We start from the raw sequence: 55,184 nt of genomic DNA, 5'->3' as shown, positions 1-55,184 counted from the left end.
TCTGGACCTATGTCGCGATGTTCAGCTTCTTCGACATGCTGCGAATGAAGAGCGTCAACCAGAAGGCCGCCTTTACCATCGCCGATGCCTATTCGCGCGAGACCCAGAAGATCGACGACACCTTCGTCAACAGTTCTTACACGCTGTTTACCGAGCTGACCCGCGTGAACAACGCCGCGATGCGCGTCTCGGTCCTCAGCTTCGACGAGGACACGGACAAGTACACGGTAAAATGGTCCAAGCGCCGCGGCAACGGCAGCGTCGCGGCGCTGACCGACAACACGGTCAACCAGATGCGCACGCAGCTGCCCGAAGTGTCCAGCGGGGATGAATTCATCCTGCTCGAGACCTGGAACGACTACATGCTGCCCTTCAAGATCGGGATGGACGACTTCAAGATGAAATCGCTCGTCTTCATGAACCCGCGGTTCGCCGATCAGCTGAAGTGGGATGACGGCACGCCGTCCTAACCGGTTCCGGTTTCCGACGCGCGTTCGGCCAGACGGACCGACAGGATGTCGGCCATCATCTTGGCCTCGGCCGCACGGGTGATCCCGCCGACCCCCATCCGCCGCCCCAGGCGCCAGTAGAGCCCCGGCCGCCACAGGCGCGGGTGGCGGTCGCCCAGCCGGACGAGAAAGCCGTTCGAGGGCTTGAAGGCAAAGGTGCCGCGATCCACCGAGAGGATCGTTCCGATCCCCGCCAGCAGTGTGCCGTCGCTGTCGTAAAGCCCCTGGTCGGTCAGCAGCACGCTGTGCTCCGTCGCACGATACATGACCCAGGCGGCGGCGAGGGCAGCGGTCCCCATCGCCAGGACGAGGGCGTCCAGCCAGCTCCCCCCCGCCCCGGCCAAAGCCATGCGCAACAGCAGAAGGCCCAGAACCGACAGCACCCCGACGCCAAAGATGCGGCGGCCCTGCGACACCGAAAGCTCTGCGAGGATCTCGCCCATGTCCGTTCTCCTTTCCGGCGGGGTTAGGCAGATTGCCCTGCCGATGCAACCGCTCTGTTGGTCACCGCACAGACGGGCTGCACTGGCGAACCCGACCGAGGCTTGGCGCGCCGACCGCGGACGCCTATTTCGACGATGAAAGGAGACGTTCCATGTCCATTCGTCCGACCCTCGAAACCCGTCAGGCCCAGGCCACGCTGGAAGGCGCAGGCGTCAAGCTTCACCGCGCCTTCGGCTTTCACAAGCCGAGCGAACTCGACCCCTTCCTGCTCTTCGACGACTTTCGCAACGAACGTCCCGAGGATTACCAGAAGGGGTTTCCCTGGCATCCGCACCGCGGCATCGAAACCATCACCTACGTACTCTCGGGCAGCGTCGATCATGCCGACAGCCTCGGCAACACCGGCTCGCTCGGCGCGGGCGACGTGCAGTGGATGACGGCCGGATCGGGCATCCTTCACCAGGAAATGCCGACCGGCAACGCCAACGGCCAGATGCACGGGTTCCAGCTCTGGGCCAACCTGCCGGGCGATCTCAAGATGACGGCGCCGCGCTATCAGGACGTCAAGTCGACCGAGATCCCAGAGATCATCGACGACGACGGCACCGTGGTGCGGGTGGTGGTCGGCGAATTCTGGGGCCGGCGCGGGCCGGTCGACGGTATCGCCGCCGACCCGCAGTACCTCGACGTGTCGATCCCGCCGGGCGTGACCAAGACGCTGCCGGTCGACACCTATCGCCGTGCCTTCGCCTACGTCTTCGAGGGGGCGGGCGCCTTTGCCGATGCCTCGGCGCCGACGGGCGTGCTTCTGGAAAAGGAGGTCCGGGGCGAAGAGGTCAACATCCGCGACATGTCGGGCGACCGGACGCTGATCCGCTTCGGAACCGGCGACTCGATCACGGTGCAGGCCGGTGACCGGGGCGTGCGCTTCCTGCTGATCTCGGGCGCGCCGATCCAGGAGCCCGTCGCATGGCACGGTCCTATCGTCATGAACACCGCCGAAGAGTTGCAGCAGGCGTTCACGGATTTGCGCAACGGCACCTTCATCCGGCCCGCGCACTGATTTCGCCGGCGATGTGCCGCGCGTGCCCGCCTGGGGTGACTTTCCCATTCGCGGGCGTCGAAGACCGCGGCGCGTGAACTGCTCCGGTCCTCGAGGATGTCCCCGGCACAATGAACGCCGGGCAGCGCCGCCCCGCCCCCGGGGCGGCGCTTTCGCGTCTGCCTCGGGTCGGGCGCTGCCGTCGTCACGACGAATATCCGTCGGAAAACAACGTGGACCCGTGCGGCTGGAGGGGGGGTGCGCCGCCCCATTTTCGCCGAAGCTGGCCGTAGGCCGTTCGGATCGGAACCGCGGGTCCCCTTCAGAGGAACGTCGGGGGCAGATCACCGCGACTCCGGTCCGGGAGCCAGGTTGCGCGGCACCGCGTCACAGGGTCACCCCGCCACGAGACGGCGGGTCATGTCGCCGTAGATCGCCTCGACCTCGCTCAGGCTCAGCCGTCCCGTTTCCCGGAACCACGTGTTCACCCCGGTCAGCATGGCGATGATGGCCATGGTGGCGACACGGGTGTCGGCGACCCGGAACACGCCCCGCGCCTGCCCGGCATCCAGGATCGCGGTCAGCCGGTCCTCGTACAGGCGGCGCAGGCTTTCCACCGCGGCGAAGTTTTCCGGGCTCAGGTTGCGCAGTTCCATATAAGCGATGAAGACTTCTTCGGGCCGCGCGGCGTGGAATCGGATGTGAAAGCGGACGAACTCGTCCAGCGCCTGCATCGGCCCCGCCGCGGTATCCGGTTCCGGCAGCGCGTCCAGCAGATCCTCGAGATGGACGACCATCAGATCGAACAGCAGGCTCTGCTTGTCGGAGGTGTAATTGTAGAGCGCACCGACCTGGACCCCGACCTCGGCCGCGATCTGCCGCATCGAGACGGCGGCATAACCGTGCTGCGCGAACAGGCGTTGTGCCGCCGCGCGAATGCGCGGGGCGGTGTCGGCGGAATGGGAACCGGCGGTACGAGCCATGCACCGGTTGTAACTGAACAAGCGTTCAGATCAAGTGCGCTTGCCCCGCCCCGCCGGATGGATCACAGTCCGGCTCATGTCGGGAAGCCTGTTCGGAAAGGAGGCCGGGATGTTCCGCAAGACCACAGCCCTGGCCGCCGCCTTGACGCTGACCGCCTGCACCCAGTTCCCCGCGCTGGACCGGGCGGTGCCCGCCGAGGAGCAGACGGGCCCCTACCCCCGGCTGGCCCCGATCGGCGCGCTCGTTGCGCAGACCGAGGATCCGCGGATCGCGCCCGGGGACGAGGCGGCGCTCGCCGCGCGCCGGGCCGCGCTCCGGGCCCGGGCCGACCGGCTCAGGCGGGACTGAACGGCGACCGTCCCCGTGCCCGGTGGCTCGCCCTCGGCGGGCCGGGGCTTCTGCCGGACCGCCACCGCGTTGCACCGGCACGGCGAAAGCGGTAATGCCGCCGGGACGACCCCGAACAGGAGACCATGGGATGAGCGGCAGGATACGTCTGGGAATCGCCGGATTGGGCACCGTCGGGGTCGGCGTGGTGCGCATCGTCCGGCGCGAAGCGGCCCTTCTGTCGGCCCGCACCGGCAAGGAGATCGTGATTTCCGCCGTCTCGGCCCGGACCCGCGACAAGGACCGTGGCGTGCCGCTGACGGGGTATGACTGGGAAGACGACCCGGTGACCCTGGCCACCCGCGACGACGTGGATGTCTTCGTCGAACTCATGGGCGGCTCGGACGGGCCGGCCAAGGCCGCGACCGAGGCCGCGCTCAAGGCCGGCAAGGATGTCGTGACCGCGAACAAGGCGATGCTGGCCGTGCACGGTCAGGCGCTGGCCGAACTCGCCGAGGGCAACGGGCGGGTGATCCGCTACGAAGCCGCGGTCGCCGGGGGGATCCCGGTGGTCAAGTCCCTGATCGAGGGGCTGGCCGGCAATGCCATCACCCGCGTCATGGGGGTGATGAACGGCACCTGCAATTATATCCTCACCCGGATGGAAAGCGCCGGCCTGCCTTACGACGCCGTCTTTGAAGAGGCCAACCAGCTGGGGTTTCTCGAGGCCGACCCGGAACTGGACGTGGGCGGCATAGACGCCGGTCACAAGCTTGCGCTGCTGGCCTCCGCCGCCTTCGGCACTCAGGTCGCCTTCGACGCGATGGAACTTGAGGGTATCGGCCGGCTGACGATCGAGGACATCCGGGCGGCCGGGGACATGGGCTATCGGATCAAGCTGCTGGGCGTCGCGCGGATGACTGGGCGGGGTCTGGAACAGCGCATGGCGCCCTGCCTCGTGCCCATGACCTCGCCGCTCGGGCAACTCGAAGGCGGCACCAACATGGTCGTTCTCGAAGGCGACACGGTCGAGCAGATCGTCCTGCGCGGACCGGGCGCGGGCGAAGGTCCGACGGCCTCGGCCGTCCTGGCGGACATCTGCGACATCGCCCGGGGGGTACGCCTGCCCGTCTTCGGCCAGCCCGCCTCGACCCTTGCCGCCGCCACGCCCGCGAGATCGGTAACACCCGCGGCCTACTACCTGCGCATGACGCTGCAGGACAAGCCGGGCGCGCTGGCCAAGATCGCCGCCGTTCTTGGCGAGGCCGGGATCTCGATCAACCGGATGCGCCAGTACGATCACGAGGGCGAGCACGCCCCGGTCCTGATCGTGACGCACCGCACCGGCCGGGACGCGCTGGATCGCGCGCTGTCGGCGATGGAGCGGACCGGCGTCGTCAAGTCCTCGCCGGTGGCCATCCGGATCGAGGAAGTCTGAAACGCCGCCCCCGGCGCGCCGGCCTGCGGCGGCCCGGTCCGGAGCGACCTTCGCAACGGAAGGGGCGGTTTCGCTTGCACCGCCCGGCACGGTGACGGCATGAGTTGCGCATGAATTTCCTGAACGTCGCATCCTCGCTCACCGGACGCAGATGGGTGGGCCCTTCGGTCGAACTGGATCGCGCCGCCGAGGCTTTGGCACAGGCGCGCGGCTTCGACCGGGCCATCTGCCAGGTGCTGGCCCGGCGTGGGGTCACGGCCGAGGCAGCCGACCTGTTCCTCGCCCCGGCGCTGCGGGACCTGCTGCCCGATCCGCGCCGCCTCCGGGACATGGAGCCTGCCGCGGCGCGGTTCCTGCAGGCGGTCAAGCGTCGGGAAAGGATCGCGATCTTCGCCGATTACGACGTGGACGGCGGCTCTTCGGCGGCGCTGCTGATCGACTGGCTGAGACAGATGGGACGCGAGGCCACGCTCTACGTGCCCGACCGGATCGACGAGGGCTACGGCCCGAACGTGCCAGCCATGCAGGCTCTCGGCCGCACCCACGACCTGATCGTCTGCGTCGACTGCGGCACGCTCAGCCACGACCCGGTGGCCGCGGCGGGCTGCGACGTGGTGATCCTCGACCACCACCTGGGCGGCGAGACCCTGCCCGACTGCGTCGCCTGCGTGAATCCCAACCGTCAGGACGAGGACGGCGCGCTGGCGCATCTCTGCGCGGCCGCCGTGGTGTTCCTGATGCTGGTCGAGGCCAACCGGCAGGCGCGCGCAGAGGGCGCGACGTCCCTCCCCGACCTGATGGCCATGCTCGACCTGGTGGCCCTGGCCACGGTGGCCGATGTCGCGCCGCTCACCGGCGTCAACCGGGCCTTCGTGCGCCAGGGGCTGGCCATCATGGCGCGCCGCGAACGTCCCGGGCTGGCCGCGCTGGCCGACGTCGCCCGGATGGACAGCGCACCCACGGCCTATCACCTCGGCTATCTCCTCGGACCACGGATCAACGCCGGGGGGCGGATCGGCAAGGCGGATCTCGGCGCACGGCTGCTCGCGGCGACGGACCGGCACGAGGCGCAGGCCCTGGCCGACCGGCTGAACGAGCTGAACGCCGAACGCCGCGAGATCGAGGCCGCGGTGACCGCCGCCGCGATGGCACAGGCCGAGGAACGGGGGCTGGACGCGCCGCTGGTCTGGGCCTCGGGCGAGGGCTGGCACCCCGGCGTCGTCGGCATCGTGGCCTCGCGGCTGAAAGAGGCGACCAACCGTCCGGCCGTGGTCATCGGCCTCGACGGCGACGAGGGCAAGGGCTCGGGCCGGTCCGTCGCGGGCGTCGATCTGGGCGCCTCGGTGCAGAGGCTCGCCGCGGAGGGGCTGCTGATCAAGGGCGGCGGACACAGGATGGCCGCGGGTCTCACGGTCGCCCGCGACGCGATCCCCGAGGCCATGGAGCGACTGGGGGCCCTTCTGGCCAAGCAGGGGGCCGGCACGGGCGGCGCCGCGGATCTGCGGCTGGACGGCCTGCTCATGCCCGGGGCAGCGACGGTGCCGCTGATCCAGCAGATCGAGACCGCCGGCCCCTTCGGCGCGGGGGCCCCTGCTCCGCGCTTCGTCTTTCCCGACGTCGCCGTCAGTTTCGCCAAGCGCGTCGGCGAGAGCCACCTCAAGCTGCGCTTCGGCGACGGCATGGGCGCGGCGCTGGACGCGATCGCCTTCGGCGCCTACGAGGGCCCGCTCGGCACCGCGCTCTCGGACCGCTCGGGGGCGCGGGTCCATCTGGCCGGCCGGCTCGAACTGAACAGCTGGGGAGGCCGCCAGTCGGTCCAACTCCGGATCGAGGACGCTGCACCGGCCGACAAGCGGTGAATCCCCGCGCACCATTGCCCGCCCGAGGGCCCGTGTGACGAGGGATTTCCGCGAGACGCGGAGCGGCGCATGTATCGCGACGCCTGCAGCCCGCAAACCCCTTCCGAACGGCCGGGACCATCCCCCCTGCCGTCGGCCCCGCGAACCGCGCCGCACCCGCTTCACCCATGGCGCAGCGAACCTCAAGCCCCCCCCGGCCCGGGCCGCGCACTCTGCCCCCACCGTAGGCGTGGAGAAGATCCGAAAATCTGTTTTTTCCCGCGATTCCCCTCTTGCAGAGCCGCGGCGCTTTGCCTAAAAGCCCCCTCACGCCAAGCGCGGCCCGTTCGTCTATCGGTTAGGACGCCAGGTTTTCAACCTGGAAAGAGGGGTTCGATTCCCCTACGGGCTGCCACTTTTCCTCAAAGCCCCTTGTTTTGTTGACTCCGTGCCCCCCGTGTGTCCCACGCTCCTGGGGCCTTGGTACATCTTGCACCCGCTTGGCTCATTCGACGCGGTCGAAGCTGTCCTCCGCGAGGCGCTTGCGGTCGATGTCGCGGACATACGGCGCCGAATACTTTAAATCCGAGTGCGACAGCCGTGCGGCGATCTCGTAGACGTTCGCCCCGGACTCCGCGAGCTCATTCGCCGTCGCCTTTACGCACGCCATGCTGCGACCACGTGGCGCGCATCTTCTTCGTCGTAATGCCCGTCTTCTTGTCGAGACTTCCACCTCTTTCGACAGGCCTGCTTGCACGCACCACTTCGCGATCGTGTTGCTCAGGCTCTTCTTGGACGCGAAGGGTGACCCTTTCGTGCTGAACAAGAAGGCGTCAGCATGCCCCCCGCATCAAGTTCCTCGACCAGCTTGACCCTCACCGGAACCTCGACGGGTTTCGCCCCCTTCTTCGCGGGCTGCCAGCCGTTGTACGGACGGCCTTTGCGCAGCTTGATGTTCTTCGGGCCAAGCTGGTGCGTGTCGCCGATGCGACTGGCCGCGTACTTGGCCAGGTAGAACCGCCGACGGGCCATTGGGCCGGCCCATGCCTGACGAGGAACTTCGCCTCGTCCTCAGAGGTCCATGCGATCGCCTTCCCCGTCTCGACGTGATTGCTCTTCACCCGAAAGCGGCACTGCCCTGCCCGCCCGAAGAAATGCTGCACAAGCGGCACTATCTCTGCGTCTTCGAATTCGATGGTACTGACCATCGCCAACAGCCACTCTACGCGCTGCCATGGCGCGTCATTCCAGAAACGCTCCTCCAGCCACAGTCCTTGCGACCACTGCCCGCCTTCAGATCATGGCGAGATTTCCAGTTGCCGCGGCGACCGCGAAGACGATGGCGTTGGCGACGGCATGGGCAAGGATCGCATCGCCGATGCGGCCGCGCCGGCGGGCGACGTAGGAAAAGATCAGCCCGGCCACGAAGGCCTCGGCCCATCTCGCGTGGAGCGCGGCGAAGATGCCTGCCGTGACCAAGGCCGCTACGAGGCTCCAGATCAGACCCGGCCTCAGGCGCAGGCGCGTCTCGAGGTAGTCGCGGAAGAAGAGCTCTTCGACCAGCGGGACCAGGACGATGGTTCCGAAACCGCGCAGGAGGAACCAGAGCACCAGGAAGCCACCTGTCAGGGTGCCGTAGGGCGCGACCTCCGCGGGTGCGACCGGGATCAGCACCCAGTAGAGGCCGATCACCGCGCCGCCCGCCAGCGCCACCGGGTCGAGCCGCCAGTCGAAGGCGCGGTAGACCGGCAGGAAGGGCAACACGACCGCAGCCACGATCAGCATGCGCAGCGGGTAGTGCATCGCCGGCGTCTGCGACAGGGTCGAGGCCAGCAGGGCCGTGAGCATGAAGACGGCGAAGGGCAGGATGCGTGCCACTGTCGGATCGCTCCAGAACGGCGCCTGCGATACAGCGGCTCCGACGGTCCCGACCTCGGGCTTGCGCAGCGCGGGCACGGCACGGGCGAGCGCGATGACCCCGAGCGCCACGATGGTGAACATGAGCCAGCCCGCGTGGCTGTGGAATCCGCCGACGGCGAGTTCGGGATTGCCTTCGATGCCGATGATCATCAGGGCGGTGATTCTCACCACGTTGAACGCAACCGACGCCGCGAGGCCCAGAGGATACAGGATGAAGGCCAGCGGAAACCGGAGTTCGGACCGGAAGAGCCAGAGATAGAGGCTCACGAAGATCGTGACGAGCATCATGCCTTCGATGCCGGAACAGACGGGCGCGACCGAGATGATGAAGTCTCCGGACCCGATCATCTTGCTTTCCGGCGTGATTTCGACCGCGTAGCCGAAAGCTTCGACCAGCCAAGCCACCGACGAGAAGGTAAAGTCCTGAATATGCTCAAGATTCCACAAGGGTTGGATAAGCTGTGACAGCCATGGGGTCGCGGCGGCAACCGCGATGAGGGGCGCCAGTGTGGTACCATAGGTCCCGAGAAAGGCCTTCCACCGCCAAAGCGGGGCCAGGTACGAGAACAGCCCGCCCAGCATGAGCGCCATACCGGTGCCCCAGAACAGGAACGACGGTATCAGCCATCGCGCACCGGATCCCTCGGCCAGGAACAGGACCGGCACCATCGCCAAAGCGCACCCGAACACGTTGGCCATCAGCGGCTGGAAAGAATGCCCCGCATCGGAAAGCAACTCGGCAAGCGCGCTTCTGCGCAGGGCGAAGAACAACGTCAGAGCCCCCGCGACGCAATAAATGGCGACGAGAGAAAGACTTGCCGACCGGCAGGCCAGACGCGGCCAGTTGTCCAGACAGTAGAAATCTATGCCATGCTTGAAGACCAGTCCGATGGCTGCCAGTTCGGCGGCCAGTAAAAGACCCCCGACGATCACTGCCCGGAGGACCGACGTTCGGGAATGCGCTAGGTCGGGTGCGGAAGTCATGAAATCACCAAGGAAGAAAGATCAGGCCCGCCAGAAGACCGGCGGGCCCGTGTGTCACGCGCGATTGGTCACGCCGAGCGACGGCGGCGTTCCCATGCCAGCAGAACCACGGCGGCCAGAGCGGCCACGGCTGCGGTGCCCTCGAGAGCGCTGATCTCGGGGACGCAGTTCACGCCAGGGGTACAAGCGCCGGCCGCAAAAGCAGGCGTTGCCGAAATGGTTGCAACTGCAGCAACTATCAGCTTTTTCATATCATTCTCCTTGGAGACAAAGTTACCAGGTCAGCGGAAACTCGCCGTAACGGCAGCACCAACCTGTCGGCGGGGGTCCGCCTGCCGCAGACGCCCGACCCCGGGCGCCTGCAATCACTGGGCCTCGGATCAGCAGAGGCAATCGTAAGTTTCGAATTCGACACCGACCAGGAAAGGCTGAGCATTCTGTGCAGTGACCGGATCCGGCGTGATCACCAGACCGATGATGTCGCCGACTCCCGCCTCGAAATCGTAGCCTTCGCTGATTGCGCGGCTGACGATGTAGTCGACATCTTCCACCTGACCGTTCGACGGCGTCGCATTGAGGGCGGCATCGCTCGGGAAGTTGTTCGTCAGTTCCCAAATCGCATATTGCACTTCCCAACCGCTGAATTTGCCATCGACAGAGCCGGTCCCGTCGCTCTCGAAATCTTGGTTCAGGATCCAGTTGATCTCGTTCACGTTGTCGAGCGCAGCGCCGTTGACCCCATTCTGGCTGGCCAGCAGCACGGAACTCGCTGTGTCGTCGTTGAACACGAACATGTCGCCATCCAGTTCCGCCGCGCTGTCGTAGTCCGCGCCCGTGGTGATGGAACGGTTGAAATCGAGACAGTAGGCGGCGGTAAACTCGACCCCGTCCAGTCGTCCGTTGTCCGACTCGGTAATCAATATGTCGTAGCCGACATCCTCGTAGGGATCGTTGCGAAGGCCGTCCGCGACTTTGTACGACACCGTTTCGGGCATATAGCCGACGAAACTCTCCACCGTATTCGCGTCCCCGCAGAAGGTCATCTCGAGGTTGGCCGTTGCCGACCCGCCCATGCCGTCCGAGACGGTGTAGGAGATGTCCTCCATCGCGTGTTCGGCGATGTCGAGGTCCTCGTAGGCATCTTCCCCGTCCACGACGAGCATGCCGCCCAGCAGCTTGACCAGCGTGCCGGCGGAGGTGGTCACCTCGCCGCCTTCGGTGATCGCCTGGCCGTCCACATGAGTGATGGTCAGCGTATCGCCGTTCGGATCGGAGTCGTTGGCCAGGACATCGACCGTCTTCTCCTCGTCGGCGCAGGTTTTCGCCGCGTCATCCGTCGGCTCGGGATGGTCGTTGGGGTCGTAGAGACCGGCGTCGACCGTCAGGTTCGTCTCGCCTTCGCCCAGGGCGATCGTGTCGGTCAGACCGGTCGTCGTGTCGGCGTCGGAATCGACCGCGTCGTCCGAACCGGCATCCTGCGTGGTGAAGACGAAGTTGCCGTCGGGAAGTTCGAATTCGACCTTGTAGTCACCGGCTTCGAGTTCTTCGAACAGATAGTTGCCGTTGACGTCCGTCATCTGGGTGGCGATCACCACGCCGGCACCATTCAGCAGGTTGACGGTCACGTTCTCGACGCCCGCCTCGCCATCGTCCTGAACGCCGTCACGATCCGTGTCATACCAGACGGTGTCGCCGATCGCGCCGAGCGGCTTGTCGTCCTTGCAGAGTTCGATCTTGTCGATGCGGACGTATTCGTTGCAGTCGCCATCGGCGTAGATCTTGATGGTGTCGCCCTTGTTAATCTCGATGTCTTCGAGAACGAAGGTCGAGAACGTGCCGTGGTTGCTGCCACTACCGTCGCTGTCGCGATCGAGCTTGATGTAGCCCTTGAACTCGCCGTTGATGTAGATCTTCAGCTTGGATTGGCCGTCGTTTTCATCCTGGGCGTAGATCTTGAAATCATAGGTGCCCGAGGGACCGTCGAAGGTGGTCCAGAGCTTGCCCTGACCGCCGGCGCAGTTCAGCTTGACCAGCTTGCCGCCGGAGGCGTCGCAGCCCCAGGCCTTGGAAAAGCCCCATTCGCACATGTCCTCGGCTTCGATGACGATGCACTTGCCGGTCTGTTCCTCGACATCCTCGACGCAAACCTTGAGCTTGGTGGTGTCCTCGCCGCCGTTGCCGTCCGAGACCTTGACCTTCACCTCGTAGACGTTGTCTTCGCCCTTGTCGGTCGGGTTCTCGTAGTCGGGCGCGTCCTTGAACCGGAGTTCGCCCGTCTCGGCGTCGATCTCGAACTTGTCCGCATCCTCGCCGCCGACGATCTCGTAGGTCAGCGTGTCACCGTCGTCGTCCTTCGCGTTGAGGTCGATGACGAAGGTCGAGTTCTCGTCGATGCAGATCTTGCCGTATTTCGGATCGTTGGTGAATTCCGGCGGCGTATTCTCGGGGGCCTTGTCGCCCGCGCCCAGGCAGCGGTAGTCGATCATGCAGCCCCACACGTTCTTCGTGGAGACCACCTCGAGCTCGACACCCGCCGGCGGCACCTTGCCGTAGAAGGTGAAATAGTCGTCGCCCTTACCCGGCGCGTCGTAGCCTTCCACCTCGATCTCGATCAGGTAGTAGTACTTGCCGTCCGAACCTTTCAGGACGTGGTACTGTTCGGCATAGAGCTGTCCGCCCTCGCGGCCCCCGTCGATATAGGCCTTCTGTCCGGTCGAATCCGTCGCCTTGTCGTCGCTCCACCAGCTGCTGTCACCCGAGAGGTAGCCGTCGTTGTCGTAGGTCGACATGCAGACGGTGGCCGAGCCGGGCATGGGGAAGGTGTCGCCGCAATCGATGGACTTGCCGTTGTGATCCCCAAGCAGATCGGCCTCGGTATAGGCGGTCCACTCGTACTTCTTCTCGGAATAGCTATGTTTGTTATAGTAGCTGTATTTGCTGTAATAATATGTCATCTTCCATCCCCTCTTGCCGTCTCAGGCGTTAGGTCACTCAAGCCGGCATTCACCGGCTGGCTCTGCACGTGAGACCTGCCGCAACGGCCCGGACATTCGGCGCAAGCGTTCCCGCCCCGGCGCAAGCGCCGGGCCCATCAGAACTGTCTGCAGTTTCGGCTACGCGACCCAAAAGGCGGTCGTTCCGTTCCGAAATTCACTTCACCTGCAAAAACGCATCCATCGAAATCTGGTCCGATACGGGCAATGTTCCCCCACATCACAACTCACGCTGATCAGCATAGACGAATTTCGCCCAAGATAAGACAAATTCTTGCCAAAATCGGGTTTGCGGGGCGTGGAAGCGGTTGAACAAGGAATATTTATTTGACTTGGCGAAACAGTATACAAGATGTTCCCGAATTGGTGATTTTTCGTGAACGGGCGTCCGGACGCCGTTCGCGCGCGGCACCACCTGAAGCCGAGATACACTGCAGGGATTCGCCTCCGGGACGCGAATCGCTCTCCTGCCGACCCTCCGTCGCGCCCCGCGCGCGGCCAGCCTTGCCCCAGGGCCCTTCCTCTGCAAGGAGGACCGGACTGTCCGATGAAAGGCTGCCCCGATGACACCTCCCGTCTCCGACCCGACCCGCCCCGTAAATGCATGTATTCAGGTACCCTTTTCCCAGCTGAGCGACCGTCTGGCCGCGGCCGCCCGCTCGATCGGGATGAGCCCCGATGTGCGGGAGGCGTCGCTCGACCTCGTCCTGTCGCGCGGGCGTATCCATGCCGGGGAGGATTCGGGCGCGACGTCGGTCACGCTCACCGGGCATGACGCGATCGGCTTGCAGGTCCTGAGGGACCTGCTGGCACGGCTTGCGGGCATGATGGAGGTCGAACTGGAGTGGGCCGAACCGCTGCCCATCGGGCTGCCGGCCAACCTCAGCCTCGCACGGGTCGAGGCGGTCACCCGCATCTCGCCGGCGTTCCTCCGCTTCGAAGTCAGCGGCCCCGATCTCCAGCGTTTCGCATCCGGGGGGCTGCACTTTACCCTGCCGCAGGGCCCGGCCGATGCGGATCTGCCCTTCACCGACGAAGGCGGCGTCACGACCTGGCCCGGCGGGATCGCGGCATGGCACCGGCCGGTCTTCACGACGCGCGAGGTCCGGACCGGGACCGCGGGCGCGACGATCGTCTTCGACGTCTTCCTGCACCCGGATGGCCGAACGCCGAACTGGGCGACGGGCGTCTCGGCCGGGGACACGATCGCGCTGATGGGACCCACGGGGTCCGGCCTGCCGGGTCCGACCGGCTTCCTGGGTATCGTGGCCGACGAGACGGGCATACCTGTCGCGGCCCGCCTCCTGAGCGAGGCCGCGCCCGACACCCGCGGCGAGGCGGTCCTGTTCGTCCCCGACCGGGAGGATATCCAGTCGATTGCCCACCCCTCCGGACTCGACATCAGGTGGGTCGTCAGGGGCACGGGCGAGACGCCGGTCTCGGCGCTGTCCGACATGCAGGTGCCCGATACCGACCGCTATGTCCTTGTCGCGGCGGAAAAGGCCGAGGCGGCCGAGGCACGGCGAATATTGACTGACCGGGGATTCCAGCGGGGCGAATTCCTGGCGGCAGCCTACTGGACGGCACGGGAGGCGCCCTGAACGGCGCCTACGGGGCGCGAAACGTCCCACGCGCCACTTGGGCCACGGCTGGCGCGCCGCCAGGTGCGGCCGGATCGTCCCGCGCGGACGCGGAACGTTGAGCCTATCTCAGAAGTCCCTCGGCGCACCGCCTTCGGCCCGGCGCTTTTCGACGAATTCCGTCAGGGCGGCGCGGGCATCGTCCGGGATAGGCGGTTCGCGATAGTCCTCCAGTACCCGCCGGTACAGCAGGTTCGCGCGTTCCGCGGTCCAGACCCCGCCCTGCGCCTGCCAGCCCTCGAAATTCCGCCAGTCGCTGAGCGAAGGCTGCCAGAACGCGCTCTGGTACCGGTCCTGCGTGTGCTGGATACCGAAGAAATGCCCCTCGTGCCGGACTTCAGCAATTGCATCGTAAGCCAGGTCGCCGGGATCGGTGCGCCAGAGCGAAGGGTCGAAATACCGCAGCATCTGCCCCAGGACCTCGCAATCCATGACGAATTTCTCGGGGCTCGCGATTAGCCCGCCCTCGAGCCAGCCGGCCGCGTGGTAGACCACGTGGCTGCCCGACTGGACCGCTGCCCAGAGACTGTTGGAGGTCTCCCACATCGCCTGGCCGTCGGGCACGTTGGCGGCACAGGCGCCCGAGGACCGCATCGGCAGACCGTAGAACCGGCACATCTGGCCGGTGATCTGAGTGGCGCGCATGTATTCCGGCGTGCCGAAGGCCGGAGCGCCGGACTTCATGTCGACATTCGAGGTGAAGGTGCCGAAAGCGCAGGGCGCCCCGGGCCGGATGTACTGCGCCAGCGCGATGGCCGACAGACCCTCGGCCAGCGACTGCGCCACCGCCCCGACCATCGTCACCGGCGCCATGGCTCCGGCCAGGGTAAAGGGCGAGACGATCAGACCCTGCCCGCGCCGCGCCATCCGCATCCAGCCGTCCAGCATCGGGTAATCGTGCTTGAGCGGCGAGGTCGAGTTGATGTTGGTGAACATCCTCGGCGACGCATCGAATTCCTCCTGGGCGAGGCCCGCCGCAAGGCGCACCATCTCCATCCCGTCCTCGACCCGTTCGGCGCCGAGGGCATAGGCATGGGGCACCTTGTCGGTCAGCAGCAGCTTGTCGCGGATCGCGTCGAGGTGACGTGTCGCGGGGTGCAGGTCCACCGGCTCGACCGGATAGCCGCCGATGAAGTGGATGCAGTTGTAATACTGCGACAGCCTGAGGAATTTGCGGAAAAGGTCACGCGTGCCCGGCTGCTTGCGCCCGAGTTCGAGATCCCAGTAGTTGGGCGGGGACGAGACATTGCCGAAGAGAATGTGGTTGCCGCCGATGGTGATCCTGCGATCGGGATTGCGTGGCGTGATCGTCCAGCGCGCGGGCGCGTGGGACAGCATCTCGGCGACGAAATCGCGCCCCATGCGCACCGTCTCGCCCTCGACCCGGCAGCCCGCCTGCTTCAGGACCGCGACCGCCTCGGGATTGTAGAAGGCGATGCCGATCTCCTCGAGGATGCGCATCGCCGTCTCATGGATGGCGGTCACGCCCTCGTCGGGCATCGGATCGACCGGCCGGTCCGGATTGACCGGCACGCACCATGGGGCCTGGTTGATCACCGCCGGCCCCCGGCGGGCCGCGTGCCCTGCCCGTCCGCCGCCGCGTCTGCGATTCGCTGTCCGGCTCTCCATGGCGCGGCCCTCCCGATGGGTCTCAGGAAATGCCGGGCGGCGGGCGGGCTCTGGCCGGAAGGCGACAGATCGCGTCGTATTTCTTACAGTTCGTCGTCCTCGGGCGTCGCCAGCCAGTCCGCAAGGTGCCCGATGTGCGGCAGCACGACGTCGGCGAAGGCCGTCAGGTCGTCGTGGACCGCCATCCCGGTCAGGACCGCGACCGTGCGCATGCCGGCGGCGCGTCCGGCGATCAGGTCGTGCGTGCTGTCCCCCACCATGGCGACGCGCGCGGGGGCAAGCCCCTGCTGCTGCGCAAATGCAAGCAGGGGCGTCGGCGCGGGCTTGGCGCCGTGTCCGCTGTCGAACCCGGCGACATAGTCGAAGCGGTCGAGGATCCCTGCGGCGTCCAGGTGTGCGCGTGCGGTCGGTTCGCTGTCGTTGGTCATCAGACCGAGGTGCAGCCCGTCCGCGCGCAGCCCGTCGAGAAGCGGGGCGAGATCGACCGGAGGCTTCAGCGGCGCCTGTGCCGCCTTGGCCGCGAGAAGCTCTTCGAGTTCGTCCACCGGGCGGCCCGGCAGCACGCTGGCGAGGCGCTCGGCCGCCTCGCGGTTGGTTCCGGCGATGATGGGGCTCGTCGGGCGGAAGCCGCCGGAGGCGAGATCGAAGTCGGCCGCTTCGGCCAGCCGCTCGGCAAGGGCGCGGTCGCCCTCGGACAGCTCCAGGATCAACTCCAGCGCCCAGGGGTTCCAGGTCGCCCCGAAGTCGAAGAGCGTGCCGTCCTTGTCGAAGATGATGCCGTCGATGCGCATGTCGTCCCGCCCCCTGCCTGCCGCTGCGACACTGCGCGCCCCCGGCGCGGCTTGACAAGGCGGTTTCTCTGCGGCTTTTCACGACCATGTCCAAGAATGCGCCCCAATCCAGTCCACCGTACCGCCTTCACGAGTCGCTCGGCTATCACCTGTCACTGGCGTCGCGCCTGCAGGAACGGCGTCTCGAGGACAGGCTGCGCACTGTCGGCCTGAACCGCACGACATGGTGCATCCTGCTGGCGGTGGCGAACGAGAACCTTGCGCAGCCCTCTGACATCGCCCGATTCGTCGGCATCGACCGCACCGCCACTTCGCGGGCGCTGCGCGGGATGGAAAGCGACGGCCTCGTCGCGCGCAAGTCCGGGCAGGACGACAGGCGCACGCGGATGATCACGCTGACGGACAAGGGGCGGCGCGCGGTCACGCAGGCCACGCCCTATGCGCGGGAAAACGGCCGTCTGCTGGCCGAACTGCTGACCGACGAGGAAAACGCGGAACTCAAGCGCCTGCTGCGGGTGCTGATCGAGGGCACGCCGGCCGACCTGTCGGCAATCTGATCAGGTCCAGTGCACCTGCTGTCCGCCGGGCAGCCCCTCACGCGCCCGGAGGATGGCGTCGTAGGGCAGGCCCTGCGCATCGCAGCAGGCGGTGACCCAGGCGTCGTCCATCAGGATGAAATCCAGCACCGAGGCGAGCAGTTCCGGCTCGGCCGCGCGCTCTCGCAGGTCCTGGGGCGCGAGACCGCTGGCACCCAGGAAAACACCGCGCAGATCTTCGTTGGCCAGCAGCCAGTTCAGGGCCCCCAGGGCGACGGTCTGCGACTGATCCTGATCCACGTGCTGTCCCTTTCCCTTCATGGACGGGCGGCGGCTGGCCAGCCCCGTCTCGCGCGACTTTACGATTTGTTAAGCACTTTGCGGAAACCATGTCGGTATGCAACCTCGGGGAGTCATCGCCGCCCATGCCGGAACAGATCCTGATCGCCGACGACAGGTTCGCCAGCCGCCTGATGCTCACGTCGCTCTTCAGCGGCGCCTATTACGACGTCCTTCAGGCGGACCGCCCCAAGACCGTCCTGGCCATCGCGCGCCGGAACCCGCCCGCGGCCATAGTGATCGCGGACATTGCCGCCATGTCGCCCGTGATGCTGTGCGAAACCCTGCGGCACGATCCGGCGGCGGGGGGCTGCCTGCGGATGATTGTGACCGACCGGCACGATCCCGCGCGCGCCGCCACGCTGATCGCCGCCGGCGCGGATGACGTGGTCAGCCAGTCCGCCCCCGACGAAGAGGTGCTGGCCCGGATGCGCCGCCTGATGGACCACCGCGTCCGAGTGATGGACCTCACGATGCGAGAGGACCGGACGCGGCCGCAGGGGCTTGCCGAGACGCCCGAGGGGTTCGACGGCCCCGCGCGGATCGCGATCGTCAGTGCATCGCGGTCGGCGCGTCATTGGGCCGACCAGATCCTCGCCTTCTTCCCGAACCTCGCAGAGGACGCGATTCGAGTCGTCGCCCCGGACGCGCGGATCGGCCCGGACACCGACGTCATCCTCCTGGACGGCGGCAGCCTCGGCGGCGAGAGCCTGCTGCGCCAGACGGCCCGGCTTGTCCGGGGGCAGGACACGCGTGGCGGCGAACTCCTGGTCACCATCCCCCAGGGGGACGCGACACTGGCGCCGCGCGCGCTCGACCTCGGCGCGGGCGCGGTGATGCACCTGCCCTTCGACACCGCCGAGGCGGTGGCGCGCATCCGGCTGCTGATCCACCGGCGACGCGAGGTGCGGCGGCTGCAGTCGCGGCAGGATGCCGAGCTGCAATCGGCCCTGACAGATCCCCTGACCGGCCTGTTCAATCGCCGATACGCGCTGCCCCGGGTCGAAGATCTGGTCCGTGAGGCGCGGAGCCGGGGGCAGCCCGGCGCCCTGCTGATGGCGGATCTGGACCGGTTCAAGCGGGTGAACGACCTGCACGGACATCTCGCGGGCGACGCGGTGCTGCGCTCGGTCGCCGCCACGGCCAGCGGGCATGTCGTCGCGCCCGGCTTCTGCGCGCGGATCGGCGGGGACGAGATACTGATCGTTCTGCCTGGCTGCGGGCAGCGCAATGCCCAGACACTCGCGCGCCGGGTCGGCGCGGCAGTGGCCGGCAGGCCCGTCAGCCTGCCGGGGGTACCGGCCGGGATCGACGTGACACTCTCCATCGGCATGGCCGTGCTCGCCCCGGGCGGTCCGCGTACCGACACCAGCGCAGAAGAGGAGGCCGCGCGCCTGCTGCATAGCGCGGACATGGCGCTCTATCGTGCCAAGGCCGCCGGCCGCGATCGCGTCGCGACCGACCTCGCCCTCGTGGAGAGCGCGACGGAGGCCGGACGAGTCGAAAACATTCCAGACCGGTCATTCCAGAACCCTTCGCAGAGAGCGAATGAAGGTGTGGTGCCGTCACGACCAGGCAACGACAGTGCCCTCGGGCCGCCGTAATCGAACGAAACCAACCTCTCATCCGCGCGGCTTTGGCAGACCGATCAGTTGGGAACGGCTAGGCCGCCGTCCTACCTGTCCTGCTTCCCGGATTTCCCGGAGAACCGGCCGTGCCGTTCCACGCCCTCCTCCAGCCGATCGGCAAAGGCCCTGCGTTCGGTCGGGTCCATTGCCGCGATCCGCTCAAGAAGCAGGCGCTGACCGATTTCCATCCGCTCACGCGCGGCGTCCAGCTGGTTCTCGAACACCGTTTCGAGCTGCTCGGGGTCGTAGGGATCGGCGCGCAGCGCGGCGATGGCGTTCCGGTACTGCCCCGCGATCTCGCTGCGCGAGGGGCGCGCTTCGCGGTATTCCCGCCGCAACGCCTTGCCGATGGCGCGCCGGTCCTCGTGATCCAGGGCAAAGGTCAGCGGTCCGCCGATCCGGTCGACGCGCGGCACCCGACGGTCCGGGGGATCCGCCACGGCGTGGCCGACCACGATCCCCGCGATCAGCAGGTTGAGCGCCAGCGAGGCGAACAGCAGCCAGCGCAGCCAGCCGAGGCGGCCGCCAGGGCCCTTGGTGTCAGGTGGGTGGCTCATGATCCGTCTCCCAGGTCGAGCGCCAGGTCGTAGCCCGGCAAGGGGTCGACCATGTAAAGATCCTCTTCGGCCACATCGCCGACCACGCCGATCTCGATCGCCAGCGTCTGCAGGGCCACCGGAGGCATCACGCCCATCCAGAGCCCGGCGATACCTGCCGTGGACAGTCCCGCCAGCGCAGGCCAGCCGCCGAGTGCCGCGAAGAGTTGCGCAAGTCGCCGGGGCCTGGGCGCCGCCGCGCCGGCCGCCGGGCCCGGCTGGACCCGCTGGACCGCCACGGCCTCCCGCGTCATCCGGAGCAGCGCGGCCTCGGTCAATTCAGGCGGGTTGCGCCGCGCGGCATCGAAATACGCCTCGAGGTTCGGCAGGTCGGTGTCCTTGTCAGTCATCGTCACGATATCCCAGAGAGTTCTTCCGCCCCGCAAGCGCCTGCGCAAGCGCCCGCTTGCCCCGCGCCGTCAGGCTTTCCACCGCCTCGATCCCCAGCCCCATGATCGCAGCAATCTCGGGATTGGCGAGGCCTTCGATATGACGCAGCACCACGGCCTGCCGCTGCCGGTCCGGCAGGGTCTGGAGCGCCTCCTGCAGCGCCCGTGCCCGCGCCCTGTCCTGCAGGACCCGGTCCGGGGCCGGGCGATCGTCCTCCGGTTCCGGAATGGCATCCAGCGCCACCGATCCCCCGCGCCGCCGCCGGAAACGGTCGGCGGCGAGGTTTGCGGTCACCCGGTAGAGCCATGTCGTCACCTTCGCTTCGCCCCGGCGCCAGTCGGCGGCCGTCTTCCACAGGCGCAGCAGGGCCTCCTGCGTGATATCCTCGGCCTCGGCGGCATCGCCCGTCAAGCGGGTGGCATGGGCATGGACGATCGGCGCCAGGCGGCGGGTCAGGAGGCGCGCAGCCTCGGGATCACCGTTGGCATAGAGCGCCATCAGAGCGTCGTCATCGAGGCTGGACAGATCGTCGAAGGGCATGTCCGTCATATCCGGCGGGCGTAATCATTTGGCCGATGGCTGGCAATGCGGGTTGATGGCGCCCCGGGCTTGGGGGACCCCGGGGCGCCGGCCGGATCAGTCGTTACCGTGCTTTTTCCAGCCTTTTCCGTCGCGATGCCCGCGGTCACCGCCGTGCCGGCGGTCGCGGAATTTTTCGCGGGCCTCGTCCAGTTCCTCCTGCGAGATCGCCCCATCCTCGTCGCTGTCGAGCCGGGCAAAGAGGCGGCTTTCGTCGCGCGGCCCCATTTCCTCGGCCTGGAGCACGCCGTCGCCGTTCTCGTCCATCCGCGCGATCATCCGCTCGGCCCCGCGCCGCAGGCGTTCGGCGCGGCGCTGTTCCATGCGGGCGAGCATTTCCTCGACGCTCAGCGTGCCGTCGCCATCCGTATCGGCGGCGGCAAAGCGGGCATCGGCATGGGCCTGCAGTTCGTCCTGCGTGACCCGGCCGTCGCCGTCGGCGTCGACCGCGGAAAAATCGAAATGCGGGGCGCGGTGCCCCCGGGGTCCATCGCCGCGGTCCTTGGCCGCAAGCGGCAGGGAGGTGGCGGCCAGCGCGAGGATCAGGATGCCCGTCAGGGCGGTGGCGCGTTTCATGTCAGTCTCCGTATTTCTGTCTGCACTCGAAAGGCGGTGTGTCCGGCCTTCTGGAGACTATTACGGCAGGCCCCCACGTTTCCGTCGCAGGCCGTGCGATTTTTTCACGGACCGGGCCCCCTCGTGCCGGCAGGCGCGCGCGACATCCCGCCGCACGGACATTCCGTCGTCTTTCCTTTCGCGTGGCGGGTCGCCACCTTTCCAGCAGCTCTCCCCTTTCTCCGCAACCGCGAGACCCCGATGACAGACACACAGCAGGCCCCCCGACTTGCCCAGGCGGCGCCGGACCGCGATCTCTGGCCCGCCCTCCGGCGCGGCTTTCGCCGCAAGTGCCCGAATTGCGGTTCGGGTCCGATCCTGAAGGGCTACCTGAAGGTGCGCGACCACTGCCCCGTCTGCCGCGAGCCGCTGCATCACCATCGCGCCGACGACGGCCCGGCCTATCTGACGATCCTGATCGTCGGGCATCTCCTGGCGCCGGCGATGCTGACCGCCTTCACGATGTGGCAACCGGATCCCCTGGTGCTCTTCACCGGTTTCGCTATTGGCACGGTCGCGTTGTCCCTTTACCTTCTGCCGAGGTTGAAGGGGGCCCTTGTCGCGTTTCAGTGGGCCCGGCTCATGCACGGGTTCGGCAAAGCCGGCTGACCGTCCCCCTTCCGGCGCATCCGCGCCCATGAGGACGAGCAGATGACATCACCCAACACCGCGGTCCCGGCCGTGGACAAGAGCCAGATCCGCAACGCCGCCACGGTGATCGCGCTTCGCGACCGCAAGACCGAGCCGAAGGTCCTGATGGGGCAGCGCGGCTCGAAGGCGGTCTTCATGCCGAACAAGGTCGTGTTCCCCGGCGGCGCGGTGGACCCCGGCGACGCTCAGGTCCCGTTGGCCGGGCCGATCCCCGAGCCCTGCGCGGGCCGCCTTCTGGAAGAGGCGGAGGGTGATCTGGTGACGGCACTCGCCGCCGCGGCGGTGCGCGAGTTGTGGGAAGAGACCGGGCTGGTTCTGGGCCGTCCCGGCACCTGGGAGAACCCGCCCCCCGACTGGACGACATTCGCGGCCACGGGGCATGTGCCCGACGCGTCGGCGCTTCGATTCGTCTTTCGTGCGATCACGCCGCCCGGCCGCCCGCGCCGCTTCGACGCGCGGTTCTTCGTCGTCGATGCGGATGAGGCCGTCGTCTCGGACCTCGACGACTTTTCCGCCGCCTGCGACGAACTGTCCGCGCTGCAGTGGATCCCGCTGGAAAAGGCACGGAGCTTCGATCTCCCGTTCATCACCGAGGTGGTGCTGGCCGAGGTGCAGCAGCGCGCCGACGACCCGCGCCCGCCGGCCAGCGTGCCGTACTTCGCCAACAACAACGAGAACCGCGCCTTCAGACGGTTGCGCGGGCTTGTCGATCTGGCGGGGCGCGAGGACTAGGTGCCGGCGACCTCGCGCCGCAGCCGCGCGAGGTGATCGGGAAGTTCCCGCGCGGTGACCGAGGCCTCTCGCACCAGGACGTCGAAATCCGTTGTCAGAGCCTGCACACGCTCCCGGTCGCGGAACACGATGTAGTGACGCCCCGAATAGAGCACGGCCATCAACGGGCCGAAGACCGTGACGGGCACCGAGAAGACGCGCCGCGCATCGTAGAGATAGAGGCGCAGCCGGGGGTAGAGCGAACTCGTCAACTCGCGGAACCGCTCGATCTGGGCCAGCCGGACCTCGGTCGGGAGGCCGCGGTAATACCCCTCGGCCCGGGCGAAACTCTCCATTTCGTGCAGCGGGAGGGCGATCTCGTAGTCGGAATTCGACGACCGCATCCACGCCAGCCTGTCCTCGGAGGCGTTGATCGCCTGTTCCATCGTCCGCCCCAGGTGCGGCGAATATTCCCACTGCAGGAACTCGGTCACCTTCATCATGTCCGGCAGGGCGGCCGGAACGTGCCGGATCTTGTAGCCGGCCGCCTCGCGGTGCCAGGCAAAGATCTGTTCATCGACGAGAGCACGGGGCGCCGCCGTCAGGCTGAGCGACGCGGCCAGCAGGTTCGCCGCCGTCTCCGGATGCTGGGAGATCGACAGCAGCCAGTCCGAGGAGACGCCGAGCGCCGCCGCACATTCGCCCACGACCTGCGCGTTCGGCAGGCGGGCGCCGCTGCCGGTCAGCAGCTGCGAGATCGTCGATCGGTCGACCCCGACGGCGCGGGCCAGGGCCGACTGGCTCATGCCCTCGTTCTGCATCGCCTGGCTCAGACGCATGCGGAACTGTTCGGCTCTCTCGCGTTTGTCGATAATATCACTCATGTCGTGCTGAATATCACTCTCCGGGATTTTTGTTAATCACATACAGAATGGTTCACAGGTCGCGCTCCGGCTACCTCTCGGCCGAAAGAGCACCCGCGGTCAACGCGGGCGTGGAAGAGGGACAGAACACATGGAAACACGCCGCCGAACCATCGTGAAATCAATCATCTGGACGCTGATCGGCCTGTTCATGATGGCCCTGGTCGGCATCTTGATGACCGGCTCGGCCACTGTCGGGGGCGCCATGGCCGTCATCAACGCGGCCATCGGTCTGGTCAGTTACGCGCTCTACGAACGGGTCTGGGCGGCGATCTCCTGGGGCCGTCATGCGTAGGACCGAATGGCCGACGCTCGCCCTGATCGGCCTGACATATGCGGCCATCGCGGTCGGCACCACCACCCTGGCCGTCTGGAGCCTTCCGACTGCCGTACTGCTGACGGGCGTCGCCATATCGCTGCACGGCTCGCTCTGCCACGAGGTCATCCACGGCCATCCGTTCCGGAACCGCAGGCTGAACGAGGTGCTCGTCGGGCCGGCGGTCGGGCTGATCGTGCCCTACCTGCGCTTCCGCGACACCCACCTGGCGCACCACCGCGACGAGAACCTTACCGATCCCTACGACGATCCGGAGAGCAATTTCTGGGATCCGGCCGTCTGGCACCGCATGGCCCGCTGGCAGAAGGCGGTCATGCGTGCAAACAATACGCTCGCGGGGCGGATGATCCTGGGCCCGGCCATCGGCACGCTCTGTTTCATCCGGCTCGACTGGCGCGCCGCGCGTGCCGGGGACCGCGGGGTGGCGCGCGGCTGGCTGTGGCATATTCCGGCGCTGGTGCCGGTGGTACTCTGGCTTGCCCTTGTGGCCGAGATGCCTGTCTGGGCCTATCTTCTGGCGGCGTACCTCGCGCATGCGCTGCAGAAGATCCGGACCTTCCTGGAACACCGGGCGCATGAGCGGGCCCGGGGCCGCACCGTCATCGTCGAAGACCGCGGCCCGCTTGCCTGGCTCTTCCTGAACAACAACCTGCATGTCGTTCACCACGCGCATCCCAACCGGCCGTGGTACGAGTTGCCGGCGCTCTACGCCCGCCACCGCGAACGGTTCCTGCGGCGCAACGACGGATACCGCTACCGGTCCTATGCCCAGATCTTCCGGAGCCACTTTCTCAGAGCCAAGGACCAGGTGCCGCATCCGCTCTGGCAGCCTCGGGCTGAATAGGCCATAGGAAATCCATGATGGAATCATGGATTTTCTTCGCGCTGGCGGCCACCGTCTTCCAGACCGCCCGTTTCATGCTGCAGAAGGTGCTCTCGACCGGCGGGCTGAGCGCGGGCGGCGCCACTTTCGCCCGGTTCCTCTATTCCGGCCCGCTGGTCTGGGCGGCGGCGCTGATCCTCCTGCCCGACTGGCCCGATCTGGGGAGGTCGTTCTGGCCCTATGCCATTGCCGGCGGGCTGGCGCAGATCCTGGCCACCGTCTGCGTCGTGCTGCTGTTCCAGACCCGCAACTTCGCCGTCGGCATCACCCTGAAGAAGACCGAGGTGCTGCTGACCGTCCTGGTCGGACTCGTGATCCTGGGCGAAGGCGTCAGCTGGGCCGCCTTTGCCGCCATGGTGGTCGGTGTGCTTGGCGTCCTGCTGCTGTCCGACCCGCCGAGGGTCGGGCGGGGCGGGATCCGGGAGGTGCTCTTCAGCCGCGGGGTCGTGCTGGGACTGACATCGGGCGTCTTCTTCGGCATCTCGGCGGTGGCCTATCGGGGCGCGACGCTCGAGGTCGCAGCCGACCCCGCCACCCGCGCGCTGGTCACGCTGGCCGCGGTTCTCGCGGTCCAGATCCTGTCGCTGGGGGCCTGGCTGCTCCTGCGCGAACCGGGAGAGGTCCCGCGGGTCGCGCGTGCCTGGCGCCGGGCCGTCTGGATCGGTCTGACCTCGCTCGGCGGCAGCTTCTGCTGGTTCACGGCCTTCACGCTGCAGAATGCCGGCTATGTCTTCGCCGTCGGTCAGGTCGAAGTCATCCTCTCGCTTCTGGCCTCGGTCTACTTCTTCCGTGAGAGGATCACCGGCAAGGAGGTGATCGGCATCGCCCTGATCACGCTGTCGGTGATCGTTCTGATCGCGATGGCCTGAGGCCCGGGGTCCGGGGGACCGCAACATGGGGATCGGGCGGCCGTGGACGGCGCGGATAGGCCGATGGCGCGCGTGATGGGCTCCGGGCGCGCGACGGCGGAACCTATGCGGTCGCGGCCATTCCGCGGGCCGGTTCCAGAACCGCGCCCTGCCCCTCGCACCACGACATCCGCCAGCTTCTGGGCGGGTCCATCCGCGCGCGCACCCGCTCCAGCCGCCAGCCCGCCGCGTCGGGAGTGTGATCGCTTTCGCAGCGCCAGCGGCTTTCCACCCCCTGCGCCCCGCCGGGCCCCGGGGTGAGGATCAGTCCGAGCGGCATCTGCCCCCCCGTCTCGCCGCCTGCCTCGGCGGCCAGGTGCAGCCGCCGCACGGCGGTGAGGCCGGGCAGGCCGGGAAGATCCGCGACGGCCAGCGCCGTGGTGCCGCTGCGCAGCACCTCCTCCAGCGTCCAGAGCACGTCCTCGGCCCGTTTCGGCCGGACGAAGACCAGCCGCTCCGGGCCGATGAAGGCGGCCACCCCCTCGGCATGGAGATGGTCGGCCTGCCATGCGGGGGCGATCCACCAGAGCGGGCCGGACCGGCCCTCCGCCGCCAGCCGCGCCGCGACGACCATGGCAAAGCTGCGCCGGGCCCCGCCGCAGCCCTCGTGCAGCCGGGCGAGAGAGAGCGCCGCCCCCGCGCCAAGCGACAGGGCGGGCGGCGCCCGGTGCGGGCGGCGGGAAAGCAGGGTCTGGGCCGGTACGGACATGGGGCCACCCTATGATGTTCGCCTTATGTTCTCAAGCGCGGAATCTTTTCGCCACTGGGCAAGACCGTCAGAGTTTCGCTAACCTGTCCGTTCCATCAACGCACCAGCACGGGGAATCCGGATGCAGAAGAACCGCCTTGGCCGCACCGACATGGAGGTGACGCGCTATTGTCTCGGCACGATGACCTGGGGCACGCAGACCGGCACGGACGCCGCCCATGCCCAGATCGACATGGCGCTGGAGCGCGGCGTCACCTTCCTGGACACGGCCGAAATGTACCCCGTCAACCCCGTCTCGGCCGAGACGATCGGCCGGACCGAGCAGATCATCGGCCAGTGGATCGCGAAGGCCCGCGGGCGGCGTGGCGACCTGGTCGTCGCGACCAAACATTCCGGCGAGGGGCTGAGCAAGGTCCGCGACGGCGCGCCCATATCCGCCGCGACCATCCGCGAGACGGTCGAGGGCTCGCTGCGCCGGCTGGATACGGACTACATCGACCTCTACCAGTTCCATTGGCCCAACCGGGGCTCGTATCACTTCCGGCAGAACTGGCGGTACGACCCTTCGGACGTCGAACCCGAACAGGTCCTGGACGAAATGGCCGGGTGCCTCGACGCGCTCGAAGAAGAGCGGCGGCGCGGCACCATCCGTCATTTCGGCCTGTCGAACGAAACCGCCTGGGGCGCGGCCCAATGGCTGCGTCTGGCAGAGCGGACGGACACGCCCCGCCCGGTGACCATCCAGAACGAATACAGCCTGCTGTGGCGCCAGTTCGATACCGATCTCGCCGAACTCGCCCTGCACGAGGACCTCGGGCTGCTGGCCTATTCCCCGCTTGCCGCGGGGCTGCTGACCGGGAAGTACCAGGGCGGCGCGGTGCCCTCGGGCTCGCGGATGGACCTGGTGGCGGAACTGGGAGGTCGCAGGACGGCCCGCGCCTTCGCCGCCGTCGACGCCTATCTCGACATCGCCGCCCGGCACGGGCTCGACCCCGTGCAGATGGCGCTCGCCTGGGTGGCGGGGCGCCCCTTCACGACGTCGGTGATATTCGGGGCCACGGAACTCGACCAGCTGAGCCATATCCTCGACGGGATGGACCTCGCGCTGGGAGACGAGGTCCTCGCGGAGATCGACGAGGCACATCGCGAACACCCGATGCCCTACTGAGAACCCGGCCGGCAAGGTGGCCTGTGTACAACACTCCCCGAACCGGAGCGCCCCGCCCGGTCATTGCCGCTTGCGCCCCGCGCCCCGCCGGGCATTGCTGGACGGCGGAGGGATGTCATGCCGCTGTCAATGTCGCAGGAGGTATTCGTTACCTGTGCCGTGACCGGCTCCGGTCAGACGCAGGACCGGTCGCCGCATGTGCCGCGCGATCCGGAGGCGATCGCCGCCAGCGCGATCGAGGCGGCGCGCGCCGGGGCCGCCTGCGTGCATATCCATGTCCGCGACCCCGAGACAGGCACGCCCTCGCGGGATCCGGCGCTCTTCCGGACGGTCACCGAACTCATCCGCGCCTCCGACACCGATGTCGTGCTGAACCTCACGGCCGGAATGGGCGGCGATCTCGTCCTCGGGGGAAGCGATCGCCCCCTGCCGCCCGGTGACGGCACAGACATGATCGGGGCCGCCGAGCGCCTGGCCCATGTCGCAGACTGCCGGCCCGAGATCTGCACGCTCGACTGCGGCACGATGAACTTCGCCGAGAACGACTATGTCATGACCAACGCCCCCGGCATGCTGCGCGACATGGCGCGCCGCATCGCCGAAATGGGCACCCTGCCCGAGGTCGAGTGTTTCGACACGGGCCACCTGTGGTTCGCGCGGCAGCTGGCCGAAGAGGGGCTTCTGGCCTCACCCGCACTCGTGCAGCTGTGCATGGGGGTGCCCTGGGGCGCGCCGGACGACCTCCTGACCTTCCAGGCGATGGTGGCGGGCGTCCCCGGCGGCTGGACCTTCTCGGCCTTCGCCCTGGGACGACACCAGATGCCCTATGTCGCCGCCTCGGTTCTCGCTGGCGGGCATGTCCGCGTCGGCCTCGAGGACAACCTCTGGCTCGCCAAGGGAGAACTGGCGACGAACGCCCAGCTCGTCGGCCGCGCCGTGACCATCATCGAGGCGCTCGGCGCCCGCGTCATGGGGCCGCAGCAGATGCGTGACAGGCTGGGGCTGGTCAGGCGCGATCCGGAGAGAAAAGGGTGACATCCACGGTTGCGATCATCGGGGCCGGCGTCATCGGCGCGGGCTGGGCGGCCCGGTTCCTGCTGAACGGCTGGGACGTGCGGGTGTTCGATCCCGACCCATCCGCCCGCGACAGGGTCGAAAAGGTTCTCGCGGCGGCCCGGCTGTCGCTGCCCGGGCTGGGCGAGGTGGCGCTTCCTCCCGAAGGGCGGCTGAGCTTCCCGCGCCTGATCTCGGAAGCCGTTCGCGGGGCCGGCTGGGTTCAGGAGAGCGTGCCGGAACGCATCGAACTCAAGCACAAGATCATCCAGGCCGTTCAGTCCTGCATCGAGGAGGGCGCGATCCTCGCCTCGTCGACCTCGGGCTTCACCGCGACGGAGCTGCAGTCCAATTCGTCCCGGCCGGATCAGATCCTCGTGGCGCATCCCTTCAACCCGGTCTACCTGCTACCGCTGGTCGAGGTGGTGGCAAGCGACAGGACCGATCCCGATCTCCGCGACCGGGCTGTGATGACCCTGACCGACCTCGGCATGGCGCCGCTGCAGGTTCGCGCCGAGGTGCCTGCCCATATCGCCGACCGCCTGCTCGAGGCGGTCTGGCGCGAGGCGCTGTGGCTGGTGAAGGACGGCGTCGCCACCACCGGAGAGATCGACGACGCGATCCGGATGGGATTCGGTCTGAGATGGGCGCAGATGGGGCTGTTCGAGACCTACCGGATCGCCGGCGGCGACGGCGGCATGGCGCATTTCCTGCACCAGTTCGGCCCCGCGCTGAAATGGCCCTGGAGCAAGCTCACCGATGTGCCCGAGATGGACGACACCCTTGTCGCGACCATCGCCGCGCAATCCGACGAGCAGGCGGGCGGGCGCACGATCGCCGACCTGGAACGCCAGCGGGACCACAACCTCGTGGGGCTGATCCGCGCACTCGGAGCGCAGGGCTGGGGCGCCGGGGCGATCCAGCAGGCCGCGGACGAGCGTCGCATGTCCGGCGCCGGCGTCCCCGCGCGGTTCGAGGACATCACCGACCCCGCCACGCCCGTCGTGACCCTGCATCGCGCCGTGCCGCTCGACTGGATCGACTACAACGGCCACATGACCGAGGACCGCTATCTGCACGCCTTCGGCGACGCCTCGGACCGGCTGATGAAGCTGATCGGCTGCGACCTTGACTATGTCGCCGCGGGCAAGAGCTTCTTCACGGTCGAGAGCCATATCCGGCACCTCAAAGAAGTCACCGCCGGCGCCCCGCTGCGGATCGAGACCCGGGTGATCGCGGCGGGTGGCAAGAAGATGCACGTGTGGCACGAGATGAAGTCGGGCGACCGCCTGCTGGCGACGGCCGAACACATGCTGCTGCATGTCGATCTGGAAACGCGCCGCTCCGCCCCGCTCACCCCGCTTCTGGCCGAACGGCTGGCGACCCTCGTGGACGCGCAGGCGGAACTTGATCCGCCCGAGGGGCTGTCGCGCGCGATCGGCGACCCGATCTAGCTGCGGACACGGGCGATCTTCGCTTCGCGGAACGCGCCCGTGCGGTCGGGACGGGTCCCCGATGCCGATGCGGGGAACAGCCCACTGGTCCTGACCGCCGACAGCGGGTAAAGAGCGCCGGACGACGGACAAGAGGCGCGACATGACACGGCATCTCATCACATCGGCCATCCCCTATATCAACGGGATCAAGCATCTGGGAAACCTCGTGGGATCGCAGCTGCCGGCCGACCTCTACGCCCGGTATCAGAGGGCGCGGGGCCACGAGGTCCTGTTCCTCTGCGCGACCGACGAACACGGCACACCGGCCGAGCTGGCGGCGGCCAAGGCGGGCAAGCCGGTGGCCGAGTATTGCGCCGAGATGCACGACGTCCAGGCGCGGATCGCCCGGGACTTTCGCCTGTCCTTCGATCATTTCGGCCGGTCCTCCGGGCCTCAGAACCATCGGCTGACGCAGCATTTCGCCGGGCGGCTGGCCGAGGCGGGGCTGATCTCGGAGGTGGACGAACACCAGATGTATTCCCTGTCCGACGGGCGGTTTCTTCCCGATCGGTACATCGAGGGCACCTGCCCCAACTGCGGGTTCGAAGGCGCGCGGGGCGACCAGTGCGACAACTGCACCAAGCAGCTTGATCCCGTCGATCTGATCGACCCGCATTCGACCATCTCGGGCTCGAAGGATCTCGAGATGCGCGCGACCAAGCACCTGTTCCTGCGCCAGTCCGCGATGAAGGACCGGCTCGACGCCTGGATCGACAGCAAGGACGACTGGCCTGTCCTGACGACCTCGATCGCGAAGAAATGGCTGCATGACGGCGACGGCCTGCAGGACCGCGGCATCACCCGGGATCTCGACTGGGGCATCCCCGTCAGACGCGGCGAGGAGGACTGGCCGGGGATGGAGGGCAAGGTCTTCTATGTCTGGTTCGACGCCCCGATCGAGTACATCGCCTGCGCGCAGGAATGGGTGGATGCGGGCAAGGGCACGGACTGGGAACGCTGGTGGCGGACCGACAAGGGGGCCGAGGATGTCCGCTACACGCAGTTCATGGGCAAGGACAACGTCCCCTTCCACACGCTGAGCTTTCCGGCGACGATCCTCGGCTCGGGGGAGCCCTGGAAGCTTGTCGATTACATCAAGTCGTTCAACTACCTGAACTTCGAGGGCGGACAGTTCTCCACGTCCCGCGGGCGGGGCGTCTTCATGGACCAGGCGCTGGAGATCCTGCCGGCGGACTACTGGCGCTGGTGGCTTCTCAGCCATGCGCCGGAATCCTCGGACGCGGAATTCACCTGGGCGAACTTCCAGGCTTCGGTGAACAAGGATCTTGCCGACGTGCTCGGCAACTTCGTCAGCCGGGTGACCAAGTTCTGCCGGTCGAAATTCGGCGAGACCGTGCCCGAGGGCGGCGACTACGGTCCGAGGGAAGACGCGCTCGTGGCGGAACTCGAGACGCGGCTGTCGGCCTACGCGGCGCATATGGATGCGATGGAGGTCCGGAAATCGGCGCAGGACCTGCGTGCCATCTGGGTCGCGGGCAACGAGTACCTCCAGTCCGCCGCGCCCTGGGCCGCCTACAAGGAGGATCCGGCGCGGGCCGCCGCGATAGTCAGGCTGTCGCTCAACCTGATCCGCCTCTACGCGGTGGTGAGCGCGCCCTTCCTCCCGGATGCCAGCGACCGGCTGGCCGAGGCGATGCATCTGTCCGACCGGTCCTGGCCGGAGGGGTCGGTGGCCGAGGCGCTGAGCCTGCTGCAGCCGGGATGGGCCTTCGACGTGCCCGACAACCTCTTCCGCAAGATTACCGACGAGGAGATCGCGGACTGGCAGGTCCGTTTCGCCGGCACACGCTCGGAAGGGTGACCGTCCGGGAACGTGGGGCACCGCAGGCCGGCGGCTGAGGAACCTCGTGGTTTCGGCCGCCGGAACGCCTTTGGTGTCACTCGGAGCAAAGCCCCCTCCCCCGTCCCGAGCGTCACGCCGGTAGCGATCCTGCGGTGACGGACATTCACAGTCAGAAGCCGCACTCGGCGCACCGTGCGATCCAAGGAGGGATCAGCCTGCAAACGGCTGGCGCTGTGGTGCCCGCGGCCGGACTCGAACCGGCACGGCCTTCCGGCCTAGGGATTTTAAGTCCCCTGTGTCTACCATTCCACCACGCGGGCGCGCATGATCCGCGGGACCTTAGCCTCGCGACCGGAGACGGGAAAGAGCCGATTGTCCGCCGCGCGCCACGGCCGGACCGCACGACCGAGGCCGGCGTGCGGCCGGGGCCGCGTGGCCGGCACAAGGCGACCCGCGCGACACCTGTTTGCTCGGGCGGGCGGATATCGCGCAGAGGCCCGGCTTTTCCTTGACCTTCTCCCCCTGCCGCACCAGCTTCACCGCATGTTTCCGCTGCGCGATCACAACCCGTCGGGGCGCACGCCCTTTGTCACCTATGCGCTGATCGCGGTAAACGTGATCGTGTTCCTGTCCTACGTCTCGCTCTTTGCGGACGGACGGGCGCTGCAGACGTTCTTCGCCACCTATGCGCTGATCCCGGCGCGGGTCTCGTCGGGCGACGGGTTCTTCACCTTCGTCACGTCGATGTTCCTGCATGGCGGCTTCATGCATATCGCCGGCAACATGCTGTTTCTGTGGATTTTCGGCGACAACATGGAAGACGAGATGGGGCATGGCGGTTTCCTGGCCTTCTACCTCGCCTCGGGGGTCGGCGCCGGGCTGGCACAGTACCTCGCTGCGCCCTATTCGGGGGTGCCGATGGTCGGGGCGTCGGGGGCGATCGCGGGGGTAATGGGGGGCTACCTGCTGCTGTTTCCCAAGGCGCGGGTGGATATCCTGTTCATTTTCATCGTCTTTTTCCGGATCTTCCCGGTGCCGGCCTGGGTGATGCTGGGGCTGTGGTTCGCGTTGCAGTTCGTCAACGGGGTGGCGGCGGATCTGAATTCGGCCGGCGTGGCCTACTGGGCGCATGCCGGCGGGTTCATCGTCGGGTTCCTGCTGACCCTGCCGCTCTTTCTCCGGCTGGGTGGCGTCGCCTTCTGGAACCGGACGCATGGGCATCCCGACCATCCCGCCGCGAAATATCAGTTTTCGCGAACCAACGTGCCCCGGGCGGGGCGGCGGCGCTGAGCACCATGCATGGGCGTCGCACTCGGCGACGGGAGAGGGGCGGTCCGCGATCCGTCGTTGCCGGTGTCCGCGTGCGTCGCTCAGCTGGCGCGGATGATCCCTGCGAACTGGTCGAAGATCACCTCGTTCGCGCCGATGATCTCGCCGCTCGACAGGATGTCATCGCCCGGGGTCAGCGCCTCGACCAGGCCGCCGGCCTCGCGCAGGATGATGATCCCTGCGGCGATGTCCCAAGCGTTCAGGCGACGTTCCCAGAAGCCTTCGTACCGGCCGGCCGCCACATAGGCAAGGTCGAGCGCGGCCGAGCCCCAGCGCCGCACACCGGCACAGGCGGGCATGAGCCGGGCCAGGTCCTGGAGCGTGGCGGGCAGGTCCGAGCGGCCGCCGAAGGGCAGCCCCGTGGCGAAGACCGACTCGATCATCTTCTGGCGGCCCGAGACGCGGATGCGGCTTTCGTTCATCCAGGCGCCCTCGCCCTTCTCGGCGAAGAACATCTCGTCCTTGGCGGCGTCGTAGATGACACCGGCGACGACCTGGCCCTTGTGTTCGAGCGCGATGGAAATGGCCCAGTGCGGCAGGCCGTGCAGAAAGTTGGTCGTCCCGTCCAGCGGATCGACGATCCAGCGGCGGGTCGGATCCTTGCCCTCTTCGGCGCCGCCCTCCTCGCCGATCCAGCCATAGCTCGGGCGGGCCTCCATCAGTTCGGCCTTGATGATCTCCTCGGCGGCGACGTCGGCCCGGCTGACGAAATCGCCCGCCCCCTTCATCGACACCTGAAGGTTCTCGACCTCGCGGAAATCCTTGACGAGCGAGCGGCCGGCCTTGCGGGCTGCCTTTTTCATGATGTTGAGATTGGCGCTGAGCGTCATGTCGGGGCTCCTTGGGACAGGTCGCGCGTATAGACCGGGGGGCGTGGGTTGCCAAGGGGGCGGAGTCGGGGGCGAGCGGACAGATGAGCAGGATGCGGACAATCGCTGCGCGACGTGCGATCGTCGGCTAGTGCGGGCAAAGCGTGAATTCGCTGCGATTGCACGAATGTCTCTTTCGAGCCACGCGTTTGCGTAGACGATTGCTCGTGAGATGAGCAACAGAGATGAAACCCATGATCAGACCGAGCACGCCGCGATTGCGGGTTTTGGCGGCGCTTGCCGTTCTGACGTTCAGTCCTGGCGTGTTCGCGCGGGTCGTACGAATGAACGCTGGCAATACGAGGATGCTTGCCGGATTTGGGAGGCGGTCGTCATCCGGGCAACCACCAATCCGCGTGATCAGAGCGGCGCCCGGAAAGCATAACGCGGCTCTAGGCGCGCCGTGAACGGAACAGCGAGATGACGAACAATGCAACACCGATGGCGGCCAGGACGAAGGTCAGGGGCATGAAGAAGCTCTCCTGCACGACTCCTTCCGCGTTGACGTCACCGTAAAAGGTGGTTTCTGCGAACCAACTGAATGCGGCGAGGCAGAGGGCAACGAGCGCGGCCAGACGTAATTTGGTCAATTCATGTCTCCTTTAATTCCTGGTTTTTTTCCGGGATAATTGGCATCTCGTTGCACATACATAAATATCGGCACACAAAACCGGTAGTGGGTCGGAAAAAATTCAAGAGTTCGCCCCGACCGAGTGCAGCGCATTCGTCAAAGCTGCTTTTTGACCGCTGCGCAGATTTGGTCGCTTCGGTCTCGAACCGATCCTTCGCTGCGTGATGCGATTGCTGCAAACGTATATTACACAAGCCCCCCCCTCTCGCCTCATTTGGCCCCACCCCGCGCATCGGCGGCAGCGGCGCGGCGATCCGGCCTCCGAGCAGCAGCGATTCATGGCAGCCATGGAAGCGCGTTGTCCGAGTGTCGCGCATCCGCCAGCCATGGTTCGGGCGGGCCTCCGTCAGCTCGGCCTTGATGATCTCCTCGGGGGCGATGTCGGTCCGGCCGACGAAAGCGCCCGCCCCCTTCATCGACACCTGAAGGTTCTCGACCTCGCTGAAATCCTTGACGAGCGAGCGGCCGGCCTTGCGGGCTGCCCTCTTCATGACGTTGAGATTGGCGCTGAGCGTCATGTCGGGGCTCCCTGGGACAGGTCGCGCGTATCGACCGGGGGGCGTGGGTTGCCAAAGGGGGAGTGTCAGGAGCGAGCGAAGGCGTTTCGTGACGCCTGTCTTCGGCCCCCATAGGGCAAGACTTGTCGGAATCAGCCAAAAAGCGTACCAGTGTATTGCGAAATTACGCGAAATTTATCTAAGGGGGGAGAAATATGAAGTATTGTACAGGTAGCCTAGCCACTGCGGTATTGATGGCATCTTTCTCGGCGACGCCGGTAGCAGCGGCACCCGTGACCATCCATTTCGAAGCAAGTGAACTCACCACTCAGGGCGACCCGTCCGGCCTGCTCGGGTTCATCTTGCCGGAAACCGTGACCGGCTCATTCAGCTTTGACGATTCAGCCGCACCCACCAGCACCTCAACTTCCGGCATTCTGGTTGCCGGCGACACGTTCCGAGCAGACTATCAACGCACAGGATTCCAACTGAACGTGGGCACACGGACCGTCACGTTCGGGAACAGTGACGGTGGCCACTTTGTGGTGGATATTACCAACGTGCCAACCGGCAGCGACCAAGCGCAGGTCTGGACTTCGAACTCCTATGCACTTGGAAACACATCCATCTCAAGCACATATATACAGGGGTATTCGGGCAGCGATGCGACGATCGCAAACGCCGATCCGTTGAACGTGGCCGAGTGGAACGCCATGGCGCTCGGTCTCACTGCGGGGCTTTACTTCGTCGTAAACGATCCGTCCGGCACGACGAGCCTCACGGACACTGCAACGTACGGAGCGATCGAGTTTTCCGCTACGCCGTACGGTTCGACACCTGCTGTCCCTCTGCCAGCAGCAGCAGGTTTGTTGCTGGGGGGGCTAGGAGTCTTTGGAGCACTTTCGGTCGGTCGCCGGTCGAAATCGGTGGTCTGAACGCAAAATTCGTCGGGTTGAGCGGGGGACGGGCGGTTGCGCGTGCCCGCTCCCTACGGCGCACAATACGATCGTTTGCCCTACCCCCGCTGGAGCTTGACCGCCTCGGTCCGGGCCAGGCGGATGAAATGGGCCATGTAGGGCTTGCCCGCGTCCGCGCGGCGCGAGGCGGCGTACATGCGGCGGGTCATGCCGGTTTCGGTCAGCGGGCGGGTCACGAAATCCGACCGGTTGCGCTGGTTGACCATCACCCAGTCGGGCAGGACCGCCACGCCGCGCCCCGAGGCGACGAGCATCAGGATCATCGGCGTCAGCTCGACCTGGCGGACCGCGGCCGGCTCGACCCCCGCCGGTTGCAGCAGCAGCTTGTAGATGTCCAGCCTGGTGCGGTCGACCGGATAGGTCAGCAGGGTCTCTCCCTCGAAATCCGCGGCCGTGACGTAGGGCTTGCCCGCGAAAGGGTGCCCCGCGGCGGCGATGCAGACCGGCGAATAGTCGAAAAGCGGGGCGTACTGGCTGGTCTCGTCCTCCTCCGGGTCCGACGTGACCACAAGATCGACATCCTCGCGCCGCAGCGCCGTGAGCGCATCGAAGGCGGCGCCGGGGCGGATGTCGATATCGACGTCGGGCCAGGCGCGGCGGAACTGTTCGAGCACCGGAAAAAGCCAGTCGTAACAGGCGTGGCATTCCATCGCGATATGCATCCGGCCGGCGCTGCCCTCTTCCAGTGCCTCGAACTCGGCCTCGAGTGCGTCGATCTCGGGCAGGATACGCTCGGCCAGGCGCAACATGCGTTGCCCGGCGGCCGAGAGCTTGAGCGGCTTGGAGCGGCGCACGAAGAGCTCGACCCCGGCCTGGTCCTCCAACCCCTTGATCTGGTGGGACAGCGCGGACTGGGTGATATGGAGCATGTCGGCGGCCCGTTGCAGGCCGCCGGTGTCGTGGATCGCCTTGATGGTGCGGAGGTGGCGGAACTCGATATGCATTTCTTGAGTTGAGCTCATGAACTTCGTGAAAGTTATGAGCTTGTCTCACACGCGCAGTTTTGCGACAAGGGGCCAGTTCAAGGGGACAGTCATGACCGCGCCTGCCGTATCTTTCGAATTCTTTCCGCCGCAGAGCCTCGAGGCCTCGTTCCGTCTCTGGGACACGGTGCAGGTTCTGTCGCCGCTCAACCCGCGGTTCGTTTCGGTGACCTACGGGGCGGGCGGCACGACCCGCGACCTGACGCGCGATGCGGTGGCGACGCTGCACAAGCACTCGGGCCTCAATGTCGCGGCGCATCTGACCTGCGTCAAGGCCACCCGCGACGAGACGCTGGCAATCGCAGAGGGCTTTGCCGACGCCGGCGTGAAGGAGATCGTGGCCCTGCGCGGCGACCCGCCGAAGGACGAGGGCCGGTTCTCGGTCCATCCGGGCGGCTTCGCCAATTCGGTCGAGTTGATCGAGGCGCTGGCGGGCACGGGCAAGTTCACCATCCGCGTCGGCGCCTATCCGGAGAAGCACCCCGAGGCGGCCACGGACGCTGCGGATGTCGAGTATCTCAAGCGCAAGTTCGATGCCGGCGCGGACGAGGCGATCACCCAGTTCTTCTTCGACAAGGCGCATTTCCTGCGGTTCCGCGACGCCTGCGCGAAGGCGGGGATCGACAAGCCGGTGGTGCCGGGGATCATGCCGATCGAGAACTGGAAGGGCATCCGCCGCTTCGCGCTGAACACCGGAACCTCGGTTCCCGCCTGGCTGGACGACGCCTTCGACAAGGCTGCGCGCGACGGGCGGCAGGATCTGCTGGCCACGGCGCTCTGCACCGAGATGTGCACGGAACTGATGGCCGAGGGCGTGGACAAGTTTCATTTCTACACGCTGAACCGGCCGGAGCTGACGCGCGACGTCTGCCATGCCATCGGCGTCACACCGTCGGTGCGCCTGGAAAACGTCGCCTGATTGCAGGCCGCTGACCGGCGGGCGTCGTCTCAGGCGCCCCGCGCCGCGCCCGAAAGCGGGAATTGCAGCCCGCGCGCGATGGCGCTTTCGTGGATGCGCTCCGAAGGGTCCTGCCCCAGCGGCCGTTTCTGCCGGATCAGGAAAAGCTTGCTCCAACCCTGCCAGGTCCCGACCGAGGGCGCCTCGGGATCCGTGGGAAAGCGGTCGCGCCAGCGGGGCGGCAGCGGCATCCCGTGCAGTTCCGCCTGGAGCAGCATCCAGGTCAGAGGCAGGTTCGACAGGGGCCGGGCCTCGTCGAAACCGCCGATCTGGCCGCCGACATCGCCATGGGTGCCGGCGAACCAGACCTGTTCCAGCCGGCCGGACCAGTCGGGATCGCTTTTCCACATGACCGGAGCGTAGACGGCCCGCGTTTCTTCCAGCGCGAGGGCATGAAAGCCCGATTTGACGCAGTGCGAGAGGGCGTGGTTGTGAAAGGCGTGGCGCGGTTCGGTCAGCTTCCACAGCATGGGCAGGCGGAGGCCGAGGGATTTCACCGTATCAAAGGCGCCGATCATCTCGACCACCGCGTCTTCGTGGCAGTTATCGCGGGCGAAGGCATGGGCCGCCGGGCTCTGGCCACCGGCCTGGTAGTGACGGTAGGCAAGCTGCACGTTCCTCTCGGTCGCGCATTCCGCGCGGACCAACCCGACCCGGTCCAGGATCCCCGCCAGGGACCGGACGGCATAGGCGCCCCGGGAATAGCCGAAAAAGAAGATCCGGTCGCCGGGGCGGTAGCGCGAGGCGAGATAGCCATAGGCGCGGCGGATCTGGCGGTTGATCCCGCGGCCCATCAGCACCTCGTGGGTGTTGCGCCAGCTGGTCCACTGGATGCCGCCCTCGTAATAGACGCTGAGCTCCGGTCCGCTCTGTTCCGACAGAAGGCGGTAGATCAGGCCGGCGTTGCTTTCCTCGCCGTCCTCCAGCGACGACATGGTGCCGTCGAGAATGACGACGTGGGTGACGGGACCGCGACGGACGGACGGGACGTTCCGCCGCGCGCGGAACAGCCAGCGCGGCCGGATCGCCCGGAGGAGCCTGTCACCCAGCCCTTTGGACATCTGCCAGCATCTCCCACACGCGGTGCGGCGTGAGCGGCATGTCCGCACGCCGGACCCCGCGGGACCAGAGCGCATCCATCACCGCGTTGGCGGTGGCGGCCATCGAGCCGACGGTGCCGGCCTCGCCGCAGCCCTTCATCCCCATCGGGTTCGCGGTCGACGGCACCGGTTCGGTAGAAAAGCCCACGAAGGGCATGTCCGCGGCGCGGGGCATGGCATAGTCCATGAAGCTTGCCGACAGCAGCTGGCCGTCCTCGTCATAGGTGACGTTCTCGATCAGCGCCTGGCCCAGGCCCTGCGCGACGCCCCCGTGGACCTGCCCGGCGGCGAGCATCGGGTTGATGAGGTTGCCGAAGTCGTCGACCACCGTATAGGCCGTCACCTCGACCCCGCCGGTATCGGGATCGACCTCGACTTCGGCCACATGTGCGCCGTTGGGGTAGGAACGGCCGGGCAGCTTGGCCCGTGCCTCGTGTTGCAGCAGATCCTCGCGCCCAGCTTCGCGCGCCATGTCGGCGACATCGATCATCGTGGGCGCGGCGTTCGACCCCTTGATCCGGAAACTCTCGTCGTCAAAGCTGACATCCTCGGGGTCCACCTTCATCTTCTCGGCGAGAAAGCCGGTGAATTTCTCGACCATCGACCCCACGACCGCGAGGGTGGCGTTGGACTGCGTCGTGACCGAGCGCGAGCCGCCCGTGCCGCCGCCCTGGGCGATCAGGTCGCTGTCGCCCTGGATGACGCGGATCTGGTCCATCGGAATACCCGACTGGTCCGAGAGGAAGGTGGCATACACGGTCTCGTGCCCCTGCCCGTTCGACTGCGTGCCCACATAGATGTTGACGGTGCCGTCCTTCATGAACTCGACCCTGGCGCCCTCCGAGGGATCGCCCAGGATGCTTTCGATATAATAGCAGAGACCCAGCCCGCGCAGCCTGCCCCTGGCCTCGCTCTCCTTTCGGCGGGCTTCAAAACCGTCGCGGTCGCAGGCCTCGGCCGCCCGGTCCAGCAAGCGGTTGAAATCGCCCACGTCGTAAAGCTCGTCCGTCACCGACTTGTAGGGGAACTGGTCGGGGGCGATGAAGTTCTTACGCCGCAGCTCCCACGGGTCGACGCCCATTTCGCGCGCGGCGTAATCCATGCTGCGTTCCAGCAGATAGATCGCCTCGGGGCGGCCCGCGCCGCGATAGGCGTCGGTCGGGGTGGTGTTGGTATAATAGCTTTCGACCTCGAGCAGCGCGTTCTGGCAGTCGTAGACCCCCATGAGCACGCGCCCGAAGAGGAAGGTCTGGATGAGTTGGCCGAAATTCGAGTTGAAGGCGCCCAGGTTGCTGCGCGTCTTGACGTGATAGCCGATCAGCTTGTGGTCGGCGTCGAAGGCCAGCGCGACCTCGTGGGTGAGATCGCGGGCGCCGTTGTCGGACAGCATCGCCTCGGACCTGTCGGACATCCAGCGCACGGGCCGGTCGAGGAACCTGGCGGCATAGGCGGCCATGACGTATTCGGGATAGAGCTTGGCCTTCATGCCGAAGCCGCCGCCGACATCGGGCGTGGTCACCTTGACCTGCTCATCGTCGAGGCCCATCAACCGGGCGAGTTCGCTCTTCGGTCCCCAGACCCCCTGCCCGCCCATGGCGAGGTGCATCCGGTCGTCGCTCCATTCGGCATAACAGCCGCGTGGCTCCAGCGAGGCGACCATGACACGGTTGTCCGCGACCTCCTGCCGGATGACATGCGCGGCGGCGTCGAAGGCGGCCTTCGTCTCGTCTTCGCGCCCCAGCAGATAGTCGATGGCCAGGTTGCCGGGCGCCTCTTCGTGCAGGTCGGTATCGCCGCGGGCAAGCTCCATCTGAGCGGGAAGTTCCTCGTAGTCGAAGCCGATCAACTCGGCCGCGTCCCTGGCCGCCTCGGGTGACTGGGCGACGATCATCGCCACAGGCTGACCCACCCAGTAGACCCGGTCTTCGGCAAGGATGGGATGCTTGGGATTGGCGGCGGGCGATCCGTCGCGGTTCTGGACCGTCACGCAGTTCAACCCGCCGGTGATGCCGTACTCGTGCAGATCAGCGGCGGTGGCGACCAGATGGACGCCCTCGGCCTCGCGCGCCTCGGTCAGATCGAGGCCGTCGATCCGGGCATGGGCGACAGGCGAGCGGAAGACATGAAGATGCAGCGCTTCCGCGGGGGCGATGTCGTCGATGTACCGGCCGTGTCCGGTCAGCAGACGGATATCCTCGACCCTCGCGACGGACTGGCTCTTGCCGAATTTTTCCATGATGCGATCCCTGTCCCTTTTCCCGCGACACTAGCGGCCCGGTCCCGCTTGTCCAGTGGCTGGGGCGGCGGCATCGGCTCTTTCCCTCCGCCCGTCGATTGGGTATTCCCGCGAGGCGCAAAGACAAGGGGACGCACCCTCATGACGATGGAAAAAACCTTCAACGCCGCCGAGGCCGAAGACCGGATCTACAAGGCCTGGGAAGAGAGCGGGGCCTTCAAGGCCGGGGCGAACGCATCGCGCAGCGAAACCTATTCCATCATGATCCCGCCGCCCAACGTGACCGGGTCGCTGCACGTGGGTCATGCCTTCAACAACACGCTGCAGGACATCCTGATCCGGTGGAAGCGGATGCAGGGTTTCGACACGCTGTGGCAGCCGGGAACGGACCACGCGGGCATCGCCACGCAGCTGGTGACCGAACGCGAGATGGCCGCCAACCACGAACCCTCGCGGGTCGAGATGGGGCGCGAGGCCTTCATCGAACGGGTCTGGCAGCAGAAGGTGAAGACACGCGGCACGATCATCGGGCAGCTCAAGCGGCTGGGGGCGTCGGCCGACTGGTCGCGCGAGGCCTTCACCATGGGCGGCGCCGCGGGCGATCCCGACCGCGAGACGGTGACGGCCAATTTCCACGATGCCGTGATCAAGGTCTTCGTCGACATGTACGAAAAGGGCCTGATCTATCGCGGCAAGCGGCTGGTGAACTGGGACCCGCATTTCGAGACGGCGATTTCCGATCTCGAGGTCGAGAACGTCGAGACCGCGGGCCACATGTGGCACTTCAAGTATCCGCTGGCGGGCGGCGAGACCTACACCTACGTCGAGAAGGACGAGGACGGCAACGTCGTGCTGGAGGAAGAGCGCGACTACATCTCGATCGCCACGACACGGCCAGAGACGATGCTGGGCGACGGCGCGGTGGCGGTGCACCCCTCTGACGAACGCTATGCGCCGATTGTGGGCAAGCTGTGCGAGATCCCGGTAGGCCCCAAGGAACACCGCCGCCTGATCCCGATCATCACCGACGAATACCCGGACAAGAACTTCGGCTCGGGTGCGGTCAAGATCACCGGCGCACATGACTTCAACGACTATGCCGTGGCGCAGCGGGGCGGCATCCCGCTCTACCGGCTGATGGATACCAAGGCGCATATGCGCGATGACGGCGAGGATTACGCCACCTGCGCGCAACGGGCGCAGGAGATCGCGAACGGGGCGGAGTTCGGCGAGACCGAGGTCGACACGCTGAACCTCGTGCCCGATCACCTGCGCGGCCTCGACCGGTTCGAGGCGCGCCGGAAGGTCGTCGAGGAGATCAGCGCCGAGGGGCTTGCGGTCATGACCCGCGCGGACGATCCGCGCCTGGGCAAGGCAGCCGTCGCCCCGGCCCCCGCGCCTGGGCCCCAGGGAGGCGAGGCGGCCGGCGGGGTCCAGGCGGAAGCCCGGGACGCGGTCCACCAGGTGCCGCTGGTCGAGGCCAAGGCGATCATGCAGCCCTTCGGCGACCGCTCGAAGGTGGTGATCGAACCGATGCTGACCGATCAGTGGTTCGTCGATGCCGAGAAGATCGTCGGCCCCGCGCTGGACGCGGTGCGCAACGGCGACGTGCGGATCATGCCCGAGAGCGGCGAGAAGACCTATTTCCACTGGCTCGAGAACATCGAGCCGTGGTGCATCTCGCGCCAGCTGTGGTGGGGGCATCAGATCCCCGTCTGGTACGGGTTCGACCTGGCCCGCGAAGGGTTCCGCGACGACGAGGCCGACGGCGCGCTCGACATGGTCGAGATCACGCGGCTTCTGTCGGAACAACACCTGCTGCGTGGCGAAGAGCACCTTCAGTGCGCCCAGGATTTCGAGACGGTGAAGGGGCAGTTCAACGAAGTGCTGAACCGCCTGCCGACGCCGCTGAACCATGCGCAGGTCGTCGAGGTCGCCGACCGGGCGACGGCGCGCGAGACGATGGCGCGGTCGCTGGCGGACTACACCGCCTCGCAGGATCCGACCCAGGTGATCTACCCCGTCTGGCGCGAGGCGGATGTGCTGGATACCTGGTTCTCGTCGGGGCTCTGGCCGATCGGCACGCTCGGCTGGCCGGACGAGACGCCCGAGATGAAGAAGTATTTCCCGACCTCGGTGCTGGTCACCGGACAGGACATCCTGTTCTTCTGGGTCGCGCGGATGATGATGATGCAACTGGCCGTGGTGGGCGAAAAGCCCTTCTCGGACGTCTACCTGCACGGGCTGGTGCGCGACGCGAAGGGCAAGAAGATGTCCAAGACCGTCGGCAACGTGATCGACCCTCTCGAGATCATCGACGAATACGGCGCGGATGCGCTGCGCTTCGCAAATGCCGCGATGGCCACGCTCGGCGGGGTGCTCAAGCTCGATGCGCAGCGGATCGCGGGCTACCGGAACTTCGGCACCAAGCTGTGGAACGCCACCCGGTTCGCCGAGATGAACGGCGTATACGAGGCCGGCGCGCCGTCCCCGGAGGTGCCCGAGGCCGTGGCGACCGTGAACCGCTGGATCGTCGGGGAGACCGCCCGGGTGCGCGAGACGGTGGATGCAGCGCTCGCGGCCTATCGGTTCGACGACGCAGCCTCGGCGCTCTACCGGTTCGTCTGGGGCAAGGTCTGCGACTGGTACGTGGAATTCTCCAAGCCCCTGCTGGCCGAGAACGCCGCCGAACGGGGGGAAACGCAGCGCGTGATGGGCTGGGTCCTGGACCAGTGCATGATCATGCTGCACCCGATGATGCCCTTCATCACCGAGGAGCTCTGGTCGGCCACGGGCGACCGGCCCAAGATGCTGGTCCATGCGGACTGGCCGACCTACGGCAGCGACCTGATCGACCCCAAGGCGGATCGCGAGATGAACTGGGTCGTCGCCCTGATCGAGGACATCCGCTCGGTCCGTGCACAGATGCATGTGCCCGCCGGTCTGCAGGTGCCGCTGGTGGTCAACGACTGGGACGAAACCGCACAGGCCGCCTGGGGCCGGAACGAGGCGCTGATCCAGCGGCTTGCCCGGATCGAGAGCCTGACCTGGGTCGAGAGCTTTCCCAAGGGCTGCGTGACCATCGCCGCCGAGGGCGCGACCTTCGGCCTGCCTCTTGCGGACATCATCGACGTGACGACCGAGAAGGCCCGGCTGGAGAAATCGCTGCAGAAACTGGGCAAGGAAATCGGCGGCATGGAAGGCCGGCTGAACAACCCGAACTTCATCGAGAGCGCGCCCGAAGAGGTGGTGACCGAAACCCGCGAAAACCTCGCCGCCCGCAAGGACGAAGAGGCGAAACTGCGGGCCGCGCTCGACCGGATGGCCGAACTGGAGTGACGGCTGTGCCATCCGGGCGCCCGTGTGCCGTCCAAGAACGAAATGGGACTGCGCCTGAACGGCGCAGCCCTGCTTGCTGAAATACCCTGGGATGAAATTCCATTGGCCGCGACGGCGGACCGGGCGAAAATCGGATCGTCATTCCCCCTTGGCGTGACGTCGCCCAAACCGCGCTGAAGTCATTGCGTATTCCCCCTCTGCAAGACCTTCGCCCCGTCAGATCCGATCCGACCTGCTTCGATCCTACCAATGGCCGCCTCGCATCGGTCAACGGGAAACAGCGCCGGTTTTCGCGCCGAAAAGCCTGGCCCCGCGCCAGCCCCGCGCGGGCTTGCCGCCCCGGCGGGTGCCGCGCAGGCGCCCCGCGCGTCCCCGCTGCATCAACTTTTGTCGAATTGAAAAGCCCTCGGCCCAAGTCGGTAGCGCTGCCGCGCCTCGTCAACCTGCGCCACCGCCGAATCAGCTATGCTGCCGCGGCGGCCGATCCGCGGGGCCGCGTCGCCCGACAAGCCGGAACCGCTTGCCCTGTGCGTCACCGGCACGGAGAGTGGAGCCGGAACGTCGCAACGCACGCCGGCCCCGCGCACGGATCGGGAGAGGGCGCCGGTCGCGCCGGACGAAGGAGAGGAGGAGAGATTTGACCACCCCAGGCCAGACCCCATCGAAGAAGGTGCTGATCCTGCGCGCCGCGACCGAGGTGATCCGGGATCACGGGATCCAGGCGATCTCGTTCGAGAGGATCGCCCACCAGTCGGGCCTGTCCCGACAGTTGATACGGTACTATTTCGCCGACCTCGACGCCCTGATCGTCGAGCTGTCGGATTTCCTCGCCAACGGATACCGGCAGATCATCGTGTCCGGCATCGTGGACCTGGGCCAGGTGGAGCGTCTCAAGTTCTTCCTCGATTTCTTCTTCGACCTCGCCGACGACCACCCGATGCCCGACAATCTCGAGGCCTACGACTCGCTGGTCGCCTATGCCGTCGGGTCGGCAGAGTTGCGCGAACGGCTGCGCGGTCAGTACCTGACGCTCGGGCAGGTCATCGTGCATGAACTGGCGATCGCGCATCCCGAACTCGAGGGGCGGGCCTGCGAAGAGCTGTCGTTTCTCTTCGTGTCGATGATGCATGCCCACTGGAGCTTTGTCGCGACCCTGGGCTATGCGCGCCAGCACGGACGGCTGACGCGCCGGGCGATCGACCGGCTCATCGCGTCGTATATCCAGGATCCCTCGCCCACGCCGCGGCTGGAACGTCCCTGGGCCCACGCGGACTGAGCCGGCCTCACACCCCGAGCGCCCGCCCTTCGCGCAGATCGATGGCCCGCACCGACAGCGCCGCGACCAGCCCGATCACGCCGGCCAGCGTCATGATCAGCGTCAGGGTGAATGTCCCCGTCACCTCGTCGACCAGAGCGCCAGTCAGGGTGGTGGTCAGCGCGCCGACGAAGACGATCATGGCCGAGGAGAGACCCGAGGCGCTGCCCGCGATATGCGGCCGGATGGACATGACACCGGCATTGGCATTCGGCGCGGTCATGCCGTTGCCCATGCCCGACAGGATCATCGCCCCGAAGAACAGCGGAACCGAGATGTGGCCGGCGTAGATCGCCAGGCTGGCGAGACCCAGTCCGGTCACGGCCACGAGCCGGCCGGCGATCATCATGGTCGAGAGCTGGTAGAACCGCGAGACCCGGCTGGATATGCCGGATCCGATGATGAAGCCCAGCGTGATCGTGCCCATGTACAGGCCCAGCTCGGCCGGTCCCATGCCGAAGGCGGTCGCCACCACGAGCGGTGCCCCCGAGACGAAGATGTGGAAGGTGGCGACCGAAAAGCTGGCGCAGATGGCGTAGCCCCAGAACCTGCGCGAGCGGAACAGCTCGGGGTATTCGCGAAACTGGGCGCCGAACGTGGTGGAACGGCGGTAATGGGTCTCGCCCAGATCGACCCAACACAGGGCGAACACCGCCACGCCGCAGAGCGCGTAGAAGACGAAGCTGGCCCGCCAGCCGAAGACCGCGTCCATGACGCCGCCGATGGTCGGCCCCAGCATCGGGGCGATCGCCATGATCATCGCGACCGTGGCCATCTTCGCCGCCGATTCCCGGTCGTCGAACTGGTCGCGGATGATCGCGCGGGACAGCACCATGCCGGTGGCCGATGCGCTCTGCCCCAGCCGCGCCGCGATGAAGACGGCAAAGTTCTCGGTCAGGGCGCAGACGACCGAGGCGGCGATGAAGATGGCCAACCCGCTCAGGATGACCGGCCGCCGGCCGTAGCGGTCCGACAGCGATCCGATGACCAGCTGCGTCACCGCCGTCATCAGGAGATAGCCCCCCACGGCGATGCTCATCAGCCCGTAGGACACGTCGAAATCCTCGGCCATGTGCGGCAGCGAGGGCAGGAACATGTTGAGGGTCAGGACCGAGTTGCCGGTCAGCAGAATCAGCGTGACGAGATGGGGCGGCGAGGTGGCGGCGCGCATGTGAAACGTTTCCGGTTGCGATGCGGCATCTGAACCGGGATCGCCGGAAAAGGCAATCGGGTCGTCAGGCCGGGCCGTCGTCCTCCGGCCCGGCCTGCCCCACGCCCTTGAAGACGAACTTGAACGGCAGGGCCCAGAGCATGCCGAGCACGACATAGATCAGAAGCTCGACCAGGATCGAGGGCCGGTCGAACCACGAAACCACCGTGACCGCCAGCACGATGTACACGGGCAGCCCGATGAGCAGGATGACCAGCGACCAGCGCCGCTTTGCCTTGTGACTGAGTGCCAAGTGAACCTCGCTTGTCTGCGCCGCGCCCGTCAGTCCGCGAAGGGATCGGTGACCAGGATCGTATCGTCCCGCTCGGGGCTCGTGGAAAGTAGGGCCACGGGACATTCGATCAACTCTTCGACCCGGCGCACGTACTTGATCGCATTGGCCGGCAGGTCGGCCCAGCTGCGCGCGCCTTCGGTCGACTCCGACCAGCCGGGAAGCTCCTCGTAGATCGGCGTGCAGCGGGCCTGCTGGTCGGCGGCCGTGGGCAGATAGTCGAGCCGGGTTCCGTCCAGGTCGTAGCCCACGCAGATCTTCAGCGTCTCGAAGCCGTCGAGCACGTCCAGCTTGGTCAGGGCGATGCCGTTCATCCCGCTCGTCGTGCAGGTCTGCCGCAGGAGCGCGGCATCGAACCAGCCGCAGCGCCGCTTGCGGCCTGTCGTGGTGCCGAACTCATGTCCGCGCTGGCCCAGCCGTTCGCCATCGGCATCGTCCAGCTCGGTCGGAAAGGGCCCCTCGCCGACGCGTGTGGTATAGGCCTTGACGATGCCGAGGACGAAATCGACCGCGCCCGGGCCGATCCCGGTGCCGGTGGCCGCCTGGCCCGCGATGACGTTCGACGAGGTCACATAAGGATAGGTGCCGAAATCTATATCGAGCAAGCTGCCCTGCGCCCCTTCGAAAAGGATCCGCTTCCCCGCCTTGCGCTTCTCGTTCATCACCTTCCAGACGGGGGCCGCATAGGGCAGGATTTCCGGTGCGATCTCCTTCAGTTTCGCGATCAGCCCATCCCGGTCCACCGGCTCGAGCCCCAGGCCATGGCGCAGCGCGTTGTGATGCACCAGCAGACGGTCGACCCGCGTCGCCAGGGTGGCGTCGTCGGCCAGGTCCGCCACGCGGACCACCCGGCGGCCTACCTTGTCCTCGTAGGCCGGGCCGATCCCGCGCCCGGTCGTGCCGATCTTGGCCACCGAATTCTGGGCCTCGCGCCCGCGGTCCAGTTCGCCGTGGATCGGCAGGATCAGCGGCGTGTTCTCGGCGATCATCAGCGTCTCGGGGGTGATCTCGACGCCCTGGGCGCGGATCGTCGCGATCTCCTCGACAAGGTGCCAGGGGTCCAGCACCACGCCATTGCCGATCACCGACAGCTTGCCGCCGCGCACCACGCCCGAGGGCAGCGCGTGCAGCTTGTAGACCTCGCCTTCGATGACCAGCGTATGGCCGGCGTTGTGGCCGCCCTGAAAGCGGACCACCACGTCGGCGCGCTCGGACAGCCAGTCGACGATCTTGCCCTTGCCCTCATCGCCCCACTGGGCGCCGACAACGACGACATTGGCCATGGCTCATTCCTCCGGCTCGGGTCCAAACGGCGCCCTTGTACCCAAAGCCCCGGGGGACCGAAACAGGATTTTCCGCGTCCGTGCTTCTTTGGTCCCGAAAGTATCCTGGGGGGAGTCGCCCGCAGGGCGGCGGGGGGCAAAGCCCCCCTTTCACAACCCGCGGAACTCCTCCGCGCGTCAAGCCCCCGGGTCGTCCCACTCTTCTTGCGTGACATGGCCATGCCCCTCTGCCCCCCAAATCCAGACCGTCGGCGCCCGTTCGAAGCCCCTCGGACTGGACAGGAGGGCGGGCATGGGCCAAGCCTCGGGACAGGGCAAGGGGGAGAGCTGACATGGGGTTCGTGCTGCGTTGGATGATCGCCTTCGCGCTGATCGCGCTGACCTACAACCCGACACGATGGAACTATTCCGCCTGGGTCGGCCGCAACTGGCCCGACCAGATGCCGCTGGCCGTGCTGCTCGGCCTGCTGCTTTTCGTGGGATACGTGATCTACCTGCGGGCGACGCTCCGCTCGATCGGTCCGTTCGGCATGGGGCTCGTCATCGCCGTCTTCGGGGCTCTGGTCTGGGTGCTGGTGGATTTCGGCGTGGTGAGCCTGGACAACCCCGGACTCAACACCTGGCTCGGCATCTTCGCGCTGTCCCTGGTCCTCGGCATCGGCCTGAGCTGGAGCATCGTACGGCGCAGGCTGTCGGGCCAGGCCGATGTGGACGACGTCGAGGACTAAGCGCCCGGTCGGGTCCCGGGGCCGGCCAAAGCCCTTGCAGCCCCGGGTCGAACGTCCTATCTAGCCGCGAAACGCCCGCCGGGCCCTGCCCGGTGCCGGCCCCCCGACCTATAGGCCCGCTGTCATGGAAAACGTCGTTCTCATCATCCACCTCTTTCTGGCGCTCGCGCTGATCGGCGTTGTCCTGCTCCAGAAGTCCGAGGGCGGCGGGCTCGGCATGGGCGGTGGCGGGGGCGGCGCGATGTCGGGCCGCGCTGCCGCGACCGCGCTTGGCAAGGTGACCTGGATTCTCGCGGCGGCCTTCATCGGCACCTCCATCGCGCTGACGATCATCGCGGCGGACAAGTCGACCGGCGCCTCGGTACTGGACCGCCTCGCCCCGACCGGTGCGGTCCCGCAGGAGATGGAAGAGGTCCCCGCCCTGCCCGACGGCGGGTCGCTTCTGCCCCCGGCGCCGAGCACCGGCGGCGACCTGACACCCTCGGCGGACTGATCCACCACCCCTTGAGGCGCGTCCGGCGCGTCTCACATCATCTTGCGGCACGGATGGACAGTCCGGTCCGAATCTGTTAGAGCTTAAATCCCGTGATGATGCGGTCTTTCGGGACGCGTTCTGACCATCCTTGCGCATGAGTCGCACCAGAATTTCACGGGAGCCCACGAGCAATGGCGCGGTATATCTTCATCACGGGCGGCGTCGTGTCGTCCCTCGGAAAAGGGCTGGCCTCGGCCGCCCTCGGCGCATTGCTCCAGGCCCGCGGCTACTCCGTCCGCCTGCGCAAGCTCGACCCCTATCTCAACGTCGATCCCGGCACGATGTCGCCCTTCGAACACGGCGAGGTCTTCGTGACCGACGACGGGGCCGAAACCGACCTGGACCTCGGGCATTACGAACGCTTCACGGGTGTCGCGGCGCGAATGACGGATTCCGTCTCCTCGGGGCGCATCTATTCGAACGTGCTCGAAAAGGAACGCCGGGGCGACTATCTGGGCAAGACGATCCAGGTGATCCCGCACGTCACCAACGAGATCAAGGATTTCATCAACGTCGGCGACGACGAGGTCGATTTCATGCTCTGCGAGATCGGCGGCACCGTCGGCGATATCGAGGGGCTGCCCTTCTTCGAGGCGATCCGCCAGTTCAGCCAGGACAAGCCCCGGGGGCAGTGCATCTTCATGCACCTGACGCTGCTGCCCTGGCTGGCGGCGAGCGGCGAACTCAAGACCAAGCCCACGCAGCACTCGGTCAAGGAACTGCGGTCCATCGGGCTTCAGCCGGACATCCTTGTCTGCCGGTCGGAACAGCCGATCCCCGACAAGGAACGCGACAAGCTGGCGCTTTTCTGCAACGTGCGGCCCGAGGCGGTGATCGCGGCCTATGATCTCAAGTCGATCTACGAGGCGCCGCTGGCCTATCACCGCGAGGGGCTGGACCAGGCGGTTCTGGACGCCTTCCAGATCGCGCCGGCGCCGCGCCCCGACCTGAGGGTGTGGCAGGACGTCTATGACCGGATCCACAATACCGACGGCTCGGTGAACGTGGCGGTGGTGGGCAAGTACACGCAGCTCGAGGACGCCTACAAGTCGATCAAGGAAGCGCTGATCCACGGCGGGATGGCCAACCGGATCAAGGTGAACGTCCAATGGGTCGACGCCGAGGTGTTCGAGAACAAGGACGCGGCCCCCTACCTCGAAGGCTATCATGCAATCCTCGTCCCCGGCGGCTTCGGCGAACGCGGAACCGAGGGCAAGATCAAGGCGGCCGAATTCGCGCGGACGCGCAACATCCCCTACCTCGGGATATGCCTGGGGATGCAGATGGCCGTGATCGAGGCCGCCCGCAACCTCGCCGGGCTCGACAAGGCCGGTTCGGAAGAGTTCGACCACGAGGCCGGACAGAAGCGGTTCGAGCCGGTGGTCTATCACCTCAAGGAATGGGTGCAGGGCAATCACGCGGTGAAACGCAAGGTCGACGACGACAAGGGCGGGACGATGCGACTGGGCGCCTATACCGCGTCGCTGGCCGAGGGGTCGAAAGTCTCCGAGGTCTACGGCGCGACCGCGATCGAGGAACGGCATCGCCATCGCTACGAGGTCGACGTGGCGTATCGTGACAAGCTGGAGGAGTGTGGGTTGTGGTTCTCGGGCATGTCCCCGGACGGCCGCCTGCCCGAAATCGTCGAAGTCCGGGGCCATCCCTGGTTCATCGGCGTGCAGTTCCACCCCGAGCTGAAGTCGAAACCCTTCGACCCGCATCCCCTGTTCAAGGATTTCGTCCGCGCGGCGAAAGAGGTGTCGCGGCTGGTCTGATCCCGCGCGTCACCAGTCGATGCTGAAGCGGCGGGTCACACCAAGGCGGATTTTCCACTGGTCGCGGCTGCCCTGGGCGACGATGGGCGAGGCTTCGGCGTCTCCGATGAAGCGGCTCCAGGTGACGGCGCCGTCGATCGCCCAGTTGTCGTCGAGTCGGTAGGTCGCACCGATCTCGATCCCGGCCGAGAGCGCACCACCCGAGGGGTCGTAGGCGGCGAGGCCCGAGGCCGCGGATTCGGCCGGCGTCACGCCGAAATAGGTCCGGGCATAGTCGTCGTCGCCTAGGAAGATACGCGGCCCGGCCCGCAGCCTGAGCCGCGGTTCCGGCTGGAAGACCGCATCGACACCGGCTTCGGCCACCCAGGACTCGTGCCCGATGACGCCATAGCGCGCGTCGAGGAACGCCTCCAGGAATTCGGTCCGGTACCCGACGCCCAGGCCCACCTCGACACTGCGATCGACCGGCTCGAGCCCGGCGAGTTCGGGGTAGTTCAGCGGGTTGCGGGCCGAGATGTACCGGAACGAGCCGCGGAGACCGAATCCGAGGCGGCGGGCATCGGGATCGGGAGAGCCGAATTCGAAGCCTCCGAGACGCAGGTACTGCACGGAAAAGCTGGCGTCGGGACCGAGTTCGTAGCCGCTGGAGCCGAAGTAGCTGGGCGAGACCGCCGCGCCGCCGCGCAGCGTGAACACAAGGTCGGGCTGCGCCCCGGTGACCGGCCTCGGCGCCTCCTGCGCGGCTGCGGCGACGGGAAGAGCAAGGAGCGAGGCGAGGCAGATACGGAGCATGGTCGGTTCCTGTCGGACACGGTTCGGGTCGTGCGCCGCGGCGGCGGATGGCGGCGGCGCTTCTGTAGGCAAACGGATCGCAGGCGGAAAAAGTTCAGTATTTGTTTCCGACGCATGACAGGATGATCCCGTTTCGCACACGGTCGGTCATGGCAGCCCTCGCCCCCGGGTGGGTTTCTGTCGGTGGCTCAGTCCGCCGGGCGGGTTTCTATCGGTGGCTCAGTCCTCACCGGACGCGGTCGGCAGGTCCAGCGCCCCGCGCAGGCGCGCGTTCTCCTCCTCTACCGCCTCGAGCCGGTCCGCCTGTTCGACCAGGGCCTCCCGCAGCGCAGCAAGGTCCTCGCGCAGTGCGGCGACATCGGCCGACAGGGCCCGGCGGTCGGCGCGCAGGGTGTTCAGTTCGGTCGCAAGCCTCGAAACCTCGCGGCTCACCATGCGGGAGGTCATGATCGCATCCCGCGCACACTGGGACGGATCGAAACAGGTCTGCGCCACGGCCGGCGGCGGCAGGAGAGCGAATAGAAGAGCGGTGGCGATGACACGCATGGCGTGACCTCCGGAGGTGATGGCGCGGCCAAGAGATAGCCCGCCGCGACCGCAGGTCACGCGCGGCGGGAACCGGTTCCGTCCATCGGCCATTGTTCCCCCATGACCGAAGATATCATCTTTCAGGGCTGGTCGGGCGTGATGCGCGTGCTGATCGTCGGCAGCCTCGCCTACGCCTATCTGATCGTGCTGCTCCGGGTGTCGGGCAAGCGGACGCTCGCCAAGCTGAACGCCTTCGACCTCGTGGTGACCGTCGCGATCGGTTCGACCCTGGCCACGATCCTGCTGTCCAACTCGGTGGCGCTGATTGAGGGGATCACGGCCCTGACGCTCCTGGCGGTGCTGCAATTCTGCATGGCCTGGCTTTCGGTCCGGTCCCGCTGGTTCGCGCGGGCCGTGCGGTCCGAGCCGACGCTGCTCCTGCGCGACGGACAGCTTTGCCACGACGCGATGCGCCGCGTCCGGGTAACCGAAGAGGAGTTGATGACAGTGCTGCGCGCCAACGGCCACAGCGCGCGGCCGGATCAGGCCGCGGCCATCATTCTCGAAAGCGACGGGTCGTTTTCGGTCCTCGGCGCGGGAGAAACATCGCGCCCGGCCCGGAAAGCCGCTATGTGATTGTCACATTCGCCTGATTAACTGCGCGCGAATTCCGACACCTGCCGGTGCCGGACCCCTTGCCCTGTCCAGGAGGATTTCATGTCGCCCGACAATTACCAGGAGGCCGAAGACTGGCTTGAATCCGAGCTGCGCGACTCGATGGACGAGGAAGTGGAACTCGAGATGGAAGATGCCATCCTGTCGATGAAGATCCGCGAGATCTATCGCAAGGCGCATGGCGAGACGATCCCGCGGGCCGATTACTTCCGGTCCCTGCTGCGGCTGCAGGCCGAGCTGATCAAACTTCAGGACTGGGTGGTGCACAACAACGAGAAGGTCGTCGTGATCTTCGAAGGCCGCGACAGTGCCGGCAAGGGTGGGGTGATCAAGCGGATCACGCAGCGCCTGAACCCCCGCGTCGTGCGCACGGTCGCCCTGCCCGCGCCCTCGGACCGTGAAAAGAGCCAGTGGTATTTCCAGCGCTACGTTCCGCACCTTCCCGCCGGCGGCGAGATCGTCCTGTTCGACCGCTCGTGGTACAACCGCGCCGGGGTCGAGCGGGTGATGGGCTTTGCCGATGACGACCAGGTCGAACAGTTCTTCCAGGACGTGCCGGAATTCGAGCGGATGCTGGTCCGGTCGGGCATCCGGCTGGTGAAGTACTGGTTCTCGATAACGGACGAGGAACAGCAGATGCGGTTCCTGATCCGCATCCATGACCCGCTCAAGCAGTGGAAGCTGTCACCGATGGACCTGCAGTCCCGCATCCGCTGGGAGGATTACACCCGCGCCAAGGAAGAGATGTTCGACCGCACGAACATCCCCGAGGCGCCCTGGTACATCGTGCCCGGCAACGACAAGAAGCGGGCCCGGCTGAACTGCATCGACCACCTGCTCACGCTGTTCCCCTACGAGGAGATCGAGAGCGAGCCGGTCGTGCTCCCCGAGCGGGTGTACAACAGCGATTACGAACGGCACGTCCTCCCTCCGGAGTTGTACGTGCCGTCCAAGTACTAGCGTCAGGCGCGGTTCGACACGAACAGAGGCGAGAAGATCCCCTGGATGAAGCCGGGCCGCGGGCCGACCCGGCCACCGGTCACCCGTTCGCGCCTTTCGGCGATCAGCGGCGCGACGATCTTGTCGTTGAGCACCCACCTGCCGCGGCGGCCGATCTCGACATCCTGTTCCTGCCGGCAAAGCCAGTCGCGGACCTGCGCCTGATCCTCGATCTTGCGCGCGGCGATCGGGATGTAGAAACCGCAGTTGATCCTCTGGCACAGCACGTCGATCACCGAGCAGCGATCCTGGAGGTCCTTCGGATACG

Annotated in this window: 53 protein-coding genes, 2 tRNA genes and 1 pseudogene (2 of these 56 running past the window's edge); 28 read left to right on the top strand and 28 right to left on the bottom strand. The window is 66.9% G+C overall.

Annotated features, from left to right (window positions below; translation table 11 throughout):
- Nucleotides 1-470, top strand: the 3' portion of a protein-coding gene (locus OB2597_RS05055) for a TadE/TadG family type IV pilus assembly protein (RefSeq protein ID WP_009804445.1). 115 nt of this gene lie to the left of the window's left edge; only the last 470 of its 585 coding nucleotides appear in the window; its start codon lies beyond the left edge, outside the window; it ends in the stop codon at nucleotides 468-470.
- Here OB2597_RS05055 and OB2597_RS05050 read toward each other — a convergent pair.
- The gene (locus OB2597_RS05050) at nucleotides 467-952 is read right to left on the bottom strand and encodes a hypothetical protein (protein WP_009804444.1); all 486 of its coding nucleotides are present in this window, start codon (nucleotides 950-952) and stop codon (nucleotides 467-469) included. The genes OB2597_RS05055 and OB2597_RS05050 overlap by 4 nt on opposite strands.
- Nucleotides 953-1,104: 152 nt before the next feature.
- Between OB2597_RS05050 and OB2597_RS05045 the strand changes: the two genes are divergently transcribed.
- The gene (locus OB2597_RS05045; RefSeq protein ID WP_009804443.1) at nucleotides 1,105-2,016 is read left to right on the top strand and encodes a pirin family protein; all 912 of its coding nucleotides are present in this window, start codon (nucleotides 1,105-1,107) and stop codon (nucleotides 2,014-2,016) included.
- Nucleotides 2,017-2,390: 374 nt separating this feature from the next.
- On the opposite strand, the gene OB2597_RS05040 is transcribed toward OB2597_RS05045, so the two are convergent.
- A complete protein-coding gene (locus OB2597_RS05040; protein ID WP_009804442.1) occupies nucleotides 2,391-2,978 on the bottom strand; it encodes a TetR/AcrR family transcriptional regulator in 588 nt (195 codons plus the stop codon).
- Nucleotides 2,979-3,087: 109 nt separating this feature from the next.
- Between OB2597_RS05040 and OB2597_RS05035 the strand changes: the two genes are divergently transcribed.
- The 4 genes from OB2597_RS05035 to OB2597_RS05020 all read left to right on the top strand — a co-directional run bounded on the left by OB2597_RS05035 (nucleotide 3,088) and on the right by OB2597_RS05020 (nucleotide 6,997).
- Nucleotides 3,088-3,327 (top strand): hypothetical protein, encoded by a 240-nt coding sequence (locus OB2597_RS05035; RefSeq protein WP_009804441.1) that lies wholly within the window; start codon nucleotides 3,088-3,090, stop codon nucleotides 3,325-3,327.
- A 130-nt stretch (nucleotides 3,328-3,457) separates the two neighbouring features.
- Nucleotides 3,458-4,744: a homoserine dehydrogenase gene (locus tag OB2597_RS05030; RefSeq protein WP_009804440.1), complete on the top strand. Its 1,287-nt coding sequence runs from the start codon at nucleotides 3,458-3,460 to the stop codon at nucleotides 4,742-4,744.
- 110 nt (nucleotides 4,745-4,854) lie between these two features.
- Entirely contained in the window at nucleotides 4,855-6,603 is a 1,749-nt protein-coding gene (recJ, locus tag OB2597_RS05025; protein ID WP_009804439.1) for a single-stranded-DNA-specific exonuclease RecJ, read from the top strand.
- A 319-nt stretch (nucleotides 6,604-6,922) separates the two neighbouring features.
- Nucleotides 6,923-6,997, top strand: a tRNA-Glu gene (locus OB2597_RS05020).
- A 90-nt stretch (nucleotides 6,998-7,087) separates the two neighbouring features.
- On the opposite strand, the gene OB2597_RS22130 is transcribed toward OB2597_RS05020, so the two are convergent.
- The 4 genes from OB2597_RS22130 to OB2597_RS05010 form a co-directional block, all read right to left on the bottom strand.
- Nucleotides 7,088-7,408, bottom strand: coding sequence for a hypothetical protein (locus OB2597_RS22130; RefSeq protein ID WP_161601032.1), 321 nt, complete (start codon nucleotides 7,406-7,408; stop codon nucleotides 7,088-7,090).
- A gap of 467 nt (nucleotides 7,409-7,875) precedes the next feature.
- Complete coding sequence (gene xrtE, locus OB2597_RS05015) at nucleotides 7,876-9,486, bottom strand: exosortase E/protease, VPEID-CTERM system (RefSeq protein WP_084658613.1); 1,611 nt, start codon at nucleotides 9,484-9,486, stop codon at nucleotides 7,876-7,878.
- Between the two features lie 68 nt (nucleotides 9,487-9,554).
- Entirely contained in the window at nucleotides 9,555-9,737 is a 183-nt protein-coding gene (locus OB2597_RS21765; protein WP_148234679.1) for a VPEID-CTERM sorting domain-containing protein, read from the bottom strand.
- Nucleotides 9,738-9,866: 129 nt separating this feature from the next.
- On the bottom strand, nucleotides 9,867-12,440 hold the full coding sequence (locus OB2597_RS05010) for an SdrD B-like domain-containing protein (RefSeq protein ID WP_009804435.1): 2,574 nt from the start codon (nucleotides 12,438-12,440) through the stop codon (nucleotides 9,867-9,869).
- A gap of 602 nt (nucleotides 12,441-13,042) precedes the next feature.
- Between OB2597_RS05010 and OB2597_RS20855 the strand changes: the two genes are divergently transcribed.
- Entirely contained in the window at nucleotides 13,043-14,080 is a 1,038-nt protein-coding gene (locus OB2597_RS20855; RefSeq protein ID WP_009804434.1) for a siderophore-interacting protein, read from the top strand.
- Between the two features lie 108 nt (nucleotides 14,081-14,188).
- Here OB2597_RS20855 and OB2597_RS05000 read toward each other — a convergent pair whose 3' ends face one another.
- Both OB2597_RS05000 and OB2597_RS04995 read right to left on the bottom strand, forming a co-directional pair.
- Complete coding sequence (locus tag OB2597_RS05000) at nucleotides 14,189-15,748, bottom strand: trimethylamine methyltransferase family protein (protein WP_040609124.1); 1,560 nt, start codon at nucleotides 15,746-15,748, stop codon at nucleotides 14,189-14,191.
- A gap of 83 nt (nucleotides 15,749-15,831) precedes the next feature.
- On the bottom strand, nucleotides 15,832-16,539 hold the full coding sequence (locus OB2597_RS04995; protein ID WP_009804432.1) for an HAD family hydrolase: 708 nt from the start codon (nucleotides 16,537-16,539) through the stop codon (nucleotides 15,832-15,834).
- An 86-nt stretch (nucleotides 16,540-16,625) separates the two neighbouring features.
- On the opposite strand from OB2597_RS04995, the gene OB2597_RS04990 reads away from it, so the two are divergent.
- Nucleotides 16,626-17,096: a MarR family winged helix-turn-helix transcriptional regulator gene (locus OB2597_RS04990; RefSeq protein WP_009804431.1), complete on the top strand. Its 471-nt coding sequence runs from the start codon at nucleotides 16,626-16,628 to the stop codon at nucleotides 17,094-17,096.
- Here the strand turns inward: OB2597_RS04990 and OB2597_RS04985 are convergent, their stop codons facing one another.
- Nucleotides 17,097-17,396, bottom strand: coding sequence for a DUF3572 domain-containing protein (locus OB2597_RS04985; protein WP_009804430.1), 300 nt, complete (start codon nucleotides 17,394-17,396; stop codon nucleotides 17,097-17,099).
- A 104-nt stretch (nucleotides 17,397-17,500) separates the two neighbouring features.
- Between OB2597_RS04985 and OB2597_RS20850 the strand changes: the two genes are divergently transcribed.
- Entirely contained in the window at nucleotides 17,501-19,018 is a 1,518-nt protein-coding gene (locus tag OB2597_RS20850; RefSeq protein WP_009804429.1) for a diguanylate cyclase domain-containing protein, read from the top strand.
- Nucleotides 19,019-19,089: 71 nt separating this feature from the next.
- Here OB2597_RS20850 and OB2597_RS04975 read toward each other — a convergent pair whose 3' ends face one another.
- The 4 genes from OB2597_RS04975 to OB2597_RS04960 form a co-directional block, all read right to left on the bottom strand.
- Nucleotides 19,090-19,599 (bottom strand): periplasmic heavy metal sensor, encoded by a 510-nt coding sequence (locus OB2597_RS04975; protein WP_009804428.1) that lies wholly within the window; start codon nucleotides 19,597-19,599, stop codon nucleotides 19,090-19,092.
- On the bottom strand, nucleotides 19,596-19,988 hold the full coding sequence (locus OB2597_RS04970; protein ID WP_009804427.1) for a hypothetical protein: 393 nt from the start codon (nucleotides 19,986-19,988) through the stop codon (nucleotides 19,596-19,598). The genes OB2597_RS04975 and OB2597_RS04970 overlap by 4 nt, the downstream gene beginning before the upstream one ends.
- Nucleotides 19,981-20,577: an RNA polymerase sigma factor gene (locus OB2597_RS04965; RefSeq protein ID WP_009804426.1), complete on the bottom strand. Its 597-nt coding sequence runs from the start codon at nucleotides 20,575-20,577 to the stop codon at nucleotides 19,981-19,983. Before OB2597_RS04965 ends, OB2597_RS04970 begins: the two co-directional genes overlap by 8 nt.
- Before the next feature lie 87 nt (nucleotides 20,578-20,664).
- A complete protein-coding gene (locus OB2597_RS04960) occupies nucleotides 20,665-21,183 on the bottom strand; it encodes an EF-hand domain-containing protein (RefSeq protein WP_009804425.1) in 519 nt (172 codons plus the stop codon).
- Between the two features lie 240 nt (nucleotides 21,184-21,423).
- Here OB2597_RS04960 and OB2597_RS04955 point away from each other — a divergent pair, with 240 nt between their 5' ends.
- Together OB2597_RS04955 and OB2597_RS04950 are read left to right on the top strand one after the other, a co-directional pair.
- Nucleotides 21,424-21,831 (top strand): DUF983 domain-containing protein, encoded by a 408-nt coding sequence (locus tag OB2597_RS04955; protein ID WP_009804424.1) that lies wholly within the window; start codon nucleotides 21,424-21,426, stop codon nucleotides 21,829-21,831.
- Between the two features lie 42 nt (nucleotides 21,832-21,873).
- Nucleotides 21,874-22,605, top strand: a complete 732-nt coding sequence (locus tag OB2597_RS04950) for an NUDIX hydrolase (protein ID WP_009804423.1) — start codon at nucleotides 21,874-21,876, stop codon at nucleotides 22,603-22,605.
- On the opposite strand, the gene OB2597_RS04945 is transcribed toward OB2597_RS04950, so the two are convergent.
- The gene (locus OB2597_RS04945; protein WP_009804422.1) at nucleotides 22,602-23,468 is read right to left on the bottom strand and encodes a helix-turn-helix domain-containing protein; all 867 of its coding nucleotides are present in this window, start codon (nucleotides 23,466-23,468) and stop codon (nucleotides 22,602-22,604) included. The genes OB2597_RS04950 and OB2597_RS04945 overlap by 4 nt on opposite strands.
- Nucleotides 23,469-23,598: 130 nt before the next feature.
- Here OB2597_RS04945 and OB2597_RS04940 point away from each other — a divergent pair, with 130 nt between their 5' ends.
- The 3 genes from OB2597_RS04940 to OB2597_RS04930 are packed head-to-tail and all read left to right on the top strand — an operon-like array spanning nucleotide 23,599 to nucleotide 25,596.
- Entirely contained in the window at nucleotides 23,599-23,802 is a 204-nt protein-coding gene (locus OB2597_RS04940; protein ID WP_009804421.1) for a DUF2061 domain-containing protein, read from the top strand.
- Nucleotides 23,795-24,688, top strand: coding sequence for a fatty acid desaturase (locus tag OB2597_RS04935; protein ID WP_009804420.1), 894 nt, complete (start codon nucleotides 23,795-23,797; stop codon nucleotides 24,686-24,688). The genes OB2597_RS04940 and OB2597_RS04935 overlap by 8 nt, the downstream gene beginning before the upstream one ends.
- A gap of 17 nt (nucleotides 24,689-24,705) precedes the next feature.
- A complete protein-coding gene (locus tag OB2597_RS04930; RefSeq protein WP_009804419.1) occupies nucleotides 24,706-25,596 on the top strand; it encodes a DMT family transporter in 891 nt (296 codons plus the stop codon).
- Between the two features lie 103 nt (nucleotides 25,597-25,699).
- Here the strand turns inward: OB2597_RS04930 and OB2597_RS04925 are convergent, their stop codons facing one another.
- Nucleotides 25,700-26,344 carry an ImuA family protein gene (locus OB2597_RS04925; RefSeq protein WP_009804418.1) on the bottom strand — a complete coding sequence of 215 codons (645 nt, stop codon included), beginning with the start codon at nucleotides 26,342-26,344 and terminating at the stop codon, nucleotides 25,700-25,702.
- A 121-nt stretch (nucleotides 26,345-26,465) separates the two neighbouring features.
- On the opposite strand from OB2597_RS04925, the gene OB2597_RS04920 reads away from it, so the two are divergent.
- The 4 genes from OB2597_RS04920 (at nucleotide 26,466) to metG (ending at nucleotide 31,883) form a co-directional block, all read left to right on the top strand.
- Nucleotides 26,466-27,512, top strand: a complete 1,047-nt coding sequence (locus tag OB2597_RS04920; RefSeq protein ID WP_009804417.1) for an aldo/keto reductase — start codon at nucleotides 26,466-26,468, stop codon at nucleotides 27,510-27,512.
- A 117-nt stretch (nucleotides 27,513-27,629) separates the two neighbouring features.
- Entirely contained in the window at nucleotides 27,630-28,547 is a 918-nt protein-coding gene (locus tag OB2597_RS04915) for a BKACE family enzyme (protein ID WP_009804416.1), read from the top strand.
- On the top strand, nucleotides 28,544-30,019 hold the full coding sequence (locus OB2597_RS04910; RefSeq protein ID WP_009804415.1) for a carnitine 3-dehydrogenase: 1,476 nt from the start codon (nucleotides 28,544-28,546) through the stop codon (nucleotides 30,017-30,019). Before OB2597_RS04915 ends, OB2597_RS04910 begins: the two co-directional genes overlap by 4 nt.
- Nucleotides 30,020-30,161: 142 nt before the next feature.
- Complete coding sequence (gene metG / locus OB2597_RS04905; protein WP_009804414.1) at nucleotides 30,162-31,883, top strand: methionine--tRNA ligase; 1,722 nt, start codon at nucleotides 30,162-30,164, stop codon at nucleotides 31,881-31,883.
- A gap of 216 nt (nucleotides 31,884-32,099) precedes the next feature.
- Here the strand turns inward: metG and OB2597_RS04900 are convergent.
- A tRNA-Leu gene (locus OB2597_RS04900) sits at nucleotides 32,100-32,185 on the bottom strand.
- 223 nt (nucleotides 32,186-32,408) lie between these two features.
- On the opposite strand from OB2597_RS04900, the gene OB2597_RS04895 reads away from it, so the two are divergent.
- On the top strand, nucleotides 32,409-33,155 hold the full coding sequence (locus tag OB2597_RS04895) for a rhomboid family intramembrane serine protease (RefSeq protein WP_009804413.1): 747 nt from the start codon (nucleotides 32,409-32,411) through the stop codon (nucleotides 33,153-33,155).
- 80 nt (nucleotides 33,156-33,235) lie between these two features.
- Here OB2597_RS04895 and OB2597_RS04890 read toward each other — a convergent pair whose 3' ends face one another.
- From OB2597_RS04890 to OB2597_RS21275, 3 genes and pseudogenes are all read right to left on the bottom strand, one after another.
- Nucleotides 33,236-34,024 (bottom strand): inositol monophosphatase family protein, encoded by a 789-nt coding sequence (locus tag OB2597_RS04890; RefSeq protein ID WP_009804412.1) that lies wholly within the window; start codon nucleotides 34,022-34,024, stop codon nucleotides 33,236-33,238.
- A gap of 431 nt (nucleotides 34,025-34,455) precedes the next feature.
- A complete protein-coding gene (locus OB2597_RS04885; protein WP_009804411.1) occupies nucleotides 34,456-34,653 on the bottom strand; it encodes a DUF3955 domain-containing protein in 198 nt (65 codons plus the stop codon).
- Nucleotides 34,654-35,014: 361 nt separating this feature from the next.
- Nucleotides 35,015-35,212 (bottom strand): annotated as a pseudogene (locus OB2597_RS21275) (inositol monophosphatase family protein); the annotation flags it as partial.
- Nucleotides 35,213-35,406: 194 nt separating this feature from the next.
- Here OB2597_RS21275 and OB2597_RS04875 point away from each other — a divergent pair.
- Nucleotides 35,407-36,126 carry a VPLPA-CTERM sorting domain-containing protein gene (locus OB2597_RS04875; protein WP_040609122.1) on the top strand — a complete coding sequence of 240 codons (720 nt, stop codon included), beginning with the start codon at nucleotides 35,407-35,409 and terminating at the stop codon, nucleotides 36,124-36,126.
- 80 nt (nucleotides 36,127-36,206) lie between these two features.
- On the opposite strand, the gene OB2597_RS04870 is transcribed toward OB2597_RS04875, so the two are convergent.
- Entirely contained in the window at nucleotides 36,207-37,112 is a 906-nt protein-coding gene (locus OB2597_RS04870) for a LysR family transcriptional regulator (RefSeq protein ID WP_009804408.1), read from the bottom strand.
- Between the two features lie 91 nt (nucleotides 37,113-37,203).
- Between OB2597_RS04870 and metF the strand changes: the two genes are divergently transcribed.
- Nucleotides 37,204-38,070, top strand: a complete 867-nt coding sequence (metF, locus tag OB2597_RS04865) for a methylenetetrahydrofolate reductase [NAD(P)H] (protein ID WP_009804407.1) — start codon at nucleotides 37,204-37,206, stop codon at nucleotides 38,068-38,070.
- A gap of 29 nt (nucleotides 38,071-38,099) precedes the next feature.
- Here the strand turns inward: metF and OB2597_RS04860 are convergent, their stop codons facing one another.
- Both OB2597_RS04860 and OB2597_RS04855 read right to left on the bottom strand, forming a co-directional pair.
- Nucleotides 38,100-39,170: a DUF2235 domain-containing protein gene (locus OB2597_RS04860; protein ID WP_009804406.1), complete on the bottom strand. Its 1,071-nt coding sequence runs from the start codon at nucleotides 39,168-39,170 to the stop codon at nucleotides 38,100-38,102.
- Complete coding sequence (locus OB2597_RS04855; protein WP_009804405.1) at nucleotides 39,151-41,445, bottom strand: xanthine dehydrogenase family protein molybdopterin-binding subunit; 2,295 nt, start codon at nucleotides 41,443-41,445, stop codon at nucleotides 39,151-39,153. Before OB2597_RS04855 ends, OB2597_RS04860 begins: the two co-directional genes overlap by 20 nt.
- 141 nt (nucleotides 41,446-41,586) lie before the next feature.
- Between OB2597_RS04855 and OB2597_RS04850 the strand changes: the two genes are divergently transcribed.
- Together OB2597_RS04850 and OB2597_RS04845 are read left to right on the top strand one after the other, a co-directional pair.
- A complete protein-coding gene (locus tag OB2597_RS04850; protein WP_009804404.1) occupies nucleotides 41,587-44,784 on the top strand; it encodes a valine--tRNA ligase in 3,198 nt (1,065 codons plus the stop codon).
- 637 nt (nucleotides 44,785-45,421) lie between these two features.
- Nucleotides 45,422-46,060, top strand: a complete 639-nt coding sequence (locus tag OB2597_RS04845; protein ID WP_009804403.1) for a TetR/AcrR family transcriptional regulator — start codon at nucleotides 45,422-45,424, stop codon at nucleotides 46,058-46,060.
- A gap of 7 nt (nucleotides 46,061-46,067) precedes the next feature.
- Here the strand turns inward: OB2597_RS04845 and OB2597_RS04840 are convergent, their stop codons facing one another.
- From OB2597_RS04840 to OB2597_RS04830, 3 genes are all read right to left on the bottom strand, one after another.
- The gene (locus OB2597_RS04840; RefSeq protein ID WP_009804402.1) at nucleotides 46,068-47,270 is read right to left on the bottom strand and encodes a multidrug effflux MFS transporter; all 1,203 of its coding nucleotides are present in this window, start codon (nucleotides 47,268-47,270) and stop codon (nucleotides 46,068-46,070) included.
- 64 nt (nucleotides 47,271-47,334) lie between these two features.
- A complete protein-coding gene (locus tag OB2597_RS04835) occupies nucleotides 47,335-47,562 on the bottom strand; it encodes a DUF2842 domain-containing protein (protein WP_009804401.1) in 228 nt (75 codons plus the stop codon).
- Nucleotides 47,563-47,591: 29 nt separating this feature from the next.
- The gene (locus OB2597_RS04830) at nucleotides 47,592-48,884 is read right to left on the bottom strand and encodes an adenylosuccinate synthase (protein ID WP_009804400.1); all 1,293 of its coding nucleotides are present in this window, start codon (nucleotides 48,882-48,884) and stop codon (nucleotides 47,592-47,594) included.
- 332 nt (nucleotides 48,885-49,216) lie between these two features.
- Here OB2597_RS04830 and OB2597_RS04825 point away from each other — a divergent pair, with 332 nt between their 5' ends.
- From OB2597_RS04825 to OB2597_RS04815, 3 genes are all read left to right on the top strand, one after another.
- Nucleotides 49,217-49,612 (top strand): DUF6524 family protein, encoded by a 396-nt coding sequence (locus tag OB2597_RS04825; RefSeq protein WP_009804399.1) that lies wholly within the window; start codon nucleotides 49,217-49,219, stop codon nucleotides 49,610-49,612.
- Nucleotides 49,613-49,736: 124 nt separating this feature from the next.
- A complete protein-coding gene (gene secG / locus OB2597_RS04820) occupies nucleotides 49,737-50,105 on the top strand; it encodes a preprotein translocase subunit SecG (protein WP_009804398.1) in 369 nt (122 codons plus the stop codon).
- Between the two features lie 173 nt (nucleotides 50,106-50,278).
- The gene (locus OB2597_RS04815) at nucleotides 50,279-51,922 is read left to right on the top strand and encodes a CTP synthase (protein WP_009804397.1); all 1,644 of its coding nucleotides are present in this window, start codon (nucleotides 50,279-50,281) and stop codon (nucleotides 51,920-51,922) included.
- Nucleotides 51,923-51,931: 9 nt separating this feature from the next.
- Here OB2597_RS04815 and OB2597_RS04810 read toward each other — a convergent pair whose 3' ends face one another.
- Entirely contained in the window at nucleotides 51,932-52,714 is a 783-nt protein-coding gene (locus OB2597_RS04810; protein WP_009804396.1) for a MipA/OmpV family protein, read from the bottom strand.
- A 219-nt stretch (nucleotides 52,715-52,933) separates the two neighbouring features.
- Nucleotides 52,934-53,260, bottom strand: a complete 327-nt coding sequence (locus OB2597_RS04805) for a hypothetical protein (RefSeq protein ID WP_040609121.1) — start codon at nucleotides 53,258-53,260, stop codon at nucleotides 52,934-52,936.
- A 102-nt stretch (nucleotides 53,261-53,362) separates the two neighbouring features.
- Between OB2597_RS04805 and OB2597_RS04800 the strand changes: the two genes are divergently transcribed.
- Together OB2597_RS04800 and ppk2 are read left to right on the top strand one after the other, a co-directional pair.
- Nucleotides 53,363-53,878 carry a DUF421 domain-containing protein gene (locus OB2597_RS04800; protein WP_009804394.1) on the top strand — a complete coding sequence of 172 codons (516 nt, stop codon included), beginning with the start codon at nucleotides 53,363-53,365 and terminating at the stop codon, nucleotides 53,876-53,878.
- Between the two features lie 81 nt (nucleotides 53,879-53,959).
- Entirely contained in the window at nucleotides 53,960-54,877 is a 918-nt protein-coding gene (ppk2, locus tag OB2597_RS04795; protein WP_009804393.1) for a polyphosphate kinase 2, read from the top strand.
- Between the two features lie 2 nt (nucleotides 54,878-54,879).
- Here the strand turns inward: ppk2 and OB2597_RS04790 are convergent, their stop codons facing one another.
- Nucleotides 54,880-55,184, bottom strand: the 3' portion of a protein-coding gene (locus OB2597_RS04790) for a hypothetical protein (RefSeq protein ID WP_148234678.1). 202 nt of this gene lie beyond the right edge of the window; 305 of the gene's 507 nt are visible here — the last part of the coding sequence; the start codon falls outside the window, past its right edge; its stop codon occupies nucleotides 54,880-54,882.

The sequence above is a fragment of the Pseudooceanicola batsensis HTCC2597 genome (assembly GCF_000152725.1).
GTDB lineage: Bacteria > Pseudomonadota > Alphaproteobacteria > Rhodobacterales > Rhodobacteraceae > Pseudooceanicola > Pseudooceanicola batsensis.
This window is presented reverse-complemented; position numbering and strand designations above follow the sequence as displayed.

Coding starts and splice junctions, on each gene's coding strand:
- OB2597_RS05050 (WP_009804444.1), bottom strand. CDS start 952: ATGGGCGAGATCCTCGCAGAGCTTTCGGTGTCGCAGGGCCGCCGCATC.
- OB2597_RS05045 (WP_009804443.1), top strand. CDS start 1,105: ATGTCCATTCGTCCGACCCTCGAAACCCGTCAGGCCCAGGCCACGCTG.
- OB2597_RS05040 (WP_009804442.1), bottom strand. CDS start 2,978: ATGGCTCGTACCGCCGGTTCCCATTCCGCCGACACCGCCCCGCGCATT.
- OB2597_RS05035 (WP_009804441.1), top strand. CDS start 3,088: ATGTTCCGCAAGACCACAGCCCTGGCCGCCGCCTTGACGCTGACCGCC.
- OB2597_RS05030 (WP_009804440.1), top strand. CDS start 3,458: ATGAGCGGCAGGATACGTCTGGGAATCGCCGGATTGGGCACCGTCGGG.
- recJ (WP_009804439.1), top strand. CDS start 4,855: ATGAATTTCCTGAACGTCGCATCCTCGCTCACCGGACGCAGATGGGTG.
- xrtE (WP_084658613.1), bottom strand. CDS start 9,486: ATGACTTCCGCACCCGACCTAGCGCATTCCCGAACGTCGGTCCTCCGG.
- OB2597_RS21765 (WP_148234679.1), bottom strand. CDS start 9,737: ATGAAAAAGCTGATAGTTGCTGCAGTTGCAACCATTTCGGCAACGCCT.
- OB2597_RS05010 (WP_009804435.1), bottom strand. CDS start 12,440: ATGACATATTATTACAGCAAATACAGCTACTATAACAAACATAGCTAT.
- OB2597_RS20855 (WP_009804434.1), top strand. CDS start 13,043: ATGACACCTCCCGTCTCCGACCCGACCCGCCCCGTAAATGCATGTATT.
- OB2597_RS05000 (WP_040609124.1), bottom strand. CDS start 15,748: ATGGAGAGCCGGACAGCGAATCGCAGACGCGGCGGCGGACGGGCAGGG.
- OB2597_RS04995 (WP_009804432.1), bottom strand. CDS start 16,539: ATGCGCATCGACGGCATCATCTTCGACAAGGACGGCACGCTCTTCGAC.
- OB2597_RS04990 (WP_009804431.1), top strand. CDS start 16,626: ATGTCCAAGAATGCGCCCCAATCCAGTCCACCGTACCGCCTTCACGAG.
- OB2597_RS04985 (WP_009804430.1), bottom strand. CDS start 17,396: ATGAAGGGAAAGGGACAGCACGTGGATCAGGATCAGTCGCAGACCGTC.
- OB2597_RS20850 (WP_009804429.1), top strand. CDS start 17,501: ATGCCGGAACAGATCCTGATCGCCGACGACAGGTTCGCCAGCCGCCTG.
- OB2597_RS04975 (WP_009804428.1), bottom strand. CDS start 19,599: ATGAGCCACCCACCTGACACCAAGGGCCCTGGCGGCCGCCTCGGCTGG.
- OB2597_RS04970 (WP_009804427.1), bottom strand. CDS start 19,988: ATGACTGACAAGGACACCGACCTGCCGAACCTCGAGGCGTATTTCGAT.
- OB2597_RS04965 (WP_009804426.1), bottom strand. CDS start 20,577: ATGACGGACATGCCCTTCGACGATCTGTCCAGCCTCGATGACGACGCT.
- OB2597_RS04960 (WP_009804425.1), bottom strand. CDS start 21,183: ATGAAACGCGCCACCGCCCTGACGGGCATCCTGATCCTCGCGCTGGCC.
- OB2597_RS04955 (WP_009804424.1), top strand. CDS start 21,424: ATGACAGACACACAGCAGGCCCCCCGACTTGCCCAGGCGGCGCCGGAC.
- OB2597_RS04950 (WP_009804423.1), top strand. CDS start 21,874: ATGACATCACCCAACACCGCGGTCCCGGCCGTGGACAAGAGCCAGATC.
- OB2597_RS04945 (WP_009804422.1), bottom strand. CDS start 23,468: ATGAGTGATATTATCGACAAACGCGAGAGAGCCGAACAGTTCCGCATG.
- OB2597_RS04940 (WP_009804421.1), top strand. CDS start 23,599: ATGGAAACACGCCGCCGAACCATCGTGAAATCAATCATCTGGACGCTG.
- OB2597_RS04935 (WP_009804420.1), top strand. CDS start 23,795: ATGCGTAGGACCGAATGGCCGACGCTCGCCCTGATCGGCCTGACATAT.
- OB2597_RS04930 (WP_009804419.1), top strand. CDS start 24,706: ATGGAATCATGGATTTTCTTCGCGCTGGCGGCCACCGTCTTCCAGACC.
- OB2597_RS04925 (WP_009804418.1), bottom strand. CDS start 26,344: ATGTCCGTACCGGCCCAGACCCTGCTTTCCCGCCGCCCGCACCGGGCG.
- OB2597_RS04920 (WP_009804417.1), top strand. CDS start 26,466: ATGCAGAAGAACCGCCTTGGCCGCACCGACATGGAGGTGACGCGCTAT.
- OB2597_RS04915 (WP_009804416.1), top strand. CDS start 27,630: ATGCCGCTGTCAATGTCGCAGGAGGTATTCGTTACCTGTGCCGTGACC.
- metG (WP_009804414.1), top strand. CDS start 30,162: ATGACACGGCATCTCATCACATCGGCCATCCCCTATATCAACGGGATC.
- OB2597_RS04895 (WP_009804413.1), top strand. CDS start 32,409: ATGTTTCCGCTGCGCGATCACAACCCGTCGGGGCGCACGCCCTTTGTC.
- OB2597_RS04890 (WP_009804412.1), bottom strand. CDS start 34,024: ATGACGCTCAGCGCCAATCTCAACATCATGAAAAAGGCAGCCCGCAAG.
- OB2597_RS04875 (WP_040609122.1), top strand. CDS start 35,407: ATGAAGTATTGTACAGGTAGCCTAGCCACTGCGGTATTGATGGCATCT.
- OB2597_RS04870 (WP_009804408.1), bottom strand. CDS start 37,112: ATGCATATCGAGTTCCGCCACCTCCGCACCATCAAGGCGATCCACGAC.
- metF (WP_009804407.1), top strand. CDS start 37,204: ATGACCGCGCCTGCCGTATCTTTCGAATTCTTTCCGCCGCAGAGCCTC.
- OB2597_RS04860 (WP_009804406.1), bottom strand. CDS start 39,170: ATGTCCAAAGGGCTGGGTGACAGGCTCCTCCGGGCGATCCGGCCGCGC.
- OB2597_RS04855 (WP_009804405.1), bottom strand. CDS start 41,445: ATGGAAAAATTCGGCAAGAGCCAGTCCGTCGCGAGGGTCGAGGATATC.
- OB2597_RS04850 (WP_009804404.1), top strand. CDS start 41,587: ATGACGATGGAAAAAACCTTCAACGCCGCCGAGGCCGAAGACCGGATC.
- OB2597_RS04840 (WP_009804402.1), bottom strand. CDS start 47,270: ATGCGCGCCGCCACCTCGCCGCCCCATCTCGTCACGCTGATTCTGCTG.
- OB2597_RS04830 (WP_009804400.1), bottom strand. CDS start 48,884: ATGGCCAATGTCGTCGTTGTCGGCGCCCAGTGGGGCGATGAGGGCAAG.
- OB2597_RS04825 (WP_009804399.1), top strand. CDS start 49,217: ATGGGGTTCGTGCTGCGTTGGATGATCGCCTTCGCGCTGATCGCGCTG.
- secG (WP_009804398.1), top strand. CDS start 49,737: ATGGAAAACGTCGTTCTCATCATCCACCTCTTTCTGGCGCTCGCGCTG.
- OB2597_RS04815 (WP_009804397.1), top strand. CDS start 50,279: ATGGCGCGGTATATCTTCATCACGGGCGGCGTCGTGTCGTCCCTCGGA.
- OB2597_RS04810 (WP_009804396.1), bottom strand. CDS start 52,714: ATGCTCCGTATCTGCCTCGCCTCGCTCCTTGCTCTTCCCGTCGCCGCA.
- OB2597_RS04805 (WP_040609121.1), bottom strand. CDS start 53,260: ATGCGTGTCATCGCCACCGCTCTTCTATTCGCTCTCCTGCCGCCGCCG.
- OB2597_RS04800 (WP_009804394.1), top strand. CDS start 53,363: ATGACCGAAGATATCATCTTTCAGGGCTGGTCGGGCGTGATGCGCGTG.
- ppk2 (WP_009804393.1), top strand. CDS start 53,960: ATGTCGCCCGACAATTACCAGGAGGCCGAAGACTGGCTTGAATCCGAG.